Source organism: Corynebacterium sp. KPL1818, from assembly GCF_000478135.1.
Lineage (GTDB): Bacteria > Actinomycetota > Actinomycetes > Mycobacteriales > Mycobacteriaceae > Corynebacterium > Corynebacterium accolens.
In genome coordinates this window covers 509056-565654 of record NZ_KI515758.1, presented here as the reverse complement: position 1 = coordinate 565654, position 56599 = coordinate 509056, and the positions used below count along the sequence as shown (strand labels likewise).

The window sequence follows — 56599 nt, the reverse complement described above, 5'->3', positions numbered from 1 at the left end:
GACCAAGAAGATCATCGCTGCCAACCTCGTCGACGACACTCCCACCGACGACAAGGAGATCGCCGCCTAATGCTTACCCAACCCCGCCCCCGAAACTAACCACATACTCGAAAGCCAGATACACCACTTCCCAGGACTTGACCTAAGGTCTATGCAGGACATCGTTTCTGCGACGCGTCTTCAACTAATGATGTTTGATAGAAACATGACTAAACCACACATCGAAGCCGCCAAAAGAGCCTCTCAAGTGTTGTACAACAGCGTCCTCAACGACCTCGACGAGGACAAGGCAGGTATCGGATGGATGACCGATCAAATCAATTGGAAGCACTCCGCGCTAATCGGCGAGTATCTCCTATCATCAATCAGCGGTGTCGAAACAGCACTGTCCACCAGCGCATTGTGCAATGAAAAATTCAGAGAACTCGAACTCTCTCAGAATATGAAAATTGCCCATGTCCAGAACTCTGACCGTAGCGCGAGGGATCCAATTCCGCCAGAGTTGAGCACGGTCTTTCATTCACCAAACAACGAGCTGCTCCACGTATTTAAAGACCATTCACTCATCTCACTCGCACAAGCACTAGACCGGCTCGCAGCAGTCACAGTCGCAGTCGGCGGGTTCAAAGAAAAACTCCTCCATACCGACTGCGGCAGAATCTTAGATATCGCAGCCAAAGCTCACAAAAACGGGAAATCCGGCAACACACTTCGCCCAGGAATTTTTGCCGACGTCGGAACTGCCGGGAGACAAGAACAAAACAACCTCTTAGGACTATTCCTAGACTGGCAAAGGCATGGTCCAGAAGATTGGCTCCCCTGGCTTAGGCAATATCGCAGCACAATTGTTCACCGCGCCCCATTCGTCAACTGGACCGCTCATACGAAAGGTCCCCATCAAAATCCGGGTGAATCAGTCATTCGACCCTTTTATCTACAACCAGGGTGGGCAGAAAGCGAATCGATGTACCGAACTGCCCGAAAAGGAATCCAAGACCTCCTCCTTATGCAACCAGCTCACACGATCCTGAGCGGATTGACTGAATCTACCGCACAGTATTGTCATTCAGTTCTCCGCTATGCCAATGAGCTTTGGAGTAAACGACGCGCGAACCCCGAACTTATCGTTCAATCCGCCGGAATGTGGCCAGAGCTGGAGTCCTCGAGCAAACTTTCATTCAAGGGATACAGCCCAAATCTCAAGATGGCCGGAAATTTTCTCGCTATCAACCCAGACCGAGTGAAACGACTAAAAGCCACGCAACTCCTAGATCGTCCAGCTGATAAGTGGCGTTCTTAAAGCACTTTGGCAGTCAGGGCATACCAAAACTTCACACGTCCATGTCTTCGGGCGCCGCGCGCAGGTCCTTTTGAATCCGCCACCGGAACTTGCTTAGACGCTTTTTCGTATCCCCCACTGCTTGCAGCGTCGAGCATTAACCGCCGCGTGGTCCGCAAACGCGTTGAGAACATGGTCGCTGTGGCTGCGAACCCAATGGACCCGCACCTCCATGCCCGCTGACCGCGCTTTTTTAATCTCCCGCCAGCAGTAGGCGATGTGCTCGTTACCCAACGAGGATGTGGACTTCCGCCAGGGGTGGAATAAAGCCTCGGTGGAGGATAAGTGACGGCTTGCGCAGCTGATGATGGAGATCCACATCCTTCCCGGAACGGCCGGAAACAAACGATTCGACCCCACGCGAGTCAAAATCGTCTGGAAAAACTAACCCCCGCTGTCCACAATCGTCAATTCGCTAATTGTGAAACAGTCACAATAATGGCACACTATTTCGGACATCCCGTGGCTGTAATTTCAGAGCCAAAAAACCTGCCGAAGCACTCAGTGTACACAATCGAGCCATGTAGTTAATGCCTTAGTGAAGAAAGTTACCCCGTGAACAAACAAGAACTTGCCTCCCTCATCTGGGAGTCGGCCAACAATATGCGCTCCAAGATTGAGGCCAATGAGTACAAGGACTACATCCTCGGCTTCATCTTCTATAAGTTCTTGTCCGACCAAGTAGAGCAGTTCATGCTCAATAACGACGCTGAACCGGAAGACCTGCCAGATACGCTTGTTGAGACCGACACTGACACCGTGGCCCTGGTGCGTAACAACTTGGGCTACTTCCTCACCTACGAGAACCTGTACTCGACGTGGCGAGACTTGGATAACGACTTCTCCATCGCTCACGTGCGTGAGGGTCTGGCTACCTTCAAGCGCAACATCGCCCCGGAGCGCAAGCACGTCTTCGACGGCATCCTTAACACCCTGGACACCAGCCTGTCGAAGTTGGGTACAACCGACGCTGCCCGTACCTCTGCCATCAAGAAGCTACTGGACCTTATCGATGACATCCCCACTGATGGCAAGCAGGGCTATGACGTGCTGGGCTACATCTACGAGTACCTCATCGAGAAGTTCGCGGCCAACGCGGGCAAAAAGGCAGGCGAGTTCTACACCCCGCATGAGGTCTCTCTCATCATGAGCAACATCGTCGCTGACCACCTCAAGGGCCGCGACGAGATTCAGATTTACGACCCGACCTCCGGCTCTGGCTCCCTGCTGCTTAACATCGGCCATGCCGTCGCCAAGCGCATGGGTGACCCAGACCGTATTAAGTACTTCGCCCAGGAGCTGCGCGAGAACACCTACAACCTCACTCGTATGAACCTGGTCATGCGCGGCGTGAAGGCGGACAACATCGTCGCCCGCAACGGTGACAGCTTGGCCCATGACTGGCCGATGTTCGACGAGGCCGACCCGGTGCAGACCTACAAGCCGCTCTATGTGGACGCAGTAGTCTCCAACCCGCCCTACTCCCAAAAGTGGGAACCCGAAGGCAACGAGGCTGACCCGCGCTTCGCACGGTTTGGTCTAGCGCCCAAGACCAAGGCCGACTACGCCTTCATGTTGCATGAGCTGTTCCACGTTAAGCCTGATGGCATCCTCACCGTCGTCCTGCCGCACGGCGTACTGTTCCGTGGTGGCTCGGAGGCCGACATCCGTCGCAATCTCATCGAAGCCAACCACATCGATGCCATTATCGGCCTGCCTTCCAACATCTTCTACGGCACCGGTATCGCGACCGTCATCATGGTGCTCAAGCAAGAACGTGACCGCGATGACGTGCTGTTCATCGATGCCTCCCAGGGCTTCATCAAGCAGGGCAAGTACAACCACCTGCGCGCCCGTGACATCCAACGCATCGTCGATGCCGTTCACAACCGCGTGGACGTGCCGCACTTCGCTAGGGTAGTGACCCGCGACGAGATTCGCGCCAACGACCACAACCTGAACATCCCACGCTACGTCTCTGCCACCCTGCCGCCTGAGTCTGTAGACCTGTACGCCACTATGCACGGCGGCATTCCCACCAGCGAAATTGACACCCTGGAGCACTACTGGACCGCCCTGCCGGGGCTGCGGGAGGCACTGTTCACCGAGAAGACAGAAGGCTACGCGGAGCTGAAAACGACCAACCTACGCGAGACGATCGACCAGCACCCTGCAGCCCAGGCACTTCGTGACCAGGTTGGCGCTGTACTATCCGACCTGCCGGAGAAACTGCACGCGCTGCTGGTGGATGGCGCAGCTACCGTGCCTATTACTACCACCGAGGACCAGCTCAAGGCCAACCTGTTCGACCGCCTCGATCGCGTGCCATTGGTCGATGCCTACGAGGGCTACCAGGTACTACATGACAGCTGGGTCAAAACCGCCGGTGACCTGGAGATCATCCAGACCGAAGGCCTCGATGCCGTGCGGGTCAATGACCCCGTGATGGAGTGGAAGACCAAAGAAAAGAAGAAGGTCTATGTCCAGGTCGGATGGGACGGGCGCGTTGCTCCCAACGAGTTGGTGCAGACCTTCTACCTGCCGCAGCAGAAGGACCAGGTAACGCAGCTAAGTCGCGACGTGGACACAGCTGTATCTGAGCTGACGCAGCTCGTCGAGGACTTAAGCGAAGACGACAAGACCGATCTGGCCGAGGTACTTAACGACAAACAGGATGCCTTCAAGAAGACCGAGCTAAACAAGGCCATCAAGGACCTGCCGAAGCTGGCCAAGGGCGAGACCTGGCCGGAGGGCAGCACCGAGGCTGCCATGCTCAGCGCCAAGGCGCTCATCGCCCAGCGGGACCAACTCAAGAAGAACCTCAAGACTGCGCAAGAGCAGCTGGAGAAAGACACCTACGCGACCATCGAAGCGCTTACCGACGTGCAGGTGGATGAGGTGCTCACCGCCAAGTGGATTACTGCACTTATGGGTGACCTGCGCGAAATCCCTGGTCATGTGCTCGCTGGTCTTTCAGCCCGCGTACAGGCGCTGCACGACAAGTACGCCGTCGCGCTGACCGACCTCGACGTGCAGGTTCGCGAGACGGAGCAAGAGCTGGCAGGCCTACTGAGCGGGCTTACCGGCAACGCCGCCGACATGCAGGCCCTGGCTGCACTCCAGGAGCTGCTGGGCGGTGGTCGCGATGCGTAGCCGCAACGTGCCCGCACTGCGCCTGGAGGGGTTCGACGGTGCGTGGAAGACGACCAGTATTGGTGCAGTCTCAGCTCTCCACAACGGTCGTGACTACAAGCATCTGGGGGAAGGTTGTATTCCCGTCTACGGGACCGGTGGCTACATGGTGTCAGTGGACCAAGCTCTTTCTCACGATGAGGACGGACCTGACCCCTGTTTGGTGGACACCTGATATCCAGCCCAGTCGGGCTGGAAGAAAGGTAATCTACCACCATGTCCAGGTACTCCGAACAGTTCAAACGCGATGCCGTGGCCCTCTACGAAAACAATGAGGACCTCTCACTGAACTCAGCATCAGCAGAGCTCGGTATCAACCGTGCCTCGCTGCATTCTTGGATCAAGAAGTACGGCACCGGCAAACGTGCCCGCACAAAAAGCATGCGCGACAAGGTCCAAGCAGCGAATGATTCCGAACGGATCCGCCAGTTAGAAAAAGAGAACGCAAAGCTGCGCGAAGAACGTGACATCCTGCGCAAGGCCGCGAAATATTTTGCCGAAGAGACTCACTGGTGATCCGCTTCCAGTTTGTCTATGACCACCGAACCGAATTCTCGGTTAAGCGGATGTGCCAGGTGTTAAAGCTCAATCGCTCCTCGTTCTACAAATGGGTGCAAACCCGCGAAGAACGCAGGTTAAAGACGTGTTCGGATGCTCTTATTGGTGCAAGAATCAAGACCATCTTCGATGATGAATACGGGCTTTATGGTGCTAAACGCATCGCTGCAAGCCTTAAAGCCGATACGAGCTTTGGCCCGATAAATCACAAGAAAGTCGCACGAATCATGAAATCCATGGGACTTAAAGGCTTTACCAAACGCCGCCGATGCGTCACTACCAGGCGTAAGCCTGGTCACCGCGTCATGCCAGATCTAGTAGGCCGCAGATTCACAGCTGACAGGCCAAACCACGTCTATGTAGGCGACATTACGTACCTGCCGTGTAAGGGCGGCAAGAACATGTACCTGGCCACGGTCATCGACGTCTACTCGCGCAAACTTGTCGGACATGCACTCGCCGATCACATGCGGGTATCACTGGTTATCGAAGCTTTGTCCCATGCCAGGAAAGTCCGCGGAAGCCTTAAAGGGGCAATTTTCCATTCTGATCACGGCAGCGTGTACACCTCACAAGCCTTTAGGAACTATTGCTCGTCGTTGGGTGTGCGCCAGTCTATGGGAGCGGTAGGAACGAGTGCTGATAACGCCCTAGCAGAATCGTTTAACGCCACGCTCAAGCGGGAAATCTTGCGTGACAGGAAAGTCTTTGACAATCCGATCTCCTGCCGCCAAGAAGTCTTCCGGTGGTGCATGCGCTACAACACACGCCGACGGCACTCCTGGTGCAATCTTTCAGCTCCTGACGTCTTTGAAGCCGAGAATTCAGCTACACTGACTAGAGCAGCATAGCTAACCCCCGACGTGTCCACTTTCCGGGGGTCAGGCCCGACGCCGTAGGCATCGGTCGAAAGGGCACCATCAGCAAGCCATACATCCTGAAAGCTCCCTTCTGGACTGTTGACACGTTGTTCTACGTTGTTCCGAACCAAGAGACTGACCTAGCGTTCTTCTACGCATCAGTATTGCAAGTCGATTGGATGGCGAAGAATACTGCAACCGGGTTACCTAGTCTGACTAGCCAGACCATCAACAGCGCAGATATCTCCATTCCGCACACTCTCGAAGAACAGCAGGCCATCGGCGCTATCTTCACCAACCTCGACGATGCCATCAACCAGCACACCAAGAAGCACCAAGCTCTGCAGCAGGCCAAGACTGCGCTCATGCAGCGGATGTTCCCGCAGGAGGGCCAGACGGTGCCGGAGCTGCGGCTGGATGGCTTCGACGGTGAGTGGAAAGAAAGCTCGTTGAATGATCACGTTGAATATTTCAGTGGGCTGACCTATTCACCAGGCGATGTTGTGAAGAATGGGGGCACTCTGGTACTTCGGTCAAGCAATGTGAAAGACGCTACGCTTGCCTTTGATGATTGTGTGTATGTCCGCTCCGGCGTCGTGAACGTACAAAATGTCAAGCCAAACGACATTATTATGGTCGTCCGAAACGGCTCCCGCGCTCTTATCGGAAAGCATGCGTTGGTGAGGAGGGAACTTCCGCCGACGGTCATCGGTGCATTCATGACTGGTATTCGAAGCAAACAGCCTCATTTCATGAGCGCCCTATTCGATACTGAACTCTTCGAGTCTCAAGTTGCGAAATCAATGGGTGCCACCATCAACCAAATTACGGGCGGGATGTTTGCGAAGATGCATTTTTTGTTCCCACCAACCCTCGAAGAACAGCAGGCCATCGGTGCGGTGTTTACACGGCTGGACACGCTCATTGCTACCGAGGCCAAGTACATCGAGTCCCTTAAGCAGGCCAAGGCGGCGCTGCTGCAACGGATGTTCATCTAAGGAGCAGTTATGACCACACCATTTCGTTCTGAGGCTGAATTCGAGGCTGCGCTCATCGACCTGCTCACCCGCCACGGCTGGAGCAAGGAACTGCTGCGTTTCCCGACAGAGCAGCAGCTCATCGACAACTGGGCGGACATTCTTTACGCCAACAACCGGGGCCGTGACCTGCTAGGCGACGTGCCGCTCACCGAAGGCGAGATGGCGCAAATCATCGAGCAGGTCAACAACCTGCGCACCCCGCTGGCGCTCAACGAGTTCATCAACGATCGCACCGTGACCATTACCCGAGATGCACCGCAGGCGGCAAACTTCGGCTCTGAGATCAGCCTGAAAATCTACGACCGCCTAGAGATTGCCGGTGGCCAGTCGCGCTACCAGATTGCCGTCCAGCCGCGCTTCCAGACCGCCAATGAGCTGCTGCCCACCCGACGTGGCGACTTGATGCTGCTCATCAACGGTATGCCGGTCTTCCACATCGAGCTGAAGCGCTCCGGTGCGCCGGTCTCCCAAGGTGCGAACCAGATAACCAAATACGCCCATGAGGGCGTCTACCAGGGAATCTTCTCCCTGGTGCAAATCTTCGTCGCCATGACCCCAGAAGAGACGATTTACTTCGCCAACCCGGGGGCAGGCAAATTCAACCCGGACTACTTCTTCCACTGGGCAGACTTCAACAACGAGCCGATCAACCAATGGGACGACGTGGCACGTGCGCTGCTGTCCATTCCGATGGCGCACCAGCTCATCGGCTTCTACACCGTCGCAGACCGTGCCTCTGGCAACTTGCTGGCGATGCGTTCCTACCAGTACTATGCGGCCTCGCGTATCGCTGACCGTGTGGACCGTCACGACTGGGACAGTGGCGACCAGTTGGGCGGCTACATCTGGCACACCACCGGCTCCGGCAAGACGATTACCAGCTTCAAGACCGCTCAGCTCATCGCTGACTCCCACAACGCCGACAAGGTGGTGTTCCTGCTTGACCGTGTTGAGCTGGGCACGCAGTCGCTGGAGAACTACGTCAGCTACGGTGGCGACAGCATCGCGGTGGAGGACACCTCCAGTGCTGCCAACCTGGCAACGCTGCTCAAGGACAAGCGCTCCACTCTCATCGTGACCTCACTGCACAAGATGAGCCGCGTCAATCCTGAGACGATGAAGACAGCTGACCTGGACCTCATCCGTTCCAAGCGCGTGGTCTTCATCGTCGATGAGGCGCACCGCACCACCTTCGGTGACATGCTCGCCTCCGTCAAGCACACCCTGCCGAACGCGCTGTTCTTCGGCTTTACCGGCACGCCCATCCATGACGAAAACCAGAAGAAGCATTCCACCACGGCCACACTGTTCGGCAATGAGCTACACCGCTACTCAATTGCCGACGGCATCCGCGATAAAAACGTGTTGAGCTTCGACCCTGAAATGGTGGAGACTTTCAGGACGCATGACGTGCGCACCGTGGTCGCCCTCCAGGCGGCCAAGGCCAAGACCGTAGAGGAAGCGCTGACAGACCCGCAGAAGGCGGCAGTCTACAGCAAGTTCATGGACAAGAAGCAGATCCCTATGGCCTCTATCTATGAGCTGGAAAAAGACGATAAGGGCAACAGCACCTATAAGCGTGTGACCAAGGGCATCGAGGACTACCTGCCAACGACCCAGTATGAGAAGGCAAACCACCGCGAGGCTGTCGCCAGCGACATCAACGAGCATTGGATGCAGCTCAGCCGCAACAGCATGTTCCATGCCATCCTAGCGACTTCCAGCATTCCCGAGGCCGTGGAGTACTACCGCATCTTCAAGAAGCAGTACCCTCACATCAAGGTCACAGCACTGTTTGACCCCAACATCGACAACACCGGGGACAATCAACTGCTCAAGGAAGACGGCCTGCTGGAGATTCTCCGCGACTACAACAACACCTACGGCCAGCACTTCACCATGCCGACCCATGATGAGTTCAAAAAGGACGTCTCCAAGCGCCTAGCCCACAAGAAGCCTTACAACACCAAGGCCTTCCTCGACGACCGCAGCCAACACATCGACCTGCTCATCGTGGTGGACCAGATGCTCACCGGCTTCGACTCCAAGTGGCTCAACACCCTCTATCTGGATAAGGTGATCGAGTACGAGTCCATCATCCAGGCTTTTTCGCGCACCAACCGCATCTTCGGCCCGGAAAAGCCCTTCGGGTCCATCCGTTACTACCGCAGGCCGCACACTATGCGGGACAACATCGACCGGGCGGTAAAGCTCTACTCCGGCGACCGACCCCTCGGCCTGTTCGTGGACCACCTCGATGACCACCTCACATCCATCAACGAGTGCTTCGCTACCATCGAGGCGCTGTTTACCGACCCGAAGACCGGCCAGCCGGACTTCTCGCAGCTACCCGACCTTGAGGCAGACCAAGGCGAGTTCGCCAAGACCTTCAACCGCATGTACCGGGAACTTCAGGCCGCGCAGGTGCAGGGCTTCACCTCGGACAAGGACACCTACTACTTCGATGCCCTGACGGAGCCTATCGTGGTGGAACTTACCGAGGACACCTACACCACGCTGGTGACCCGTTACAAGGAGCTCGGCAAGGCAGGCGACGACTCAGAGCAGTCGCCTGAGGATGCACCCTTCGACATTGACGTGCACATCAAGCACATCGACACCGACCGCATTGATGCCGAGTACCTCAACAGCAAGTTCAAGAAGTACCTCAAGGCCCTCCAGGACGGCGTGCCGCAGGATGTGCTCGATGACCTGCTGGAACAGCTGCATGCCAGCTTCGCCCGCCTGAGTCAGGATGACCAGCGCTACGCTAACCGTTGGCTGCACGACCTCCAAGCAGGTGACGTGACCCTGCAACCAGGCAAGACAGTGCACGACTACATCAACGAGTACCGCATCACCGAGCGCGACCGACAGCTGGTACGACTGCATGAATGTCTAGGGCTGGACATGGCGCAGCTGCGACGGATACTCGACGCCCGGGTCACGGCGGCAACCATCAACGAGTATGGGCGTTTCGATGACTTAAAGGCATCAATTGACCTTGGCCTGGCGGCGGCGTACTTCACGGAAGACACCGGAGCAAGGGTGTCGAAGTTCAAGGTCCGTGCTCTGCTGGACAAGCTGCTACGCACCTACGTCATCGACGGCGCGTTGCCTGCTGACCTCAGCGTGACCGAGGAAGAACTGACAGGTGAGTAGGTATGTTGATTGGATATGCGCGCGTCTCGACCTCGCGACAGGGGCAGTCGCTGGACACGCAAAGCAAGGCCCTCATCGACGCTGGTTGCGACCCTAAGCATATCTACAGCGACACCATTAGTGGTGCCAAGTGGTCTCGCCCCGGCCTCGATGATGCCCTCGCCTACATGAGGCCGGCCGATACCTTGGTCGTGACCCGGCTAGACCGGCTGGGCCGCAACATGGTCGAAACCGTCACTACCATCTCCGACCTAGCTGACCGGGACATCAATGTCCGGGTCCTTGATCCTGCTCTGGACACATCCCGTCCTGCAGATAAGGTCGTGGTCAACATCATGGCTTCTCTAGCTGAGTGGGAGCGTGACCTCCTTATTCAGCGCACTCGCGAGGGTGTCGCCCATGCCCGAGCACAGGGACGAGTTGCGGGCCCGAAGCCGAAGCTCAGTAAAGAGCAGAAGCAACAGGCTGCGCTATTGGTCGAGAACGGCCAGTCAGTGAAGTCAGTCGCCAGGTCCTTCAACGTCTCCCGGCAAACCATCTACAGGGCTATCCGTGAGGTGGACGATACTAAGTAAACGAGTCTGCGCGAAACGAAACCCCCAGGTGGAAACACGGTCAGAAAGTGCACACCCGGCCCGTAAGGTGTTGGGCAGAAACGACCCGAACACCACCTCTAGGAGTGAAAACATGGCCACCAAGCCGCTGTCAGCCGTTCGCCTTGGCATGGAAGTCAACAACATCACGCTGGCGCACTTCACCACCGAATCCGTCACCCAATTCCTCCACCACGTCGCAGACCTCGTCGAAAACCGCGTCGTGCGCTCCGCAGGCGACTCCCCCTGGTTCCCTCAGACAACCGTTCACTAACGCGTCCTTCACGTCGAGCGGCCTGCGTCCATTGCCTCGCTGTGTGCCACGAAAGCCCAGCTTTGGTGCCACGATCTTGCAGGCTTTCTGCATCGAAATATTCTCCGCCAGAATGCGAGCTTCCACGAGGCGGACCACACGGTCCTTCGCCTCCTGATCAAACTTCTTCGGCATGTTCGAAGATTTTCACATCTACTCAAACGGAACAAAACCTGGGCCCTTCATATCACCCGCGAATTTAAATGGATATAATTAGACCCATGTTGATTTCAGGTACCGCTTTCTTGCGGTTGCGCACCAACCGCTAAGGCGGTTTCCTACCCCGTAGGTTAAAAACCGCTCCGGTCCTTTAGCCGGGCGGCTATTTGTCATGCCCGGCTCCCTTTCAAATCCAAGGAGCACACCTGATGTCTGCATACGGACACGGCCGTCACGAGCATGGCCAAAATTTTCTCACCAACCACAAGATCATCAACTCCATCATCGACCTTGTGAAACAAACCTCCGGCCCCATCATTGAGATCGGACCAGGAAGCGGTGCCCTCACTCACCCGATGGCCCACTTGGGGAGGGCGATAACGGCAGTTGAAGTGGACGCAAAACTAGCTGCCAAAATCACACAAGAAACCTCCTCGGCGGCGGTCGAAGTGGTCCATGATGATTTCCTTAACTTCCGGTTACCCGCCACTCCCTGCGTCATTGTGGGAAACATTCCCTTTCACCTCACCACTGCCATTCTTCGAAAGTTGCTGCATGCGCCAGCATGGACTGACGCTGTACTCCTCATGCAGTGGGAAGTCGCTCGCCGCCGGGCCGGGGTAGGCGCAAGCACGATGATGACGGCTCAGTGGTCCCCATGGTTCACATTTCACCTGGGTTCTCGGGTACCAAGGCCTGCTTTCCGGCCACAGCCAAACGTTGACGGGGGGATCTTAGTGATCCGCCGGGTGGGTGACCCGAAGATTCCGATAGAGCAGCGCAAAGCCTTTCAGGCGATGGTGCACACCGTTTTCACTGCCCGGGGACGCGGGATAGGGGAAATTCTCCGAAGGGCAGGGTTGTTTTCATCACGTTCAGAAACACAATCATGGTTGCGCTCGCGAGGAATCGACCCCGCGACCCTACCTCCCAGATTGCACACCAACGACTGGATCGATCTCTTCCAGGTGACTGGTTCCTCTCTACCTCACCATCGACCCATTTCACCATCGGGAAGTAGTCAACGACCTCCTCAACGGAAAAACCGAAGCCGGCGGCGTTAATCCCCACCAAAACCGAAATCCACCAGTAGTACTAAAAGGGCTCTTCCGGTTTTAGAGTGCATTGATTAGTTCGCCGGGGGTTCGGGCGTGGCACAAGATATTGGGGTCCTTGGCTTTGTAGGAAAAAGGTATCTAATCCATCCGTACAAAACTAAGGACCTACTGTGCAGCCTAACGGAAATGTCATCGTCGATACCATCTGCCGCACCGCAAAACTAGGAACTACTATCACCGGTGCCACAGAAAACGGTGACGTCACTGTTATTGAAGCCGAACCCGTCGAGCCGATCAATGAATGCCCTACCTGCGGGCAGCCTGGAGTATTCCGCGACCACGTCATCCGCAGCCTGGTCGATCTGCCCATCGTCGGCCACCCAACAACTTCATGTGCGCCTTCCACGCTACCGGTGCACCAACAAGCGTTGCTTGCAGAAGATCTTCCGTGCTGGCCTTGCCTGCGCGCCCGACAATTCAAAGACCACGGACCAGGTGACCCACTGGATCCTGCAACGACTCTGCCTAAATCGGATGAGCGTTGCCGCTGCACCCAAGTCATTAGGCCTGGGGTGGGATATGAAGTGTCCCAGGTTTTGTTCCGTTTGATGAAACCCGTTTTTGAAACAACGTACGGAGCACAACGCACGCCGATGCCAAAGCTTCCGCAACATCGACTACCTCATCAAACCCACGACAGTGGGATTCACACCCTCAATCCCCACGCGTGCAATCTTCGCACCTCAAAGATTGAAAAATGAAAGAAACCGGAGGTAACATACCCTTTCGAGTTTGTTACTTCCGGTGGTGCAGTTTGTTCAACTGCTCATTGTGCCCGGGGCGGGACTTGAACCCGCACGTCCTTATCGAACACTGGCACCTGAAGCCAGCGCGTCTGCCAATTCCGCCACCCGGGCAGGGTGTGATTGTCAGTGCGACTAGATAAAGATAGCACAGGAAGCACATGCAATTACAAATCAGCAGGAAAAGCGGATTATTTTGCGCATTTAAAGGCGAAAATCTAGGAACTTTCGCGCCGCCGTCTACGTTTGAAAGGGGTGTACAAACTATAATGGCTACTACTGATCACTACTGATCGCTGTATAGCGGAAAGGAGCAAAATTCGTGGCGTTTTTAGAAAGGCTGGCGAAGCTCGATTCCGCTATGCAACGCGGCCTTGATAACGGCATGGCTTTTGTCTTCGGCGGCAAGGTCGTTCCTGCAGAGATTGATGAGCTTTTGAAGCAAGAAGCCCAGGACAATCTCGGCCACGGGGACGATGACAAGCTCTATAGTCCCAATGTCATGACTGTAGGTGTCTCCTCCAAGGATTTGGAGAACTTGTCGCAAGACCCCGATTTGCCTGCCGATTGCGCAGACCAATTATCTCGCTTTATCCGCAATAACGGATGGTCCCTCGCTGGTCCCGTCATTGTGCGGATTGCGGAGGAATCGGGCCTGCGCACGGGCCAGCTTCGTGTGTCCTCGTTTATAGATCACGAGCCCACAGAAGAGACCGGTTTCGAGGCGATTTTCCACGACTTTGATGGTCAGGAGGACCAGATGACCAACCCGCACGAAAATAATGCGGATGACGCAGCTACTACCGCTTTCATTGCGCAAGATGACCAACCCGCGCCGCAAACGCAGGGCCCCGCAGTCAATTTGATGTTGCAGGATGGCTCTTCCCGCGTCTACCACGTGCAGGAAGGGTCAAATATTATTGGCCGCAGCAATGATGCGGATTTGCGCCTGCCGGATACGGGCGTGTCCCGCCAGCACGCGGAAATCACGTGGAACGGCGAAGATGCCGTGTTGGTGGATTTGCAGTCCACCAATGGCACCACGGTCAATGACACTCCCATTGATAACTGGCTGCTTGCCGATGGCGATGTGATCACCATGGGCCATTCCCACGTCGAGGTCCGCATTACGGGCCTTGATTCGCATAGTTACTAATTCACACTGAGGAAGGGAGGCCGCCATGGATGCAGTCATCATGCTGGCGCTTCGCATCGGCTTATTGGCTCTTTTGTGGGTATTTGTCCTGGTGGCCTTGAATGCCATGCGGCGGGATACCAATAAATCCGCAGGTGCTATGCCACAGCCGTCAAAAATGGGTGCGTCCCCGCGCAGTCACGCTGCGGTGAAGCAGCTTTCTATTGTGGAGGGCCCCTTGCAGGGATCCCACATGAATTTGGGCACGCTCGAGGAATGCACCTTGGGCCGCGCCGCTGACTGTGATTTTGTCACTGGGGATGATTATTCTTCCGGCCATCATGCACGCCTATTTCGCCGCGGCAGCGAGTGGGTAGTGGAAGATTTGGAATCTCGCAACGGAACCCTCGTCAATGGTGTGCGCATCGACCAACCTGAGGTAGTCGGCGCGAACTCCGAAATTAAGCTAGGCCGCACTACCGTGAGGTTGAACGCATGACACTGAAGCTAAACTTTTTTGCCAAGTCGGACCGCGGGCTTATCCGCGGAAATAATGAGGACTCCGGATACGCCGGGTCTCACCTGCTGATTTTGGCCGATGGCATGGGCGGGCATGCCGCGGGTGAGGTCGCCTCCCAACTCATGGTCAACCACCTCGAAATCCTGGATCAGGATCCGGGTAAGGAGGACACGGAGGCGCTCCTTGCGGCTGCTGCCGATGACGCCAATGAGGCCATCAGCGAGCACGTCACCGCCCACCCGGAGACCGAGGGCATGGGCACGACGCTGTCCACGATGCTGTTCAATGGCACCACCTTTGGTGTCTGCCATGTGGGCGATTCGCGCGCTTATTTGCTGCGCGATGGCAAGCTCGAGCAAATCACCAAGGATGATACCTATGTGCAGTCCTTGGTGGATAAGGGCGAGCTGGCTGCAGAAGATGTTTCTTCCCACCCACAAAAGTCCCTCATCTTGAAGGCCTATACCGGGCGTGCGGTGGAGCCGACACTCTTTACATTCGAAGCCAAGGCGGGAGACCGCATTCTGCTGTGCTCGGATGGACTGTCTGACCCGGTTACGGCTTCCACGATTGAGACTGCCCTTGGCCAAGGAAGCATCGAACAGGCGGGCTCCACCCTCGTGGATCTCGCCATACGTTCGGGCGGACCAGACAATGTCACGGTCGTCATCGGCGAGGTTACGGAAGAAAAGCCCGCCACCCACGAGCCTTTCCGCGTCGGTGCGCTGGCGGGTTCGGTAGAAGAGCCCACTCACCCGGATTCATCTGCGTCACGCGCCGCCAAACTCACCCGTAAACCCCAGGTAATTCCGCCGGCCGTCATGGCCGATGAAGACAATGCGGCCAAGGACTCCGATGAAGAAGAGGCAGAGGACGAGCCTTCTCGACGAAAAGTCGGGTGGAAGGTCCTCATCGCGCTCATCATCATCTTGGCGCTCGTTATCGGCGCAGGGCTGTGGGTAAAGAACTTTTTGTCCAATAACTACTACGCCGAGACCAACGATGCCCAGGAAATCACCATCCTGAAGGGCGCGGATTATTCCGTATTTGGCAAGGATTTAAGCTCCACGCACCAATACGTGTGCATCAATGACAAGAACTCCTTGCTGTTTTCTGCACAGAAGTGCAAGGGAGACTTCACCCCGTTGAAGGTCTCTGACCTGCCCGAGTCTGAGCGCGGCGCGGTCAACCACATTTCCGCCGGTGATCTGAGCAAGGTTCAGGATCAGATTAATGACCTGGGTGAAAAGGCACTCAAGCCATGTATCACTGCACCGAGCCAAAAAGATAATAAAGACACCAAGGAAAACAAACCTGGGGTCACTTGTAGGGAGGTGTAGCTGATGCAGAAGTTTTTTAGCCGAAGAATCGAACTCGGCCTCCTTATTCTCGCCGCGGCTGTCTTTGCCATTACCTTGGTAAGTTTGGAGCTGTCGCAAGATAATGCGCTTACGACGGACTTGATCTACCTCATCGGTGGATTCATTGGTGTCTTTACCATTGCCCACTTGGCAATGTGCTTCTTGGCGCCCTACGCGGACCAGATCATGTTGCCTATCGTGGCCATCCTTAATGGCATTGGGCTTATCGTTTTGGCCCGCTTGGATTTGGTCAATGATCGGGGTCTCGCGGTCCGTCAGGTCATGTGGACCGTCGTTGGATTGGTGCTCTTTGTGCTGGTCCTGGCGGTTGTCAAGGACCATCGCTCACTCACCCGCTACTCCTATATCTTAGGCGCAGCCGGCCTCGTACTGTTGGCGCTGCCATTGGTGTGGCCACAACCTGATGGCGTTGAGGCGCGCATTTGGCTGAACTTCGGGCCATTTTCCATCCAGCCGGGTGAGTTCTCCAAGATCATGCTGATCTTATTCTTTGCCATGCTGCTAACGCAGAAGCGATCCCTTTTTACCGTGGCTGGCTATCGTTTCTTGGGAATTTCCCTGCCCCGCTTGCGCGACCTCGCCCCCATTCTCATCGTGTGGGCCATCGCCATTATCATCATGGGCATTTCCAATGACTTCGGTCCGGCATTGCTGCTCTTTAGCACGGTGCTGGGCATGCTATTTATGGCTACCGGCCGGGTTAGTTGGCTATTTATTGGCCTCGTCCTCGTCGGTATCGGTGGCTTTGGCATTTACCAGGTATCCGAAAAAATCCAGCAGCGTTTTTCCAACTTCATGGACCCGCTGGCTAACTACGACAACACCGGCTACCAATTGGCCCAGTCCCTTTTTGGTATGTCCTCTGGCGGTATTTCCGGCAGCGGCTTGGGCCAAGGACACCCTGAATTGGTGCCGGTGGCACACTCTGACTTCATCCTCGCCGCCATCGGCGAGGAATTGGGCCTGATTGGCCTAGCTGCCGTTTTGGTCCTCTTTGGCATGTTGGTGACCCGCGGATTCAATACCGCGTTGCGTACCCGCGATACGTACGGCAAACTGGTCGCTTCAGGCCTTTCTCTTACTTTGGCGGTACAGGTCTTCGTCGTCACCGGTGGCATTTCCGCCCTGCTGCCGATGACCGGCTTGACCACTCCTTTCATGTCCGCCGGTGGTTCCTCTCTCATGGCTAACTATGTACTGTTGGCGATTTTGCTGCGGATCTCTAACGCGGCACGCCGACCCATGCAGGAGAACTCGAGCAACGCTCCGAGTGACACCTCCATGTTCCCGTCGGTTCAGGAGGCTTACCGATGAACAAATCCATCCGCCTAGTGTCCCTATTTGCCATCGTCTTGACCGCAATCCTGTTGGTGAACCTGACGGTGATTCAGGCATTTTCGGACGATAAATACGCGCATAATGCTAAGAACTCGCGCGGGTTCATTGAGCTGCAGACCACCCCGCGCGGCCAGATCTATTCCGGCAATACGGTGCTGGCGCAATCCACGGAAAACCCGGATGAGACCTACTCCCGGTCTTATCCCATCGATTCGCCTGCTTTTGGCAATATCACCGGATACTTGTCCAGCCAATTCGGCGCTTCGGAATTGGAATCTTCGCAAAATGACATTCTCAATGGCACGGATGATTCCCTGTTCAAGCAGCACTGGCTGGATACCATCGCGAATAAGCCCACCCAGGGCGCCAATGTAGAGGTCACCATAGACCCAGCATTGCAACAGGCCGCGTATGACCAGTTGGCGGGTCCGGGATACGAAGGTTCGGCGGTTGCCATCCAGCCATCGACGGGCAAGATTCTGGCCATGGCCTCCAACCCGGGCTTTAACCCGAATTCACTGGTCGGCGAGTCCGCCGATGAGGCGTGGACGGGTTTGCAGGAGCAAGCGGGCCAGCCGCTGGTCAACCACGCAGCGGCGGATACCTTGCCACCGGGATCTATTTTCAAGATCATTACGACTGCGGCCGGGTTGAATAATGGATTCAATCCCTCGTCGAGCCTGACCGGTGCCAACGTGATTACCCTGCCGGATGCCGTCACGGAGCTGACGAACTACGGCAATGAAAAGTGCAACGGCCAAGATTCCGTCACCCTGCAGACCGCGTTCGCGCTGTCGTGCAATACCGCATTTGTGCAGATGTCTGAGCAGATTGGCGCGGATGAGCTGCGCAAATACGCGGATGCTTTCGGCATTGGTGAGAAATACGATCTGGGAGTCTCTTCTTCCGGGGGTACCTTGGGTGACCTGCCGGATGGTGCGGCGACGGCGCAATCGGCCATCGGCCAGCGCGATGTCACTATGTCCGCGTTGCAAGCGGCAGTCATGGCCGGCACCGTGGCTAATAAAGGCACGCGCATGGAGCCTTATCTAGTCAATCGCATTACCGATGCCCAGATGAAGGACATCCGCACCACCAAGCCCAAGAAGGGCGGCGAGGCCGTCACGGAAGAGACCGCATCGACCATTCAGGATTTGATGTTTGCCTCCGAGCGTTCTTCGTGGGGCTACGACGGCAATGGCTTCGCGTCTAAAACCGGTACCGCCGAGCACGGCGAAGGCTTAGCTCCGCACGTGTGGTACGTGGCCTTTGATCCGGACCGCGATATTGCCGTCGGGGTCGTCGTCAAGAACGGCGGTAACCTGGGCGAATCCGCAACGGGCGGCAGAGTCTCTGGCCCAATTGGTCGTGCCATCTTGAGCGCATACCAGGGGGAGCAGTAATGAAGAATACCGAAAATAAGGACCATCTCCAGGACCTCATCGGCAGCGACTACGAGCTGCAGTGGATCATTGGCCACGGTGGCATGTCCACGGTGTGGCTTGCCGATGACACTCGCAATGACCGCGAAGTAGCCATCAAGGTTTTGCGGCCGGAATTTTCCGATAACCAGGAATTCCTCTCCCGCTTCCGCAATGAAGCGGAATCGGCCGAATCTATCCAGTCCGATAACGTGGTGGCCACGTATGACTACCGCGAGCTGGAAGATAATGGCCGCAAATTCTGCTTCATGGCCTTGGAATACGTGCGGGGAGAATCCCTCGCGGACCTGCTCGCGCGCGAGAATACCTTGCAGGAAGAACTCGCGCTGGACGTGCTCGAGCAGGCGGGTCACGGCCTATCCATTATCCACCGGATGGGATTGGTGCACCGCGATATTAAGCCCGGCAACCTGATGATTACCCAAAATGGGCAGGTAAAGATTACGGACTTTGGCATCGCCAAGGCGGCTGCCTCGGTACCGCTCACGCGCACCGGCATGGTGGTGGGCACCGCCCAGTACGTTTCGCCTGAGCAAGCGCAGGGCAAGGAGGTCACCCCTGCCTCGGATATCTATTCGCTCGGCGTCGTAGGTTACGAGATGCTCGGCGGTAAGCGACCCTTTTCGGGCGATTCCTCCGTGTCCATCGCCCTTGCCCACATCAACCAAGAGCCTGAACCGCTGTCGACCACGATTAGCGCCCCGGCGCGCGAGCTCATTCGTATTGCGCTGCGCAAGGATCCCAATACCCGCTATGCCGATGGCAATGAGTTCACGGTCGCGGTATCCGATGTGCGCCTGGGCAAGCGCCCGCCGCAGCCCAAGTCCATTCCGCCCCACCAGCAGGCCCCAGAGCCTTCGCCCTCGGCATCGACGGAGATGCTTGCCGATGTCGCCCAGCCCACCACCATTCATCCGGCGGCGGGGACGGCCACGGGGACGCCAGCTCCACAGCGCAAGTCAGCACCAGCCCCGGACAATGATTCGAAGGGCGGGAAGTCTTTCCTTAAAGGCCTGGGTATCGTCGCGGCCATCGCCCTGCTTGCCGCGGCCGGCTACGCCATCATGAACCTCATGAGTAGCGAGGGCGGCGACAGCGAGCCTTCGTCTACCCAGGAAACTTCCGTGGTTACCGAATACCGGGATCCCACGACCACGCAGGTAGAAACCCTAGAGGAAGAAGATACTAATGAGACGCCGCAGGAAGTGACGGTAACGGAGACGGAGCCCACGGATCGGGAGGGCAACCAGGCGCCGCGCGATAATCACCGGCAGCCGCAGACCCCGAACCAGCAGGCCCCGACGCGAAACCAGCAGGCCCCGAATACCCCGACGCAGCAGCGTCAGCCCCAGCAGCGCCAGCCGCAGGAGACGCACGTCGAAAATACACCTGAGCAGAAAAACACAGTAAACTCACAGCCCGATGAACTCCCTGGGGATTTATCTGACCTATTAAGACAGGATGGTGACTAAGCCATGGTCAATGACCGGTACCGGCTCGGTGAGATCATCGGCTCCGGCGGCATGTCCGAGGTATTTGCCGCAGAGGACACCACTTTAGGCCGGCAAGTTGCGGTAAAAATGCTGCGCACGGAGATGGCTCGCGATATCAACTTCCGCGAGCGCTTCTACCGCGAGGCGCAGAACTCGGGCAGGCTCAACCATCCCAATATCGTCGCGGTCTATGACACCGGCGAGACCGAGATGGACGGCATGACCATCCCGTATATTGTCATGGAGAAGGTCAACGGGGCCACGCTGCGCGATATTATTCGCGAAGATGGCCCGCTGCCTGCCCAAGAGGCGGCGGAGATCCTCAAGCCGGTCGCGGAGGCCTTGCAGGCATCCCATGAGGCGGGAATCATTCACCGCGATATCAAGCCGGCGAATATCATGCTCACCAATACCGGCCAGGTGAAGGTGATGGACTTTGGCATCGCCCGTGCATTGGATGATTCGACCTCGGCGATGACCCAAACTTCTGCCGTTATCGGTACCGCCCAGTACCTTTCCCCGGAGCAGGCGCGCGGCAAGAACGCCGATGCGCGTTCTGATGTCTATGCGCTGGGCTGTGTCATGTACGAGGTGCTCACCGGCCGCACCCCATTCGAAGGCGAAACCCCCTTTGCCGTGGCTTACCAGCATGTGCAGGAGGAACCGACCCCGCCTTCGGAGCTTATCGATGACCCCTCGTTGACCCCCACCCAGCGGGTCAATATCGATGCAGTGGTACTGACCGCGATGGCCAAGCACCCCGCGGACCGCTACCAGTCTGCGTGGGAGATGGCCGGCGATTTGGATCGTCTGCGCACGGGCCAGGTCACCGAGGCCGCCCGCATGCACGTCAACGAGGACGATGCCACAACGGCGATGCCCGCGCCGGCCACCGCTACTGCTACATCCCACCGGGCACCGATCGAATCGACGCGTCCTACCGGAGCACCCGAAGAAGATGAAGGCGGCGGCTGGATGAAGTGGCTCGCGCTGCTCCTCGTCGCGCTGTTGGTCGCCATTTTGGGCTATTTTGCCTGGGATTTCTGGAGCAGCGACGATGAAAAGAATAGGGATGGCCGTAACCAAACCGAGGTAGCGGAGCACAATAGTGTCATCGTGCCGGAGGTAGAAAACCGCCCGCGCAATGAAGTGGTCAAAGAGCTCGAGGACTTGGGACTTCTCGTCACCGTGAACGAGGAAGCTAACCCCGATATCGATCGCAATAATGCGATTCGCATCAATCCGGCCCCGGGTTCGGAATTGCAGAAGAACGCCTCGGTGACCTTGACCGTTTCTTCCGGCAAGGAGATCATCGATGTCCCGGATATCACCGGCATGAACTTGGATCAGGCCGCGCAGGTCTTGGAAGAGGCAGGCTTGGAGCTGAACTCGGATATTTCCGAGCGCAACGATGACGCCCCCGCCGGCGAGGTAATCCAGCAAAACCCCGCGGGTGGTACGCAATTGTCCAAGGGCTCGAAGGTCCGGGTGACGGTGTCTAAGGGCATCGAAAAGAAGCGCGTTCCTGATGTCTCCGGCTTGAACGAGGAGGATGCGCGCAGCCGCCTCGAAGCCAGTGACTTCGACGTCAATGTCCGCGAAGTCGATTCCTTAGAGCCGGAAGGCACCGTGCTGAACGTGTCCAACCAGGGCGCACAGCTGGAAAAGGGCCAGACCGTCACCATTGAGGTATCCAATGGGATGCTCATGAAGGCACCCGAGGTCATGCACAAGAATCAAGGACAAGCCGAGAATGCCCTGCGCCAGGCGGGCTGGAATGGCCAGCTGCGCGTGGGCGAGCCAATTCCTACCGGCGCCTTGGTCGATAGCAATAAGATCGGTTGGGCATCCATCAATCCTGGCGATACCATCCGCAAGGATCAGGACGTGGAGGTTCGCATCTGGAAATTCGAAGCCTCGGCGCTACTGCCGTAACCACCGCTGCTGGTATCGTAATTCATCAGTAAGCACTGAGATAAGAACTGAAGTCTAGAGAAGGTCTCTTATGCCAAAGTCAAAGATCACCCAGAGCTCTGCCACCCAGGTATCGAGCTCTGCCGGGGCGAATCGCACCCCGGTCAAAATCAACTCTGAAGGCACCCCGAAGTGGTACGTGGCCATCATGCTTGGCCTGATGGTCATTGGCCTGCTGTGGCTCGTGGTCAATTATCTCGCCGGTGAATCCATCCCCTTCATGGCGGAGCTCGGCGGTTGGAACTACGGGATTGGTTTCGGCCTCGCCCTCATTGGTTTGCTCATGACCATGGGCTGGCGCTAGACCGCCGCCAAAAAGAAACCCTCGCCGCCACCGCAAGGTGACCGCGAGGGTTTCCGTGCTTAGGCCTTAGTGTTCAGCCGGGCGCACACGGGCAACAGAGACACTCTGGTCAGCGCGGCCCTCGTGTTCGATATCTACTCCAGCGATCTGCTTTACCGTGGGGCAGACCACCGGGGTAATCAGGTTGATGCCGCGCTCGCGCAGCTTCTCGGACTCCACCGCGATGATGGGGGTCCCGGCGCGGACAACATCGCCCTTGGCCGCGAGCTTGGTAAAGCCCTCCCCGTTCAATTCAACGGTATCGATACCGATGTGAATGAGCAGGTCGAGGCCTTCTTCGGTCCGCATGCCGAAGGCATGGCCGGTCTTGAAGACCATGGTGATGGTGCCATCTACTGGGGCACAGACATCGAAGGCATCGATCACGGTAGGAATAACGGCAAAGCCTTCGCCCACCATGCCCTGAGCAAAGGACTCATCGGGGACCTCAGAAAGCGGCACGACGGTTCCCTCGAACGGGGCGTGGAGCTGAATATCGGTGCCGATCTTCTCCGCCGGGCGAGCCTCTTCGCTGGGCTTCGCCGACTTCGTAGCTACCGAGGCGGAGCCGGTGCGCAGTTGGTGGTTGACCTCATCAAACATGAACTGCACGGAGGGGCCCACGATGACCTGCACGTTCTTTTCGGAAGGGTGGATGACGCCGGAAATCCCGGCGCGCTTGATAGTGGGGTCATCGACAAGCGCGCGATCCTTTACACCCACGCGCAGGCGGGTGGTGCAGTAATCCAAGGAATCGATATTGTCCTTGCCGCCGAGACCCTCGATGATGCGGGAGGCGGACGCGGCAGTCTTGTCATCGCCCGTGGCGGCATCGTCGTCTTCAGGGGCGTCCTCTTCATCGCCGCGGCCTGGGGTCTTCAGGTTAAACCAGCCGATGAGGTAGTAGAAGATAACGAAATACAGGGCGAAGAAGATAACGCCCATAATTAGGAGCATGTACCACTTATTGGCCAGCGGGTTTTGCGAGGACAACAACATATCCACAAAACCTGCGGAGAAGCCGAATCCCGCGGTCCATTCCATCGCGGAGGCGATAAAGACCGACAGGCCCGTCAGCAGCGCGTGCACCACATAAAGCAGCGGGGCGACGAACATAAAGGAGAATTCCAGCGGCTCGGTCACGCCGGTGAAGAAGGAGGCTAGGGCGCCGGCGGCCATGAGGGAGCCGATGACCTTGCGGCGGCCCTTATCCGCGCGCAGGTACATGGCCAGGGCGGCACCTGGCAGGCCGAACATCATGATTGGGAAGAATCCGGCCTGGTAGCGTCCAACCACTCCGTCCACGGTGCATTGTCCGTTTTCCCAAATACCAGGGCACTCTGCGGCGGAGGTAGCCGCGGCGGCCGCGTCGATAGTGGATTGGCCGGATTGGAAGTTACCGATGTCGTTAATACCAATAACGTCGAACCAGAACACGGAGTTCAGTGCGTGGTGCAGACCCGTCGGAATGAGCAGGCGGTTGGCCACGCCGTAGATGCCCGCACCCGCAGCACCGAGGCCCTGGATGGAGGTACCGAAGTTGAAGAGCGCGTGGTAAATGAAGGGCCATACGAAGTAGAGGATGGCGGAAACCACGATGGCGAAAAGCGCAGTGAGGATGGGGACGAGGCGGCGGCCAGAGAAGAAGGCCAGGAAGTCCGGCAGCTTAGTGCCATGGAAGCGGTTATAGACCATCGCCGCCATGATGCCTGCAAGGATGCCGAAAAGAACGTTGCCGTCACCGACTGCATTCCAACCTTCAGCCGCCCATTCGACGGCTTCGTCGCCCGTAAGAGCCTCGGGATCTTCGATGCCGCGATAGCCGGCCACCGCGTCGGGGCCCAAGAGCTTCATGAAGGTGGCATACGCCAGGAAACCGGACAGTGCGGAGGCACCATTGGAGTCTTTGGCCAGGCCAAAGGCGATGGCAACGGCGAAGATCCAGCCCAGATTATCCAGCACGGCACCGCCGGAGCTGACCAGCAGCTGCGCGACAACGTTATCCTGGCCGGCAACGCTGGCTATCCAGTAGCCAACGCCGCCGAGGATCGCCGCGACAGGCAGTACTGCCACGGCGCCCATCAGCGCCTTTCCGAGCCGCTGCAGCGGCCCCATAATATTGAGTTTCACGAGAGGAGTCCTTTCAAAGGTGTAAAGAGGTAAAAGAGGGCTTCAGTGCGGACGGTGCTCATCCACAAAGCGGTAGTACTCGTAATCTTCCAACTGGGAAGCCGCGTCTTCATCGAGAATCACCGTGGCCCGTGGGTGTAGCTGGAGGACCGAGGCCGGGCAGTGCGCGGACAGCGGGCCCTCCACCATGTCGCGGACCGCGCTGGATTTTTCGGTCCCAGTGGCCAGCAGCAATAGGTGACGGGCCTCGCTGATGGTGCCGAGCCCCTGGGTCAGCGCATAGCGAGGAACACTGTCCGTGTTCTCGAAGAAGCGGGCATTATCCTGCACCGTCCGCGGGTGCAGCGTTTCCAGGCGCGTGCGCGATTGCAAGGAGCTGGAGGGCTCATTAAAGCCGATGTGCCCATTGCCACCGATGCCCAGCAGCTGGATATCGATGCCGCCAGCATGGCGAATGGCCTGGTCATAGGCGGCTGCGGCGCGGTCCGAGTCCGCGGCATCGCCCTCGGGGCTCTGCACTAACTCATCGATGAAGTCGACGTGACTGGTAAATACGCGGCGGATGGTGGAGTAATACGACTGCTCATGGGAGCGAGCCAGCCCCACGTATTCATCGAGGAGGAAGGCTCGGCTGCGAGCGAAACTCACCTCTTGGCGCTCGTAGCGGGCGGTGAGTTCTTGATACATCGCTACCGGAGTAGAACCCGTGGCCAGGCCCAAGGTGGCCCCGGCGTTGGCATAGCGGACGAAGATATCGGCGGCGGCAATAGCCACCTCTGCTGGTGTGGAACGAATGAGGATGTCCATGCAGTATTTCCTAACGTGAATCAGTATCTGTCGCGGCGGTGATGTCAATGCCATCAGCGATGACGCGCATGGGCTCGAAGTGCGCATTCAGGCCCACGAGGTTGGCGCGCTTGCCGGGAGCCAAACGCCCTATGTCCTTATCCCCCAGTACGTCCGCGGCCGTGGTGGAGGTAAACCGAACCGCCTCCTCTGCGCCGTGGCGCGCGGCAAAACGCGCAAATTGCTGCGCCAAGGTGGAGGTTCCACCGGCGATGGCGCCACTGTCCACCCGCGCCACGCCATCGGTCACGGTAACGGGCAGGGAGCCCAGCTCATAGGAGCCATCGGCCATGCCGGCAGCGGCCATTGCATCGGTGACGGCAAAGGCGCGGCGGTTATAGGCCATGTCTACGGTGCCATCGGCAAGATGCACGCCATCGGCAATAAGCTCTACCCCCGCATCGCCGGCCTTCGAGCCGGTGAGTAGGGCGGCCACCGTGCCAGGGTTGCGGTGGTGGATGGGCGGCATGGCGTTGAAAAGGTGGGTGCCGGTCACGGTAACGCCCAAGTCTTGTGCCTGCTCCATCACCCGCAGCGTGGTCTCATAATCGGCTTCGGTATGGCCCAGGCTGGCGATAATATCGTGCTCGGCGCAGACCTCAAGGAGCTCTGCAGCGGCCGGGGTTTCTGGGGCGAAGGTAATGGACCGCAGGTGGCCGCGGGCGGCATCGATCACCGCGCGGAAAAAGTCTGGGTCTCCCGGCACGATGCGCGATGGATCCTGCGCGCCACACTTGGCCGCGGCGATGAATGGACCTTCCATGTGGATGCCGGCGATGTCCCCTTCTTCTGCCAGCGTGGCAAGCAGCTCCGCCCGCACGCACAGCTCCGCTTGCGTTCCAGAAACCATGCTGGCTATCAGCGTGGTGGTGCCGTGGGCGCGATGAAATCGCGCGGCGGCGCGGCACTGGTCATAATCACCATTGGGAAAGCTTCCCCCATTGCCGCCGTGATTGTGCAAGTCCACAAAACCTGGGACCCACAGCAAAACGTTTGGGTCACCGGATTGCCAGGCCGCGTGCGCTGCGGGGACATCACCAAACGAGATGTCTTCAATGCGCCCGCCAAAGTTCAGCGCACCAGCGCGCAGCTCGACGTTCTCGTCGATGTACAGGCCTTCTACGCGGCCCTTCGTCTGTGTCTGCATATTTCGTTCACTTTTCTGTTGTGTAGGCAGGCACCGTCCCATAAACGCGCCGATATCCCAGCGCAGCACTATGTTATAACCTATTGGTACCATAAGCCGTTGTCAATGGGGTCACTTTCAGTTTTTAATGTGAGATTGTCACCTTCACTAGGTTAGGGTTATTGCAGCCCCTCACCAGTCCGTGCCCCGGACATGGCGGGATCCTCATCTCAAGGAGCACACCATGACCAGTCGTTCGCCCGCACCGCCGCGGCACCGGTCCCAGTACGTTCTCTTGGCCGGCTTAGCCGTCTCGGTGGCCTATGCCGCCGTTCATATCGCGTTTTCTGATCCCGCCCTGATCGAAGGCACCGCACCCGCGCGCCTGTCCTTACGCAATTACCTTGGCCCAGTGCTGGGCTCTGGCATGGTGTGGGCGCTATTTGCCTACCTTATGGGCAAGGCGTGCGCCCACCGGTGGACCACGGCCTTTTTCGCAGGAGCCGGCATACTCCTGCTCATGTTGGCGGTGCACTACGGGCTGCTTTCCGCCTTTGGTATCTACGACTGGCAGACGGCGTTTTTAGCTAATGGCGCGTGGTTCCTCTTTGCCCTTATCGCCGGGCCACTTTTCGGCGTGGCGGGGGCATTTTCCCACAGGTTGGGCTGGCTAGATTACGTCGCCGTGCTCGGTTTCGTGCTGGAGCCATTAGTCACCGGCCTCATTCCCGGCAATAGTATCGAGCCGCAGACCACGACCACCCCCGGATATCTTGCCGCGGTGACGCTGTGGATGATCGGTGCGGTATTCCTCTACTGCGAACGCCACGCGCCCATTAAGGCGTAGCCGCACTTTCAGCGGCCCACCACCCGGGCATGCCATGGACGCCGGCCCCAGGTGCGGTGGACCCCGATGCCATGAATACTCCCGGCGCGAGCCGGTGCGGGTGCGCGGAAAGGCGCGGGCGCAGCACGGTCTGCAGCCCGGTCATGGCGCCACCGGCGATATCGCCACCCACGAGGTTGGGGTTCCAGCGCTCCAGGTCAGCCGGGCTCGTCGCGCGGGTGGCCAGGATGGTATCGCGAAAACCTGGTGCGAAGCGCTCGATCTGTCGCGCAATGAGGCCGGTCACCTCCCGTGGATAACGCTCCTCATAGCCGTGCGGCAAGTGCGCATAGGTCCACAGCACCAGCCCGCGCGACGGGTCGGCCACGTACTGTTGACACACCATGACCAGGGGATTTACGGGCATGCGGCGCTTGCCGATGTCCCTTTCCGCCCCACTGATCTCCTCCACGCTGCCGCCTACGTGGACGGTGCCGGCTTGGCCCACGCGGGGATCGGCCCACGGCACGGGTTCGCTTAGGTGAAAGTCCACCTTGTACACCGCGCTGCCATAGCGCCACCGCCGCAGGTTTCGTCGAGTCCGTGCAGGAAGGTCGAGCCCGCCCAGCCTAAGGATCTGGCGCGGGGTGAGATTGAGGATAAGGGCATCCGCGCGGGGCAGGCTGCGCACATCCGTGATGTCGGCGCCGGTGTAGATGCGGGCGTTGTGGGAGCGGAGGAGGGAGACGAGGGCATCGGCAAGCGCCTGCGTACCGCCTTCCACCACTGGCCAGCCGCGGGTCATGCCGAGCGCGCCAAAGAGCAGGCCGAAAGCGGAGGTAAAAGCCCTGGTAGGCGAGGTAATGGCGTGCACCGCGCTACCGGCGAATAAGGCGCGGGCCTGCGGGGAAGTAAATGCCGCCCGCGCGAGCGCGCTCGCCGGGAGCAGGCCCGGCGCGCCGAATTGCGCCAAGCGCACCGGGTGCTCGGGCCAGCGCACCAGCGGGGTGAGCGCGTTGTTCACGTGTGCGTCGATATTGCGCACCACGTGGCCGTGCAGGCGGGTCCACGCCCTGGCATCGGTGCCGAGCCCCGCGGCGGTCTCCTCTAGGGAATTGTGGAGAATGCCCGCCGGCGCGCCCTCCAGTGGATGGGCCATGGGATAGCGCGCATGGCGCCAGCGCAGGCCGTGGGATTCCAGATCGAGTGCGCGGAAGGCCGGGCTCGCGATGCCGAAGGGGTGACCGGCCGCGCCAAGATCAACGATGGTGCCCGGAAAGATCTCCGTCGACGATGCCGCTGCCCCACCCGGGTGGCTGGCGCGCTCATACACATCCACGCGCCAACCGGCTGTAGCAAGGCGGGCCGCGGCGGTGAGCCCATTGGGCCCTGCGCCGACGATCACGGCGTGCGGTTGTTTATCCACAGTCCTCCTTGTGCAGGTCAGTGGCCCCAATCTACCTATTCGCCCACACGATGGGTACAAAGTTATCCACAGGCTGTGGAAGAAACCTGTGGAATATTTATTTCACAGACTTATCCCCACCCTGTGGATAAGTGTTTTCACGGGCTTCCACAGGTGATTTTTCGGCCGCCGATACCGCTATAACCTGTGTGATCAGGGAAAACTCCGGAAAAGCGTTCGGTAAATTACAAGAATGTGGTTATCCACAATGTGGATAACTATTGTGGATTTCTTTCGCACACCCATTCCGGTGATCAAATTCCACAGTTATCCCCAAACCCCAGCTCGCAGGGCCAATAACACAATGATGACCGCACCGGTAAGAGCGACACCCGCCCAGCGCACGGATTTATTTCGATGAAAGAGGAAGAAGCTCAAGATGATGCCGGTGCACAAGCCACCAAGGTGGCCCCACAGGGAGACTCCCTCTGCGACGAAGGTATAGCCCACATTGACCAATACGAGGACGATGGGCGCGCGCAAGTCCATCCCGCGTTGCCGGAAGACGCCCACCAGCATGCCCATCAGGGCAAAGATCGCCCCGGAGGCGCCTACCGTGGGCGTGCCAAAATCGAACCACAGCACCATGGCGGAAGCGCCCAAACAAGAAACTAGGTACGCGGCAATGTATAGCCCGGTATTTAAGGCGCGCTCTACTTCCCTACCGATGAGCAGGAGCATCACCATATTGACCGCGAGGTGCCCGCCGTCCAAGTGCATGAATTCCGAGGACAGCGCCGTTAGCGGCGCATCGGCGTACTGCGGCCCCCACAAGGCCCAGTCTTGGCTCAGCGTGGAGAGAAAGAAGGTCTCGCCCAATGTGCGAGCTTGTACCGCGGTAATTGACCACGCGATGATGCAGATCGCGGCGATGGTCGAGGTAACGGGGGCGGTTCGCAAATAATTTTTCACCATGGCGTAGAAGCTGACCCTTTGTTGGCATTCGGATAAAACTAAACGAACCCGGCACCACAGGAAGGAGTGTGGTGCCGGGCGCGGTGCGAGAAAACGCTTAGGCGATATCGATGGACTCGATGACAACGTCCTCATGCGGACGGTCCATCCGGTCGGTGTCGACCTTGCCAATCTTGGAGACGACTTCCTGCGAAGCCGGGTCCGTAACCTCACCGAAGATGGTGTGGTGGTTGTTCAGGTGCGGGGTCGGCGCCACGGTGATGAAGAACTGGGAACCGTTGGTGCCTGGGCCAGCATTGGCCATGGCCAGCAGGAATGGGCGGTCGAACTGCAGCTCTGGGTGGAACTCGTCCTGGAACTGGTAGCCCGGGCCACCGCGGCCGGTGCCGGTGGGGTCGCCGCCCTGGATCATGAAGTTATCGATGATGCGGTGGAAGATGGCGCCATCGTAGAACGGGCCGGACTGCTCGCCCTTTGCGTTCTGGGTGGAGTAGTCCTTTTCGCCCTTGGCCAAACCGATGAAGTTTTCAACGGTTACCGGTGCGTGGTTACCGAAGAGATCGATAACAATATCGCCGTAGTTGGTATGCATCGTTGCAGTTGCGGTCTTCTGAGTCATGCCAGCCATTGTAAAGAATTTACTTCCTCTCCGCTGTGCAAGACATAACGCTCTCAGCGATCGCGCTATCGTTATCCTTATGATTCGCGCGTTGCTCTTCGATCTCGATGACACCCTGATGGATCACACCGCCGCAGCGCGGGCCGGCGTAGATGAATGGTGCCGGCAGCGCGGGCTAGATACTGGGCAGCACCAGCGTTTTGCCGCCATTGAACGCAAGTGGTTTACCGCCTATGAGCGCGGCGAGGTCTCCCACCAAGGCCAGCGCATCGCCCGTTGCCGCGAATTTTTGGGCGAGGACATGGACGATGCCGCAGCCCTTGCCGCCTACGACGGCTACTTAGCCGCCTATCAGAGCCAGTGGCGCGCCTTTGCCGATGCCCGCCCCACCCTCGAGTGGGCGCTCGCATCCGGCTTCCGGGTGGGCATCCTTACCAATGGCCAGCGCGAGATGCAGCAGGCAAAACTGGAGGCGGGAGGCCTCGCGCTTGTCGATGTCCCCCTTATCCCCACCGTCGAACTCGGCTACCCCAAACCGCAGCGCCAGGCCTACCTGGCCGCCTGCGATCGGCTCGATGTCACGCCCACGGAAACACTGATGGTGGGCGACTCACTGGAAAATGACGTACTCGGTGCGCGCAGGGCGGGCCTGCGCGCTGTGTACCTCGACAGGTCCGGAAAGGGAGAGGGCGATGTGTCTTCCCTTAGTCAGCTGACAAAGCTTGTCCCCCAAATAGCCAGCTAACCACGAGGGCACCGGGATCGATGACTCCCTTGCTGCGATCGCCCAGATAGGACGCGCGCCCCTTCTTGGCGGCGATCTTTCCGGTTTCTTCCACGCCCTCGCGAGCGGCCTCGTACAGGGCCTGGAGCGTTTGCTCGTCTGGGCGCTCTGCACCGATTTCTTTCGCCTTTTCAGCAGCCGGAATGAGCGCATCGAGCATGGTGCAATCCCCGCGCTGCGCGCCGCCAAGTTCCTGAATAAACTCCGCCGCGCTGCTTAAACCTTCCGCTAAGGTCTGCGCGCGGGCCATGTCGTTGAAGAAGCTGCCGAAAACCGCGCCCGAGGTTCCGCCCGCCAGGACGAGGAAGCGCTTGGCCAAGCCGGTAAAAATCTCATCATCCGCACCGCGCAGCGGCAGTTTAATGCTTTCCAGCGCCGCCTCCATATTGGTGCCGAAGTCCCCATCGCCGGCCTTGCGGTCAAGCTCGGTCAGCTCCTCGATGGAGGATTGCACGCGATCGACGAAGTCACTCAACCACTGGTTCTCTTCGCCTTCGGTAGGCAGTTCATCTTCGAAGGTAATCCGCGCCGCTTCCACCTGCTTTGTACCGCCCAAGGTATGGGGCCAGGCGGGGGCTGAAGTTGGGGCATCGATAAGCTCAAGCAGCTCGTCGTCCGCCTTGAGCAGCGTGATGGATACGCCGTGCATATTGACCGCGGTGACGAAGTTGCCCACCATGGAGCGCACTACCGTAATTCCTTTCTCCGCCAGCTGCGCGGACGCCTCGCCGAATACCAGGCTCAGTTCCAAAGGCGTGGTGCCGCCCAAACCGTTGACTAGGCACACCACCTCGTCGCCGCTGCTGATGTCGAGGGCAGCACCCAGCTTTTCCAGCACGGTGGCCACGATGGCATGGGCATTATCAACCTTTTCCGTGTGCGTGCCGGGCTCGCCGTGGATGCCCACGCCGACTTCCATGTGCCCATCGTCCAGATCAAAGGTTTCGCGCCCCGTGGTGGGCAAGAAGCCAGATCCCAGTGCCACGGACATGCTGCGGGATTGATCGGCGGTGCGTTCAGCGAGCTCGGTGACCTTATCCAAGTCATCACCACGGTACGCCGCGGCACCGGCCACCTTTTCCACCAGGATCGTGGCACCCGTACCGCGCCGGCCGGGACCCTCGCCGGTGCCTTCGGTAGCAATATCATCGGCAACCAATACGGAACGCGTATCTACGGCCTCTGCAGCATTGCGCGCCACGGTGAAGTTCATGACATCGCCGGTGTAATTCTTCACAATGTGCAGCACTCCCCTGCCCTGGTCAGCCCATTGCGTGGCTTCGCTGACCTGGACCGCATTCGGGGAGGTAAACAGCAGGCCCGGGCAGGCAGCGGCGAGCATGCCTTGCCCAATGAAGCCGGCGTGCATGGGCTCGTGACCGGATCCGCCACCGGAGATGACCGCGACCGCCGGTTTATCATCGGCCGTGCGCAGCGGGGTGCTGCGCCCGATGAAGCCCGCGTCGTGCCAGGTGGCATCGGGATGCTGGGCGATGAACCCGGCCAGGGAATCAGACAGGAAGGATTCTTGGCTATTGCGAAATGCTGAGTGCTTCATAGCGCCCACGGTAATCCGGATCCGGCCATAGCGTCGCGGGTGGGTACAAGATCACGAAAACGCTATGCAGACCGGCTGCATAGCGTTTCCTTCAAGAACCTAGAATTTCTCAGCTCCTATTTAGAGGGCGTTGCGCACCACATCGCGGGCTTCCACCATGTTGCGCAGGGAGGTTTCGGTTTCCTCGTAACCGCGGGTCTTCAGACCGCAGTCCGGGTTAACCCACAGGCGATCCAGCGGCACGTTCTTGAGAGCGGCGCGGATAAGCTCTGCCATTTCCTCCACGGAAGGCACGCGCGGGGAGTGGATATCGTAGATGCCAGGTCCAATCTCAGAGTGGAAGGTCTCATCGATATCCTCCAGCAGCTCCATGCGGGAGCGTGCCGCCTCGATGGAGGTGACGTCTGCATCGAGGCCGGCGACGGCGTCGATGATCTGGCCAAACTCCGAGTAGCACAGGTGGGTGTGTACCTGTGTGGTGGGCTTGGCCTCGAGGGCTACCAAGCGGAAGGAGCGCACTGCCCAGTCCAGGTAGGCCTTGCGATCCTGCTCGCGCAGCGGCAGCAGCTCGCGCAGGGCTGGCTCATCGATCTGGATGATGTCGATGCCGGCTTCCTCCAGGTCACGAACCTCATCTGCCAAGGCCACGCCCAGCTGGTCCGCGGATACGGACTGGTGCACGTCATCGCGGACGAAGGACCACGCCAGGATGGTGACCGGGCCGGTCAGCATGCCCTTGACGTGCTTTTCCGATAGCGACTGTGCAAACTTCGACCACTCGGTGGTCATAGCAGCCGGGCGGGAGATGTCACCCACCACGATCGGCGGACGGGTGCAGCGGGAACCGTAGGACTGTACCCAACCGTTTTCGGTAGTGACGAAGCCATCGAGCAGCTCCGCGAAGTACTGCACCATGTCATTGCGCTCCGGCTCGCCGTGGACCAAGACGTCCAGGCCAAGGCGCTCCTGCAGCTCGATGACGGACTTAACCTCGTCCTTGAGGGCGGAGTTGTAGTCAGCATCAGAAAGCTCGCCCTTGCGGTGCGCGGCACGCGCCTGCCGGATTTCCTTGGTCTGCGGGAAGGAACCGATGGTGGTGGTCGGCAGCTCAGACAGGCCGAGCTCCTTCTGTGCTTCCTTGCGCTCGTTGAAGGCCGGCTCGCGCTTGACCTCGCCGTCCGGCAGCTGAGAGATGCGCTCTTGCACGGCGGCGTTGTTGATGCGCTCGGATTCAGCGCGGGTGCGCACGGCGCGGTCGCTGACGCTGTAGGCCTCTTCGGCTGCCTCTGGGCCCTGTACCAGGGCGACGACTTCCTTGACCTTTTCATTGGCAAACGAGAACCATGGGGCGACATCGGCAGGCAGCTTGGATTCTGCCTCGACGGAGTGCGGCACGTGCTGCAAGGACACGGAGGTGGATACGGACAGTTCATCGATGCTGCCGGCCAGGTCCTCGTACTTGGAGCGCAGGTCGCGCAGGTTGGCGGCCCAAACATTGCGGCCATCGACAAGCCCCGCGACGACGTGGGTGTTCAGGTTCTTGACGCGCTCGAGGTAGCCGTCATCCAGGGCCAGGGTGCCGACGGAAAGGTCAACCTGAACGGCCTCTGGCTTGAGCTCTGCGATGACATCAAGTCCCTTACGAGCAGAGCCGTACGGGGTGGTCAGGTAGACCTGTGGGCGCTCTTCTGCACCCAGGATGGCGGAGTAAGCCTGCTTGGTATATGCGGCCAATTCCTCATCGCTGGCGTTGGTCAGATCTGCAACGAGGGCAGGCTCTGCCAACTGGATCCACTCCACGCCAGCCTTGTGCAGCTCCGCCAGTACCTCCTGGTAGGCGGCAACGGCATCGTCTAGGCGTTCGAGCGGGGCCTTGGCGGCACCCTCGGCCTGCTTGGACAGGGCCAGCAGGGTGACCGGGCCAACGAGGTACGGGCGTACGGTGTGGCCTGCTTCGCGGGCTTCTTCTACCAGCTTGATAATGCGCTGTGGGTGCGCCTTAAAAGCGTGGTCATCGGCAATTTCCGGGACGATGTAGTGGTAGTTGGTGTCGAACCACTTGGTCATCTCCAGCGGCGCGGTGTCCTTATTACCGCGTGCCAGGGTGAACTCATCATCGAGGGTTTCACCGGCAACGGCACCGACGGTCAACGCGGTTTCGAGGACCTGGTCGTAGTAAGCGACGTCTGCCGGGATGGCGTAATCCTCGGTCAAGCCGAGGTCGCGCAGGCGGTTGTAGGTATCCAGGCGCAGCGAGTGTGCGGCGGACTCGAAGGTCTCCGCATCGATGCGGCCGGCCCAGTAGGACTCAAGCGCGCGCTTGAGCTCGCGGTTGGCGCCAATGCGGGGATAGCCCTCAATTGTCGCCTTGGGGAAATTAGCGTTGGTCATTGTCTACTCCGATTCGGGTTAGTAGGTCGTGAGTATTGTCGGGATTGTTGTGGGTATATAAATGGAGCCCGCTCGCCCCACCAGCCACGATGTCGCGGGCTAGTTCGGCGGTCAGTTCCATGCCGGTTTCGTATTCTTCTTCTGGGGTTGTCGCTGCCGCGAGCGCCGACCGCACCCTTTCAGGCACGGCGAGCCCGGACAGCTCACCCATTCGCTCCACCCGGCGCAGGCTGGTCATGGGCATGATTCCCGGAATAAGGGGAATATGCACCCCGGCCAGTTGGGCCTTTTTGGTAAAGCGCAGGTAATCCTGGGCGTCGAAGAATAGTTGGGTAATGGCGAAGTCCGCGCCGAGGCGTTGCTTTTTGAGCAAGACGTCAAAATCTTCATCTTCGTTTTTAGATTCAACGTGCCCGCTGGGATAGCACGCGACTCCGACGGCCAGGCGACCAGCGGCGAACCGCGCGGCTTGCTGCCTTTCTAGTTGCCGGATGAGGCTTATCAATTCATCGGCATGCTGCGGATAGTGCTCCGGCAAACCTTCCTCTGGCAGGTCCCCGCGCAGGGCCAGCAGGCCGCGGACACCGGCATCGACCAAGCGGTTGGTCCAGCCGATAAGTTCCGTGCGCGAACCAGCCGTGCAGGCCAGGTGCGCAAGCGGACGCATCGAGGTGGTGCGCGAAATCCGCTCGATAAAGGCCGTCGTCCCTTCGAGCCAACCGGACCGTTTGGAACTTGTCACCGCAATATAATCCGGGTGGTAGCTTTCCAAGGTTTCCAGCAAACGGTCAATTTTGGCTTCATCGGCATCATGGCGCGGCGGAATTACCTCGAAAGATAGCGCCAAACGCTCCGGCACCATTAACTCTTCTTCACTCATGGAATCCAACGGTGCTGACGCCGAAAATCGCGGGCTCATAGTCACCTCCTTTTCCCGATCTCAATTGCTGTCTGGAGGAAAACGTACCAAGCTGTTCAGTTTGCGGGGTAGCACGCCGCTAATGGTATTACCTTTGCAGGCCCATAAACAGCGCGGTTGGCCAAAATCGACGTGAATATTAATCCACCAATCTGAACCAAGCGGTCTATTTTATGGGTGATTCCACCCCCTGAATCACCCGCCAAAACAGTGGTGGGGTGCCAGGCTGGCCACTATGCTGGATGGGAAAGGACAGATAAATCTCATCTAAGGAGCACCTGCACTCATGAACCCCACCGCAGTGAATATGGCGTTGAAGACCGGTTCCAACCTGTGGAAGCAATTGCGCGATTACCGGCAAGAAAAGTCCCGCGAAACGTATACCGCGCTCGAAGAGGCTGCCCAGCAGATGCAAAAGGAAGACAATAGCGCCTTCGATGAGGCCCGCAAGCAGGCAGGCGCCGTAACCCAGGCCGCGCACTCCCGCCTAGAGCGCGCCCTAGAGGAATTCAATAACTACCGCGAGGACGCCGTCGAGCGTTTCGATGAGGCCAAGAAGGAAGCCACCAAGAAGGCAAAGAAGGCCCGCAAGCAAACCAAGAAGAAGGCCACCAAGGCTGCAAAGAAGCAGACCAAGAAGGACAAGAAGTCTTCCAAGTTCTGGACCGTTGCCGGAATCGTTGCCCTGCTCGCCGCGGCAACCGGTGCAATTTACGCTTGGCTGCGCTCCAATGACAAGCCTTCCCAGACCCCACCGCGCGTGGATGACTACCGCGGTGGCACCCAAAACACCGCCCCAGATTCCACCTTGGTCTACACCTCCACCAGCGAAGCTAAGCACGAAGCCGATTCGGACCTCGCCGAAGAGGGCGCTGTGCGCGATGAGGAGCTCTTGGGGTCCATCGATGAACAGCTGGCTAAGCACCGCGAGGAAGAAGAGGCCGCCGCGGAGGAAGCGGATACCACCCGCATCACCGATGATCACCAGAGTGAAGGCAAGCACCGCCTGCAATCTGACGAGCAGTAGTTCCTTTCGCACCCCCGCGGTGGGGTGCAGTAGGCGTTGCCTAGATCTCATTGCTTTGCCTATTTAAAAATCTCCTGCTTGAATTCACCCATTAAGGCTTTCTACAAGGAGATAAACAATGAGCTTTGAGTCTCTCACCGTCAAGCTCAAAGACGGTTCAACGTACTATTTCCCCGCAGGCCCAGTAACCGATGATCCCTCCCCGCGCGTGGATAACCTCCGCTTTGCCATCGATAACGGCGCTACCTTCCGCTCCGTTGACGAATCCGGTGAAATGCGCGAGTTCAACGGCGCGGACGTGCATAACTATCACTTGGCTTAACTAGCCCGGCGGATTCTTCATATATCCTGGGGATTATGGAAATTCGCGCGACACAAGAATCCGATCGCACTTATATAGCTCGCCTCAACTTCCTGACCGATACCTTCGGTGATGAACGAGGCGAGCTTTCTTCCGGTTTTGCCGATGATTTTTCCTTTTACGTGGAAAATTGGGAGCCCAACCAGGGAGGTTTCATCGCTTGGGAGGACCTCGTGCCCGCCGGCGGGGTGTGGCTCAGTTGGGGTACCGAGGACAATCACGGTTACGGGTTCGTGGAACCGTCCATCCCAGAATTTGCCATCGCGGTAGAAAGCCGCTTTGCGGGCCAGGGCATTGCCACCGCGCTTATCGATGCCGCCATTTCCCTCGCCCAGACCCTCAAAGCGCCCGGTATTTCCCTGGCCGTCCACCCCGATAATCCGCGTGCGCAGAAGCTTTATGAACGCTTGGGATTCGAGCATGTGGGTGTGTACGCCGAGCATTACATCATGGTCAAGCGCTTTTTATAACCCTATGCATGACTAAAGTCCGGATTCTTTAACCAGAATCCGGACTTTTCCTGTGGAGCATAGGAGAATCGAACTCCTGACCTTCTGCTTGCAAAGCAGATGCTCTACCAATTGAGCTAATGCCCCAGTGGCTTGTACTCTACTACTGCAGCCGCTCATTCCAAAAATGCCGATGAAACCGCGCCACAGTGATTTACTTCTATCACTTTTATCACACGCGGTTTATCCCGTAATTCCCTTCGCAGTGGAGTAGGCTGGCTAGTCGTGCCCATCTGTCCTCGTTCCTAGGAAAAGTATGCATCGTCTTCTTACCTCTGCGCTCACCGTGCTCGCCACCGCTGCCCTTCCCGCCTGCGCCAATGCGCAATTCCTCGAAGGCACCCCGAAAGTAGCCGGCTCCTCAGAACCCAATATCCAATCCGCGGTTTCTGAGATTCAGACCGATATTCAAAGCCGCATCGACAGCACCCGCGCGCAGGCACAGGATCTTGTTTCCTCGGTAGCGCCGCAAGACGAGCCGCAGAACGAGGCTGCACCCGCACCGGATCCCCAGCCTGGGGCCGCACCGCAACCAGCCCCGCAGCCACAGGGTAACGGCGTAGATTGCCCGAATTGCGTGGCCCTTACCTTTGACGATGGCCCAAGCCCTTATACGAACCAGCTCTTGGATACCTTCAAGGCTAAAAACGCTCACGCCAGCTTCATGGTGCTAGCGGATCACGCCTACCAGTACCCCCAAGCGCTCCAGCGCATGCAGGCAGAAGGTCACACCATTGGCAATCACACCAAGACCCATCGCCAGCTCAACCAGTTAGCTTACGGCGATATTGCCCAAGAAATCGACGCCGGCAATGCGGCGATCCGCAATGCCACCGGGCAGAATCCAAAGTGGCTGCGCCCGCCCTACGGTGCCACCAATGAGACGGTTGACCAGGTAGCCAGGGATAAGGGCTTGTCGCAGGCCCTATGGAACGTGGATACCTTGGACTGGAAGATCCGCGATTCGCAGCACGTCTGCAATGCCGCCGTCCAGGATGCTAACCCAGGCTCCATCGTCTTGATGCACGATATTCATCCGACCACCGTCAATGCGGCCGAGTGCATTATCGACGGCCTGCGCGCCAAGGGCTTGGAGCCGGTCAGCCTCGATGAGTTGCTGCGCACCCCGGTAGACGGAAAGCGCTACTACTCCCGTTAATGATTGATTTCTCCCGCACTGCTGATGTCGTAGCCCCGCAACTCCTTGGCTGCGTCATCACGCACGCTGGGGTGAGCATTCGCCTTACGGAGGTCGAGGCCTATTTGGGCACGGACGATGCCGCCGCCCATACCTTTCGTGGGAAAACCCCGCGCAATGCCGCCATGTTCGGCCCGCCCGGCCGGATGTACGTGTATGCCTCTTACGGCATCCACCGCAATGTCAATATCGTGTGCGCGCCCGAAGGCGTGGGCCAAGGGTGCCTACTGCGCGGTGGTGAGGTGCTATCCGGGATCGATACCGCCTTTGCACGACGCGGCACCAGCGATTTTCATAACCTAGCCCGCGGCCCCGGGAACCTCGGAAAAGCTCTGGGAGCAACGCTGGAGGATAACCACCTACCAGTGCAGCTTTCTGAGCGCGAGTCTGCACCGGAATGGGTGCGCGGTCCGCGCATTGGTATCTCCAAAAACCAGGAAGCAGCCCTCAGGTTTTGGATTCCCTTTGATAAGACCGTTTCCGGCCGCCGCGGCTATCCCAAAAAGTAATTAATAACGGCCGCCGTAGCGCTCATCGCTTTCGATGGCTTTGATGATGCGCTCATTGATTTGGGTCATCTGATGAATCTGGGCGCGGGTCAGGTTATCGATAACGGATCGGCGGGCCTGCTTGGCGTGGCCCGGGGCGGTTTCTACTACCTTGTCCCAGCCGCTATCGGTAAGGTGCGCCATCGTCGTCCGCCCATCATTGGGGCAAGGACGCCGCACGACCCAACCCTGGCGCTCCAAACGGGTAACAACCTGGCTCAGACGGGACAGGGAGCCGTTTGCGGTGATGGCGAGGTCTCGCATGCGCATCTCATGGTTCTCAGCCTCTGATAGCCGTGAAAGCACCGTATATTCGAAAAAGCTTAGCTTGGCATCATCGCGCAGCTGCGCGTCTAGAATATTGGTGAGCCGGACATTCACGCTCATCAGGGACATGAATGCTGCTAGTTCATCCTCTTCCAGCCAAAAGTCGTCCCGCTCGGTCATGAGGATTATTTTAGCAACTGGACTTCAATTCTAAAATAATCCCAAGTATCCGGAGCCCCGTACCAGTTATCCGAGCCTGGACTGATCCGCCTAGTGGCTGGTGGGTGCCAAGCGAGCTGGGTCCAATTCGATCCGGCGCAACAACTGCGCATTGAATGCCACCACGATGGTCGATAGCGACATCAATACCGCACCGGCCGCCGGGGAAAGCACGACACCGATGGGTGCGAGTACGCCTGCAGCCAAGGGCACGGCGATGATGTTGTAGCCAGATGCCCAAATAAGGTTTTGGATCATCTTGCGGTAGCTAGCGCGCGACAAGGTGATCATTGAAAGCACCGACCGCGGGTCATCGCTGGCGAGCACGACCTCGGCGGATTCCATGGCGACATCGGTACCGGCGCCAATGGCGATGCCGACTTCCGCGCGGGCCAAGGCTGGGGCGTCGTTGACGCCATCGCCAACCATGGCCACGGCCAGGCTGCGCTCCTGTAATTCGGTGACCTTGGAGTCCTTGTCCTGCGGCAGGACTTCGGCAAAGACCTCGTCAATACCCAGTTCTTCGCCAACGGCCTCGGCGACCTGCGTGGCATCGCCAGTGATCATCGCAACCTTGACGCCCTGCTCTTGGAGGGCCTGTACGGCCGCGCGGGATTCGGGACGAATCTTGTCTTCGACCGCGAGAGCGCCAATGATCTGACCATCGCGCACGACATGCAGGACACCTGCGCCGCGCTGGGACCACTCTTCAACCTGCACATCGAACACCCCAGGGGTGGCAAGCTCTAGCTCGCGCAGCATATTCGGTCCACCGACGAGGACCTCTGCCCCATCTACGGTGGCCTGGATTCCCCGGCCGGCGGCAGCACTGAAATCGGTGCTGTGCAGCTGCTCCTGGGATGCTTCCGCGTGGTCTTCGGCTGCCTTGACGATGGCGCGGGCCAACGGGTGTTCACTATCGGCCTCGGCCGCGGCGGCCACTGCTAGCAGCTGCCCCTCGCTGATGTCCTCAACGGTTGCGACACCGGTAACGGCATGAGCGCCTTCGGTTAGGGTGCCGGTCTTATCGAAGAGAACGGTGTCGATGGTGCGCATGCGCTCCAACGCCATACGTTCCTTGATGAGTACCCCAGACTGTGCGGCCTGCTCGGTAGAGATCGCAATGACCAGTGGGATAGCCAAACCGAGGGCGTGGGGGCAAGCGATGACGAGCACGGTAACGGTGCGTACCACGGCGTCGCTTGGGCTCCCGATAATGGCCCAGACCACCGCAGTAATGAGGGCTGCGATTAGCGCAAACCAGAAGAGCAACGCTGCGGCGCGATCGGCAAGAGCTTGGGCGCGGGAGGAGGATTCCTGCGCCTCGGCGACCATGCTTTGGATACCACCCAGGGCCGTATCCCCACCGATGGCCTCTACTTGGACGCGGACGGTGTTGTCTGTGGCTACCGTACCGGCGACCACGCGCTCACCTTTATCGCGGAAGATGGGCCGGGATTCACCGGTTATCATGGATTCATCAAATTCGGCTGAGCCTTCAACAATGGTGCCATCGGCAGGCGCCCGGGCGCCAGCGCGAACCAGTACTATGTCATCCACCGCCAGCTCAGAGACTGGCACGGTGTGGGTCTGCCCATCGATGATCTTCTCGGCCTCGTCAGGCAAAAGTTCTGCTAAGGCGTCCAAAGCGGAGGAGGCCGCGCCGAGTGCGCGCATCTCCAACCAGTGGCCCAGCAGCATAATGACGACCAAGAGGGCCAGCTCCCACCAGAAATCTAGGTCGAATCCTCCAATCCCTAAGGTAGTGACCCATGAGGCGACGAACGCCACGGTAATAGCCATGGCGATGAGCAGCATCATCCCGGGCTGGCGGGATTTCAGTTCCGACCAGCCGCCTTGCAGGAACGGCGTGCCGCCATAAATGAAGATGATGGTGCCCAGAACCGGGGGAATCCAGGATGAACCTGTGAATTCGGGTACGCCATAACCGAGCAAGTCTGCGACCATAGGGCTGAAGATGACGACCGGTACCGATAGCAGCAGCGACCACCAGAAGCGGCTGCGGAACATCGCCGCGTGATCGCCGTGTCCGTGCCCGTGGCCGTGTCCATGCCCGTGCTCGTGACCGTGGTGGTCACCGTGAGAGTGCCCTTCGTGGCCGCCATGATCTGTGTGTTGCGTATGATCCGCTTCCGCGGCCTGGTGAGCACCGGAATGCTCACCGTGTTGGTGGGAAGTACTCATAAAATTCCTTTCTTCTCCTCCCTGCACCGAGAGGAGTCCTAGCGTCGGTGGAACACAGTGATGATTACTCTCCCCACCATATACCCCGGGGAGGTATATTTACAGGAAAGAAAGGAACCCTTTTCGCATGAGAGGCGAAGTGGAGCTGCCGAGATGGCCACCCAGCTTAAACGGGCCTAGCCCCGGGAAAGTGGACACGGCGCGGTCAGGCCCGGCCCCATCAGCTCGGCTATTCTTCAACGTCATTGCAGATGAATTCGACAGAGAAACGGTCCCGTGTTTTATCGATGAAGCGGATCATAACGGAGGCTCTGGGCCTGGTTCTGGGAATTTTCCTGCACGATGGGCCTAATGTGCCCATTGCCAGGCTGTGTGCCATGAAACGCCGAGCTTCGGGGCTACCACCTGACACGCGAGGTACATCGACCATTCTTCCGCCAAGCTGCGATCTTCCACAAGTGGGACACTTCAGGTTTCACCTGCTGTTTTCGCCTACCCAAAGTGGAAAAAAGAGGTAAAGAAACGACATATGGGGCACTCCATTTTAGTTGGAGTGCCCCATATTGGCTTTAAAGAGGAAGTTTAGTCCTCATCACCCGAAAACTTCTTTCTCATAGTCCAATCTATCCAGAACCAAAGACAGAACAAGATTAATCCTATCACTGTTCTAGGACCGGTGCCTAAATCTAGGACCAACCCGAAAAATAGGCCCAAAAGTATCGCTAATACAAGAAATATGATCCAGGTAAGTCTTGGGTGATATTTCTTAGGTTTTAGTTTCTGCATTCATGTGCCCCAACTGGATGCGGACGATCTCCCATGTTAGATGCAATCCTAATCTGATAGCAGGTGTTGTGGTCGTATTCGGGGATTGCCTTTGCTGTTTCAACAATATCAAGCGCGTTGATGCCTGCTATCGGACAAACACCCCCAAAACCAGTTTGATAGGCGTGGAAAGCTTCGAGAGGGTACAAGAAGCAAAAAGTCCGGCTCCCTTAAGGAAGCCGGACTGATGCTGTGGAGCATAGGAGAATCGAACTCCTGACCTTCTGCTTGCAAAGCAGATGCTCTACCAATTGAGCTAATGCCCCATTGTTCCGTGGTGGGCCTAGCTGGAATCGAACCAGCGACCTCATCGTTATCAGCGATGCGCTCTAACCGACTGAGCTATAGGCCCTTTAGCGGAACGAGATTTAACTTTACATACTACCCCGGAAAAAACACAAATCGGCAGCTCAAAGAGGTTTTTAAAGGCGCTCTTCGTTGGCCTAATGAGTACCCTACTTCGCGCTTAAAACCAGAAAATGCCGGCAACCGTAGCTGCCGGCATAGTCTCTCACTCACAGTGGTCTAGATGTCATCCAAGCTGACCTTTAGCCCGCCGAAGACATCCACGATGGCGTTATAGATGACGGCCATCAGCGGTGCGAGCAAGGTGAACAGGACGGCGAAAATAACGCCAATCAGCGCGCTGGCTGCGATCACCACGCCAAAGGTGACCTCAAAGCCGCCGCCGACGCCACCAACGAGGCTATTGACTGACTCCCATATGCCCACCTGGTGCAAACCGATGTACAACAGGCACACGGCCAGCAACCACGCGATGAGTCCGACGAGTGACAGGGCCAGACCAACGCGAAACGCCGAGGTGGGCGAAATGTGGTGGATGGTTACGTCTCGTCGTTCCATGTCCTACTCCTCGTCCTTGGAGGCATCGCTTACCTTGTGGTGCTCTTGCTGGACCTCATCGACGGTCTTTTCGCCCTTGGCCACAGCCTGCGCGTCTTCCTCACCATCTTCTTCAACATTGCGGTCGATGGCAAGCAATTCGACATCATCGGCAAGGTCAACCAAGCGCACACCCATCGTGGCGCGCGAGGACGGACGAATCTGGTTTACTTCGGTGCGAATAACCCCACCGGCGGAGGTAATGGCGAAGATTTCATCGTCTTTATCAATCGAAATGGCGCCAATGAGCTTGCCGCGCTTCGGGGTGTACTTGAAGGTCATCACACCCAAGCCACCGCGGCCCTGCGGGGTGTATTCCTCAATGGCGGTGCGCTTGCCGTAGCCACCCGAGGTAGCAACGAGTAGGAACTCGCCGTCGTGGACGACGGACATCGCCAGCAGCTGGTCATCGCCGCGGAAGCGCATCCCCTTCACGCCGGCGGTAGCGCGGCCCATGGGGCGCAGCTGGTCGTCATCGGCAGTAAAGCGGATGGCTTGGCCCTGCTCAGAGGTCAGCAGGATGTCATCGCCCTCAGAAACGAGCTGGGCACCGATGAGCGCATCGCCCTCGTTGAGGTTGATGGCGATAAGCCCTGCGGAACGAGCGGACTCGTAATCGGTCAGGCGCGACTTCTTCACGCGGCCCTGCTGGGTGGCCAGGACCAAGTATGGCGCATCCTCGTAGGACTGGATCTGAATGACCTGGGCGATCTTTTCCTCCGGCTGGAATTCCAGCAGGTTGGCCACGTGCTGGCCGCGGGCAGCGCGGCCGCTCTCTGGTAGCTCGTAGGCCTTCAGGCGGTAGACGCGGCCAAAGTTGGTAAAGAACAGGATCCAGTCGTGCGTGGAGCAGACGAAGAAGTTTTTCACAATGTCATCTTGCTTGAGCTCCGCACCGCGCACGCCTTTGCCGCCACGCTTTTGTGACTTATAGGTATCGACCTTGGTGCGCTTGGCATAACCGGTGGCGGTAATGGTGACCACGACGTTTTCGCGGGCAATGAGGTCTTCATCGGTGACCTCGCCGGAGGCAGGCAGGATCTCGGTGCGGCGCTCGTCGCCGTACTTTTCGACGATCGCCTCCAGCTCATCGTGGACGATCTGGCGCTGGCGCTCCTCGTGGGCGAGGATGTGCTTGAGGTCTGCGATCTCTTCTTCGATTTCTGCCAATTCATCGACGATCTTTTGGCGCTCCAGGGCGGCCAGGCGGCGCAGCTGCATCGCCAGGATGGCATCGGCCTGGATATCGTCGACATCGAGAAGCTCCTTCAAGCCCTCGCGCGCCTCATCAACGGTGGGCGAACGGCGGATCAGGGCGATGACCTCATCCAACATATCCAGCGCCTTGACCAAGCCGCGCAAGATGTGCGCGCGCTTTTCGGCCTCATCCAGGCGGTACTGGGTGCGGCGAACGATGACCTCAATCTGGTGCGCAACATAATTGCTCAGCATCTGATCCAGGCGCAGGGTACGCGGCACGCCATCGACGATGGAAAGCATATTAGCGCCGAAAGAGGTCTGCAGCTGGGAGTGCTTGTACAGGTTATTGAGCACCACGCGGGCAACAGCATCGCGCTTCAGGGTCACAACAATGCGCATGCCCACTCGGTCAGAGGACTCATCTTCGATCTTGGAAATGCCGGCGATCTTGCCGTTGGCTACGGACTCCGCGATATTGGAGATGAGGTTATCGGGGTTGACCTGGAACGGCAGCTCCGTGATCACGATGGTCTGCCGGGAACCGGATTCCTCGATGGAGGTGACACCGCGCATGCGGATGGAGCCGCGGCCGGTGGTATATGCATCCTTGATGCCCTGATCGCCCACGATGAGGCCGGCGGTGGGGAAATCCGGGCCCTTCACGCGTTCCATGCAGGCCGCGAGCGCGGCATCCTCGTCCGCGTCTGGGTTCTCCAGCAACCAATAGATGGCCGAAGCCAACTCATTGAGGTTATGCGGCGGGATATTGGTGGCCATGCCCACGGCAATTCCGCCGGAACCATTCATCAAAAGGTTAGGCACGCGGGACGGCAGGACGTCCGGCTCGCTGGTCTTGCCATCGTAGTTGGGCGAGAAGTCCACGGTATTTTCGCGGATATCGCGGACCATTTCCATGGCCAACGGGGTGAGCTTGCACTCGGTATAACGCATTGCGGCGGGGCCGTCGTTACCGCGGGAACCGAAGTTACCCTGGCCATCGACAAGCGGGTAGCGCATATTCCAGGACTGCGCCAAGCGCACCAAGGTGTCATAGATGGCCGAGTCACCGTGTGGGTGGAATTGACCCATGGTGTCAGAGACCGGGCGCGCGGATTTCACGTAGCCGCGCTCGGGGCGGTAGCCCGAATCGAACATGGCGTAAAGAATGCGGCGGTGTACCGGCTTTAGGCCATCGCGCACCTCAGGCAGCGCGCGGCCCACAATGACGGACATGGCGTAGTCGATATAGCTCGACTCCATCTCCTCATTAATGTCAATAGGAAAAATCCGATCAAAAAGATCGTCGTTATTGTCACTCATAAGGCCAAATTCTACCTTCTCCGGGCTTTATCGGCCTTATTTGCCGCACCGGTGGTATCACTGTGGTATCACTGGGGCATGGCAATGACATTGCGGCTTACCGCAGAACAAGATCACGCCCTTACCCTCTTGGCCTCCGCGCAAGGCACCTCCAAGCACGAGGCGGTGGTGCGTGCCATCGTGGCGGCGGCCTCGCGCACGCTTGCCGATGCCCACGTGCAAGCCACCGCCCGAGAGCTCCTCCCCGGCCGCGCGGACCTAGAAGCAGAAATCCGCAGGGCACGGAAGACCCAGTCATGAGCGCCGAACAGCTGTACCTAGTGGCCCAAGAGTTTTGCGCCCGCTTTAAGCTCCGCATCATCAATTACTCCGCTTTAGTTGCCGCCGCCGCTGCCAGCACCGCGCGCCTAGAGGGCATAGCCATCCACGGCGATGAGCAGCAGGCAGCCCAAGCCATGGCGGAGGTTTTAGAAAGGGTGCCAGCGTTAAATGCTGGAAATCAGACCTTCGCGCAGTACTGCGCCCGCGTCTATATGGCCACTAAATTCGCGTAGCTGCAGATGCTTTCCTGATTCCCACAGTCGTCACCACGCCAAAAATAGCCCACCACCTGCATAGATAGCATTGCAGGGGTGGGCTGTACTCATCTGGTACTGGGGTAGATGTAGCTGTGGCTGTAGCTATTTCACTTGGGTATGGACCACGAAGGTTCCATCTTCCCGAGGCGTGACTTGGCAGTACCAGTCGGAGCGGAGCGAGGCGCCAAATTTATTATCCGAATCGACATACCCACGGATTTGCCAGTATTCCTCATTGCTTCCCGTCTTCTGGATTTCGAGTTCTGTCTTGTCTGGGAATACGGCGGAGGAGGGGGAGGTGAGCTTGTCGGTGATGCGGGTTTGGCATTTTTCGATGGCTTCATCGTCCGTCATGCCGTTGATTTCTTCGGCGGTGGGAGAGCAGGCGGCGGTGGTGATGGTGAGTGCTGCGAGGGCGAGAGTGAGGGCTGTCTTGTTCATGGTTTCGAGTATAGGTCGCGGGGTTGGGTTTTTACTACTTGTAAATATGTGATGTACATTACATAGTAATCCGCTTTACAATGTAACCCGGTTGCCTTAAACTTAGAGATGTAAGCAAGAAAGCAACCCGAAAGGAACAAAACAATGACCGCCTACACCACCCGCAACGAAGCTATCGACCGCGAGATCATCGCCCCGCTCGGAGAGTACGCCGCACAGCACGATATCGATGCCATTGCGGACGCAGTACTCACCACCACCGGCGAGGGCACCGATTACCGCTACATTCTCCGCGAGGATGTGGACTTCTGGGATGTAGTCGCACAGCACGCACTGTAAAAATTAGCCTAGATGGTCACCCGCGGGGGTTCGACTCCCCCGCTAGGCACCGCGCCACCCCTGGCGCTACCACCCCACCTCCGGAAAGGACATTTTCATGTACGCCCTCACCACCCCGAATAAATCTTTCACCCTCACCGGCGATACGCTCGAAGACCTGCGCAAAAAGCTCATCGATTTTCATGAGGAGAATCGCCGCGACCCCCAATACGGCGACTACCTAGACCAATTCGAAGCGGTCTATCCACGCGATGAATCGGAACTTGATGACGATGAGGTGCCGATTGTGCCCCGCGCCCTCACCGGCGATATTCTCACGGGCATGGCCCGCATGATCTGGGATGTGCCCACTGTCTCCCTACGCGAGGAGGATGGCACCGACATTCATCGCCTCGGAGATACTCTGCACTACATGCTCGATATGGACACCGACGCAGCTGTGGATATTTTGCGCACCTACATCGGGCAGGTAGAGGACATTGACGGGCGGAGCATTGATGAGGATGCGATATGCGAGCAGGATACCGATTTCCTCATCGGGGCGGTAAAAAGCGCCCGCGCCGCTGGTGACCTAGGGCAAAAAGAGCTCTTCGCGCTGGAAGACGCCGCGAGCGAGTACCAGTACGCGGTCGATATAGCCGAGGGCCTACGGCAGGAGCGAGACCGCGCTATCCGCGCCGCGCTAGCTGCTGGCGCTACGCAATCCCAGGTGGCACGGGCTGCTGGAATTAGTCGCCAGGCTATCTCGAAAATGGGCCGATGATGCAGGTAGGTGACACGGACGGGCACGGCCGCTACGGCCTCATAGATGAGGACGATAGTGGCTTGCTCTGCCATGAGTGCGGCAAGCGATACAAGCACCTCTCGACCCATATCGCGATGGGGCACAAAATGCGAGTAGCGGACTATAGGCGGGCGCATGGGCTGCACGCTAAGCGGCCTTTGGCGGCCCGCTCTGTGCGGGAGAATATGCGCCGCTCTTGGGATGAGCACCGCGACCAGCATTTAGCCGATTTAGATAGATACCGCGACCCGACTAAAGCGATCGAGGCATCACGCGAAGCGACGCGGAATAAATCAGCAGGTGCCACGGCGGGACAAAAGGCATCGCTACAGCGCCGCCGGGGCCGCCCCCTCACCGAGGATGAGGTTACTGCCCTACAGTCCACCGCCACCATCGGCGAGTGGTGCCAGGTGGCATACCGCATACTGGATGACCCGGCGGTATCAATCAGTTCCCTCGCCCATTCTGTCGGGATGAAGCCCGTTACGGCGCATCATCGATTGGCGAAGCGGCGCCCGCCGGGGTGGGAGTCACCGGGTGCTGGTAATCGGGTGCGGCCGAAAGACCCCTAAAACGACGAAAAGACCCCACCCGGGGCGGGGTGGGGTTTATCCGTTAATAACATCATCGTGCACATCGGGCGGGAGCTGCGCGGAATCTAGCTCCACATCATGCTTTTGAGTGATACGGCGCAGCCCATTAACAGCAGCCCAATACTTCCGGCGGGTAGTCTCCACAATCTCCTGTAGGGACTCCACCCGGTCACGAAGAGCGTCAATCTGGTCAGACTGGGACTTCAACTCCTCCTGCTGCGCGTCAATGCGCCGCATGATGGAGTCGGTGAACGCTTTCCATTCTGGCTTGTCCGACTCGATGCGTTTGGCGTCGCGGGTGGCTTGGGCTGTGACTTTCGTTCCTAGGTAGGTGAGGATGGCGGCGCCGATAACGCCTATGAGTGTTGCGGCCTCACCGCTGATTGTCATGGTGCCCCCTTTATCTCGGGTACCTCCAGCTTATCGGGGGCGCGGCCCCTACCAAACGCCCACAATGCCAAAAGGGTGATGGTGGCGTAGCCAATAGCGGTGACCCACCCGCGCCCACCGGAGATAATGAAAGACACTGCCCACATGAAATGAATACCGATGCCCAGGCCAACGGCCAGGGGGCGGGCGTGCCGCAATGGGATGGCGGCCAGGCAGAAAAGGCCGATGGTGAGCCACGCCCACGACCACGTGGATGGCTCCGCCAGCGTCTCCAAAAAATGCGCTGGCTTACGGCGCTGGTCCACAATCATCGGCAGGTAGGAGGAACCTCGCACGATGACGGATATGCCGATAATGGCGAGGCCAGCGGCATCACTGGTGAGCCACGTGCGCATCTTGCAGGAATCCATACGTATCACTCCCCTGCTGTGGTGGGGCCACTGTAGACCGGCAGACCGGAGGCCGACGGCTCGGTGGCTTCATGCTTGGGCTGGTACTCTACAGCGCTGCGGTAGGCGGAGGCTGCACCGGCGATTTCGAGAATCGCAGGCATAAGCTTTTCAAGCTCTAGCCCACCCGTGCGAGACTGGTCCGGGGCCTTAGGCAGATTAGCTGCTGCGGTACCACCTGTGATGGCTGCACCTGCACCAGCGACAGTACCAAGCAGTAGGGAAAGGTCTCCCATGCCGAGAGCGTTGACTACAACTGCGGCCAGGCCAACGAGTCCGGAGATGACGTAGATGATGAGGCGGGCCCAACCCGCCGGGTTCAGCTTAGACTGCATTGCTTTTACTTCTCCTCAATCTTTTTCTCGATACGCGCCACATCGGCTCGCAGTGCCGCGACCGCATCGACCAACGTCAAATTCTGGCCTTTTTCGTTTTGTCCTAGCTGGGGCCAGCCCTTACCGCCGGGGCCGCGTAGCTGCCGCCAAATTTCCTGGATAGCGTCAAACTGCGGGCCTAAATAGCCTGTGATGAAGTCGGTGAAGTATTTTTGTGTGAGTGCCACTGGCGTGTCCTTTTTCTTCGGTGTCGGTGCCGCGTTGGTCATTTGGTCGTACCATTCTTGGGCGCGGCGGATGTATTGGTCGTGGTACTTGTGGCCGGGACGCAGGTGGTAGGGGCATTCAGTAAATCCACCGGACTCAATGCTGTGAAATCGCACATTCCCACCGCTGACAGGGCGTCCGAGCTTGTAGTAGACGCAGATAGCGGCGACGAGGTGAGCGCCCTCTTCCAGCGTCTTTTCTCCGATGGGCCAGTCTTGCTCGGGCCCAGCGCTGTTGGAGTGCTCAATGGCGATCGTCTTTTGATTCGAGTCAAGGTTGCGGTTCGCCCATGCGGTGTCTCGGTCCCATACGGCTTGCCCGATTTCTCCGGTGGGTGACACGGTGTAGTGTGCGCTGGCTTCGCGGGTCTGCCAGATGTCCCAGCAAAAGTCGAGGCCGCCGACACCGCCCATGTGGTGGATCGTGACGTGCTTGATTTTCTGTCCGCCGCGCCCGGGCGTGAAATGTCGTGACAGTAGGCGTACCCGGTCTGGCTCTAGTGTTTTCCAGTCTTTCAATTTGCCCTCCTTTGGGCATGAAAAATAGCCCCATGACCTGCGCGGTCAGGGGGTGATTGTTGAGTGAAAAATACTTTAAAAACTATCGTCAACCAAGTTGACAAATAACGCTATGTAGCGTTATTATAATAGTGTGCCGGTGAGAGAGGCACAAAGAAACAACTAAACAGTGGAGGGAGGTGACAGTTGCGTGTATGCAAACGTCATCATGACGCTAACGCTCCTGGCCATGATTACAATCTGGCTCGATGAGCGTAAGCGCTAAATAGCACCCCGGTTCTCAATAGAGCAAGTATCGAGAACCGGGGGGCTACCCCCACAATACCGAAAGGACACAACCATGCGATACACACTCATAGGAACAGGCGCCGCTCTCATTAGCATCCTAGGCGGCGCAACCTTATGGCTAACCCCAGCCTTCATCATCATCGGATACGGAATCGACCGAGCCAAAAAGGAACGCCGATGAACCCTATCATCATTGATAAAGGCACCGGGCGCGAACTTTGGCCAGGTGAGCAATGCGCCCGCTACATCGGAGTTACCCCTCCAACGTGGAGAAATTACTCCGCAAATGACCGCACCCCTGCCTTTGTTGCCACCCTCCTCGGCAATATTCGCCTCTGGGACGCCGAAGAAGTCAAAGCATGGCATGCGTCCCGGCCGGGCTCACCGGCACAGCTCCGCCGTTAGGCCTCCTGGCTGGTTTCTTCCCAGCTGCCATCTACACCGGGTTCGGCTCGGTTGCTGTCGGTGGTGGAGCGCCATTGCTTGCCCTGGTGGGTGACTTTCGCCCCTGCGGGGTAGAGCTCGTCCTTGTTGGCGGGTTCTTTCCACGCTGGCACGCCCGGGGCCTCCTCCGGCACCGCGTCTTCCTTAGGTGGGTTGTACACCTCCCAACCCGAATCCGGGGAAGACGGCCGAGCGTAATTCAGTCCGTCGGCGCGGTTGATGTAGATACGGCCCTCGTCCAGTACCGCATCACCGCGCATGTAGGCCTGGGATTTCTTCGAGCTCGGGTCACGCCACGCGGGCACGATACCATCACCATTTATCGCGGCTTCCTCAGTCGCCACCTCCGGGCGCGTAATCTCACCCTGCGCGGCTAGGTCTTTCACCAATTCCACTTCCGCTTCTTGTACGGCGGGTAGGGCTTGTCGGCGCTGCACCTCATCATCAAAAATCCAGCGGCGTAGTTCCGCAAAGCGGGCCTCGTCTAGGGCCTGGATTTGCTGCTTAATAGTCTCCATTTTTCTCCTTAATTGATGCGTTCCCATGTGCGTGGGTCATTCCACGGGTAGTGATAAAACGACGATTCATGCGTCACCAGAGCACGGTAGGTGCCTTCAGCTGCGGCTGCGGGGTACTCCCCACGCCCAATGGTCACCACGTCGCCTGCCTGGTAGGTGACACCTAGTTCGAAGTGCCGTTCATCACTGCTTCCAGTAGCTTCTTCCCCGTCGTCAACCCTGTCGTCAACGGCGATTCCGGGGGGCAGCGGTCGTTCCGCCCTGCGTATGCGCCTGGTAGGCCAGCGGGTCCACCCCGTAGAATTGGATTTGGAACCATCCGTCGCCGCCGCGGCCGCCGGGAGTGTAATTGTTGAAAAATCCACCATTACCACCAGCGCCGCCACCACCATTCGTGCCGGTACCCGCGTTGCCTTGCCCGCCACTACCAATAGTCATCGTGGAAGTCCCGCCCCTATGCGACGAGTAATACCTCCCGCCCTGACCAGCGGTAATATACGGCGACCCAGCAGTCGGGTTACCCGTGATACCACTACCACCAGCAGCACTGGTACTACTCCGGGATGAGGCCCCGTATTTTAGATACGACAGCGTCGTGCTAGTGCCACTGCGCCCGTACTCCAAAGATGCGCTACGCCCGCCACTACCGCCCTTGCCTAGCGTTAGGGATAGGCTTGAGCCGGGCTGGATACTATCCGACGCAAAATGCACGTCACCACTACGCCCGCCGGAGCCTTGCGAGCCGACACCACCATTACCGGCTTGGCCGCCAGCGCCACCACCTACGAGAATTGCGGTGAAAAACGTCGCCCAATCAGGCACAGCCGGGGCACTATTATTCGTGCGGGTATATAGGGCAGTGCGATTCCAAATGATTTTATCGCCCATGAGCATCGCCCCCGCCTCACGCGTACCCACATACGCGCCCCTAATGTCCCCCGTTCTTACAGTAGGCATACCATCACCCCGTAATCACATAAAGCGTATTCGAATCTTTGGATTCGCGGTTATACGCGGCCTGAGTACCAGCCCAAAAGCCACCGCCCCCGCCGCCGGATTCCAGCGCGCCTACACGGTCACGTACCGCACTGACCTGCGAATCAACGTATTGCTTATTGGCCACGTGCCAGTCATCTTCAGGCTCACCAGCGGCCTTTACCCACCCATCATTGTCAGTGACAACGACGCACTTGGGAAAAACGAAAGCACCCGAGGCACCTACTGTAGGGGTGATAGTGCCACCGTCTTCCGTGTACTGGGCGAGGCGGTCAAGCACCTTGGCCTTATCCTGCTTACCCTCTGCCTTGCCGTCCACGTAGGACTTAGTAGCCGCGTGATTATCACCCGACGGGGCTGGCAGGCCACGCAGCTGGTTACCCCGCATGTCCACATGCGTGTTGAAATCCCACTGGTCAGGCGTGGATATCACACGGTCAGCGTCCTCAGTGAAATTAGTGAGCACTAAGCGATTATCTTCGCCCAACACTACATTCGCTTGAGCACTTTTATTTTGAAACGCGATACTCGGCTTAATTTCCTCAGTAGCTTCAAGGAAGACTTCGGAAAAATTAGCTGATGCCCCCTCGCGCACCACGTCACTCAACGTTTCCGTGAACTCCGAGCGCGGAATCAAATCCGCGTTCTGGAAATCATCCACGGTGACGTACTGGGAAAAGTCGATGCCGTCGACGGTGCCGGGTGGGCCTTGTCGGCCACGCTCACCCTGCGGGCCTCTGAGGTGTGGGGACTGCTTTCCGTTGACGGTGACCTGGTCACCATCCCAATGGGTGGACTCCGCTATCTCTCGCACCTGCTGCGCGGATTCATCAGCTCGCCCGGCGGCACCCTCCGCGTCACCAGCAGACGACGCGGCAGCGTTGGCGTGCCCCTCAGCCGTGGACGCGTGACCCTGGGCGGCATCGCGGGCTTCCTTAGCACCATCCCACGCCGCACGGGCCTCACCCCGCGCCCCCTCAGCACGGTCAGCAGCACGCCCCGACTCCTCCGCAGACTGCTGCGCCCGAGAGGCATGCCCCTCCGCCGTAGTGGCCTGCTCGCGGGCCGTATCAGCCGACGCGGACGCAGCCTCAGCCTGCCCCCGAGCCAACGAAACCTGCTCCTGCGCCGCATTGGCATGCCCCTCGGCAGTCTTAGCGTGGCCCTGGGCGGCAGACTCCGATTCCGCTGCCGCCGACTCACTCCCCGACGCACGACCAGCCGAAGCCTCCGCCGCAGAAGCCGACCCCCGAGCCTCCTCGGCAGAATCAGCAGCCTCACCTGCCGATGAAGCCGCCGCCTCCGCATCCTTACGCGACTTCACCAAACGCGAATCCATCGCTGACTCAAACGACTTCAACTTCCCCGATAGGCCAACCGGGATAGGGACATGCAAAAAGTCCCACCCATTGATCTCAATAATCGCCCGACCAGTGCGGACAATATCATCATCATCAACGAATCGGCCTTTAAGGCTGCCGCTAATTTCCTCCATCATCGCCTCCCTTATAGACGCTGCGATATGGAAGAAATTATGAGCCAAACGCGCTTGCGGTTAGTTATTGGAGGAGCCGCCGCCGTATCCTCCGCCGGTGTGAATCTGGTACATCACCATCGCATTATTCACCGAGCCTAGCGGCAATTTGACCTCCAGAACTCGGCCGTTAAACATCGTCAGCTCCTCACGGTAAAGCGCGCCATTATCGTATTGCACGGACGCGATAACCGACCCGGACCAAGTCCCCTTGCCCTCAATCTTGAGCGTGCGACTGAACCGGGGCATATCGATACGGATATGAGAATCCCACACCGCCTGCTCTTTCGCCGCATACAGCATACGAGTCATATCCCGAGACATGGACTCCTGCGCATACTGCAGGGCCTCATCGGCCCGCCTATTGGCCTGCGAGGTGCGCTGGTTCGCCTCCGCAAGCTTCCGGTTTAAGGCGATGTTTTCCGCGAGGACTTCCTGAATCTTGACGTTCGCCTCATTAATCTGCTCCTGCTTCAACCGGAACTCGTTCGTGATGGAGTTGAACTCACCCTGATGGCCCCATAGGCGGGCTTGGAGCTGCGCATCATACTGAGAGAAGTCCGCCTGCTTTACGGTCTTAGCAATCTCCGCAGATAGGTCACCCATCGACTCCTGTAGGGGCTTAGCGGAATCATCCACGATCGCTTTCACCGCACCCTTAGGCACCTTGCGGGAGGGGGCGAGGAGTGCCTTACGACCCGCTTTCTCCTGCGCCTGCATCTTCCGCTCCAGTGAAGCCATGACGCCGTTCTCTTCACGACCGAGAATGGGTTCCACCTCAAGCACCGATGTGGAGGAAGATTTAAGCGTGTAGCCCATTATGACCTCCGATACGCGAGTGTCCTTATCCACGAAACTCACACGATCGCCCGGCTTCCAACCCGGCACTACACGCCCATCCGGCAGGGTCACATCATCACCAAAGACAACGGTTTGATGATGGCCGGGGGCGAGACTCATCGCGGTGGTCCCTTGGGAGCGCGCCCACTCGCGGGCTATCTCCGCCGTCGGATTCGTACCACCGGTCGAGGAAAGGTTCATGTACTTTTCGCGGAGGAAGAACGGGCCTGCCTGAGCGATGTTTACACGCCCGCCCGCCTTACTGAATGACACCTCGGTGCCATCAATCGTGGCGTGAGGCTGCACATCAATATCCAGCTTCTCCACCTCACTAGGGAAACCGGAGGAGGTAGGCAGATAGGCGGAGGCGGATTCCGCATCCATCCTCCCCACGGTGCCCTTAGGCTGCAGCACGCCGGA

At 58.4% G+C, this 56599-nt stretch carries 52 protein-coding genes, 4 tRNA genes and 2 pseudogenes (2 of these 58 running past the window's edge); 31 read left to right on the top strand and 27 right to left on the bottom strand.

Annotation, left to right across the window (positions count from 1 at the left end):
* The 7 genes and pseudogenes from HMPREF1261_RS02595 to HMPREF1261_RS02555 form a co-directional block, all read left to right on the top strand.
* Positions 1-70, top strand: a pseudogene (locus HMPREF1261_RS02595) (transposase) (its annotated part extends 263 nt beyond the left edge of the window); the annotation flags it as partial.
* A gap of 81 nt (positions 71-151) precedes the next feature.
* Complete coding sequence (locus HMPREF1261_RS02590) at positions 152-1300, top strand: hypothetical protein (protein ID WP_018121658.1); 1149 nt, start codon at positions 152-154, stop codon at positions 1298-1300.
* 594 nt (positions 1301-1894) lie between these two features.
* Entirely contained in the window at positions 1895-4492 is a 2598-nt protein-coding gene (locus HMPREF1261_RS02585; protein WP_023029868.1) for a type I restriction-modification system subunit M, read from the top strand.
* A 255-nt stretch (positions 4493-4747) separates the two neighbouring features.
* Positions 4748-5940, top strand: a protein-coding gene (locus tag HMPREF1261_RS02570) for an IS3 family transposase (RefSeq protein ID WP_100067808.1) whose coding sequence is annotated in 2 segments (ribosomal slippage) — positions 4748-5027 and positions 5027-5940 — 1194 coding nt in all. Because the reading frame shifts where the segments join, the coding sequence is not laid out codon by codon here.
* Positions 5937-6947: a restriction endonuclease subunit S gene (locus tag HMPREF1261_RS02565; protein ID WP_369707753.1), complete on the top strand. Its 1011-nt coding sequence runs from the start codon at positions 5937-5939 to the stop codon at positions 6945-6947. Before HMPREF1261_RS02570 ends, HMPREF1261_RS02565 begins: the two co-directional genes overlap by 4 nt.
* Before the next feature lie 9 nt (positions 6948-6956).
* The gene (locus tag HMPREF1261_RS02560; protein WP_023029865.1) at positions 6957-10151 is read left to right on the top strand and encodes a type I restriction endonuclease subunit R; all 3195 of its coding nucleotides are present in this window, start codon (positions 6957-6959) and stop codon (positions 10149-10151) included.
* A gap of 2 nt (positions 10152-10153) precedes the next feature.
* Positions 10154-10726, top strand: coding sequence for a recombinase family protein (locus HMPREF1261_RS02555; protein WP_023016435.1), 573 nt, complete (start codon positions 10154-10156; stop codon positions 10724-10726).
* 130 nt (positions 10727-10856) lie between these two features.
* On the opposite strand, the gene HMPREF1261_RS12835 is transcribed toward HMPREF1261_RS02555, so the two are convergent.
* Positions 10857-11192 (bottom strand): hypothetical protein, encoded by a 336-nt coding sequence (locus HMPREF1261_RS12835; protein ID WP_173783247.1) that lies wholly within the window; start codon positions 11190-11192, stop codon positions 10857-10859.
* Positions 11193-11260: 68 nt separating this feature from the next.
* Between HMPREF1261_RS12835 and HMPREF1261_RS13215 the strand changes: the two genes are divergently transcribed.
* The 3 genes and pseudogenes from HMPREF1261_RS13215 to HMPREF1261_RS12830 form a co-directional block, all read left to right on the top strand.
* A complete protein-coding gene (locus HMPREF1261_RS13215; RefSeq protein ID WP_071569110.1) occupies positions 11261-11326 on the top strand; it encodes an erythromycin resistance leader peptide in 66 nt (21 codons plus the stop codon).
* 99 nt (positions 11327-11425) lie between these two features.
* Positions 11426-12280: a 23S ribosomal RNA methyltransferase Erm gene (erm, locus tag HMPREF1261_RS02545; RefSeq protein ID WP_016459102.1), complete on the top strand. Its 855-nt coding sequence runs from the start codon at positions 11426-11428 to the stop codon at positions 12278-12280.
* Positions 12281-12444: 164 nt separating this feature from the next.
* Positions 12445-12862 (top strand): annotated as a pseudogene (locus tag HMPREF1261_RS12830) (transposase family protein); the annotation flags it as partial.
* A gap of 244 nt (positions 12863-13106) precedes the next feature.
* On the opposite strand, the gene HMPREF1261_RS02540 reads toward HMPREF1261_RS12830, so the two are convergent.
* Positions 13107-13191 (bottom strand) — tRNA-Leu (locus HMPREF1261_RS02540).
* 208 nt (positions 13192-13399) lie between these two features.
* Between HMPREF1261_RS02540 and HMPREF1261_RS02535 the strand changes: the two genes are divergently transcribed.
* From HMPREF1261_RS02535 to crgA, 8 genes are all read left to right on the top strand, one after another.
* The gene (locus tag HMPREF1261_RS02535) at positions 13400-14233 is read left to right on the top strand and encodes a DUF3662 and FHA domain-containing protein (protein WP_005276103.1); all 834 of its coding nucleotides are present in this window, start codon (positions 13400-13402) and stop codon (positions 14231-14233) included.
* Between the two features lie 25 nt (positions 14234-14258).
* Entirely contained in the window at positions 14259-14711 is a 453-nt protein-coding gene (locus HMPREF1261_RS02530) for an FHA domain-containing protein (protein ID WP_005276102.1), read from the top strand.
* Complete coding sequence (locus tag HMPREF1261_RS02525; RefSeq protein WP_023016432.1) at positions 14708-16072, top strand: PP2C family serine/threonine-protein phosphatase; 1365 nt, start codon at positions 14708-14710, stop codon at positions 16070-16072. Before HMPREF1261_RS02530 ends, HMPREF1261_RS02525 begins: the two co-directional genes overlap by 4 nt.
* Positions 16073-16075: 3 nt before the next feature.
* Positions 16076-17428, top strand: a complete 1353-nt coding sequence (locus tag HMPREF1261_RS02520; RefSeq protein ID WP_005276093.1) for an FtsW/RodA/SpoVE family cell cycle protein — start codon at positions 16076-16078, stop codon at positions 17426-17428.
* A complete protein-coding gene (locus tag HMPREF1261_RS02515; RefSeq protein ID WP_023029864.1) occupies positions 17425-18855 on the top strand; it encodes a penicillin-binding transpeptidase domain-containing protein in 1431 nt (476 codons plus the stop codon). Before HMPREF1261_RS02520 ends, HMPREF1261_RS02515 begins: the two co-directional genes overlap by 4 nt.
* Entirely contained in the window at positions 18855-20366 is a 1512-nt protein-coding gene (locus HMPREF1261_RS02510) for a serine/threonine-protein kinase (RefSeq protein ID WP_023029863.1), read from the top strand. Before HMPREF1261_RS02515 ends, HMPREF1261_RS02510 begins: the two co-directional genes overlap by 1 nt.
* Before the next feature lie 3 nt (positions 20367-20369).
* Complete coding sequence (gene pknB, locus HMPREF1261_RS02505) at positions 20370-22322, top strand: Stk1 family PASTA domain-containing Ser/Thr kinase (protein WP_023029862.1); 1953 nt, start codon at positions 20370-20372, stop codon at positions 22320-22322.
* 70 nt (positions 22323-22392) lie between these two features.
* On the top strand, positions 22393-22665 hold the full coding sequence (gene crgA, locus HMPREF1261_RS02500) for a cell division protein CrgA (protein WP_005276080.1): 273 nt from the start codon (positions 22393-22395) through the stop codon (positions 22663-22665).
* Between the two features lie 66 nt (positions 22666-22731).
* Here the strand turns inward: crgA and nagE are convergent, their stop codons facing one another.
* Genes nagE through HMPREF1261_RS02485 form a run of 3 tightly spaced genes read right to left on the bottom strand, consistent with a single transcriptional unit; the run spans position 22732 to position 26827 of the window.
* Positions 22732-24819, bottom strand: a complete 2088-nt coding sequence (gene nagE, locus HMPREF1261_RS02495; RefSeq protein WP_005276076.1) for an N-acetylglucosamine-specific PTS transporter subunit IIBC — start codon at positions 24817-24819, stop codon at positions 22732-22734.
* A 57-nt stretch (positions 24820-24876) separates the two neighbouring features.
* The gene (gene nagB / locus HMPREF1261_RS02490; RefSeq protein ID WP_005276073.1) at positions 24877-25641 is read right to left on the bottom strand and encodes a glucosamine-6-phosphate deaminase; all 765 of its coding nucleotides are present in this window, start codon (positions 25639-25641) and stop codon (positions 24877-24879) included.
* A 10-nt stretch (positions 25642-25651) separates the two neighbouring features.
* Complete coding sequence (locus tag HMPREF1261_RS02485) at positions 25652-26827, bottom strand: N-acetylglucosamine-6-phosphate deacetylase (RefSeq protein ID WP_034657840.1); 1176 nt, start codon at positions 26825-26827, stop codon at positions 25652-25654.
* Positions 26828-27050: 223 nt separating this feature from the next.
* On the opposite strand from HMPREF1261_RS02485, the gene HMPREF1261_RS02480 reads away from it, so the two are divergent.
* Entirely contained in the window at positions 27051-27653 is a 603-nt protein-coding gene (locus HMPREF1261_RS02480; protein WP_023029859.1) for a hypothetical protein, read from the top strand.
* Here the strand turns inward: HMPREF1261_RS02480 and HMPREF1261_RS02475 are convergent.
* The 3 genes from HMPREF1261_RS02475 to HMPREF1261_RS02465 all read right to left on the bottom strand — a co-directional run bounded on the left by HMPREF1261_RS02475 (position 27643) and on the right by HMPREF1261_RS02465 (position 30640).
* A complete protein-coding gene (locus HMPREF1261_RS02475; protein ID WP_023029858.1) occupies positions 27643-29058 on the bottom strand; it encodes an NAD(P)/FAD-dependent oxidoreductase in 1416 nt (471 codons plus the stop codon). The genes HMPREF1261_RS02480 and HMPREF1261_RS02475 overlap by 11 nt on opposite strands.
* 306 nt (positions 29059-29364) lie before the next feature.
* Positions 29365-30012: a rhomboid family intramembrane serine protease gene (locus tag HMPREF1261_RS02470; RefSeq protein WP_005276056.1), complete on the bottom strand. Its 648-nt coding sequence runs from the start codon at positions 30010-30012 to the stop codon at positions 29365-29367.
* 97 nt (positions 30013-30109) lie between these two features.
* A complete protein-coding gene (locus HMPREF1261_RS02465) occupies positions 30110-30640 on the bottom strand; it encodes a peptidylprolyl isomerase (protein WP_005280498.1) in 531 nt (176 codons plus the stop codon).
* A 70-nt stretch (positions 30641-30710) separates the two neighbouring features.
* Between HMPREF1261_RS02465 and HMPREF1261_RS02460 the strand changes: the two genes are divergently transcribed.
* On the top strand, positions 30711-31376 hold the full coding sequence (locus HMPREF1261_RS02460) for an HAD family hydrolase (RefSeq protein ID WP_023029857.1): 666 nt from the start codon (positions 30711-30713) through the stop codon (positions 31374-31376).
* Here the strand turns inward: HMPREF1261_RS02460 and HMPREF1261_RS02455 are convergent.
* From HMPREF1261_RS02455 to HMPREF1261_RS02445, 3 genes are all read right to left on the bottom strand, one after another.
* Positions 31336-32973 (bottom strand): dihydroxyacetone kinase family protein, encoded by a 1638-nt coding sequence (locus HMPREF1261_RS02455; RefSeq protein WP_023029856.1) that lies wholly within the window; start codon positions 32971-32973, stop codon positions 31336-31338. The genes HMPREF1261_RS02460 and HMPREF1261_RS02455 overlap by 41 nt on opposite strands.
* 120 nt (positions 32974-33093) lie before the next feature.
* Positions 33094-35364, bottom strand: a complete 2271-nt coding sequence (gene metE / locus HMPREF1261_RS02450; protein WP_023029855.1) for a 5-methyltetrahydropteroyltriglutamate--homocysteine S-methyltransferase — start codon at positions 35362-35364, stop codon at positions 33094-33096.
* A complete protein-coding gene (locus tag HMPREF1261_RS02445; protein WP_023016420.1) occupies positions 35351-36283 on the bottom strand; it encodes a methylenetetrahydrofolate reductase in 933 nt (310 codons plus the stop codon). Before HMPREF1261_RS02445 ends, metE begins: the two co-directional genes overlap by 14 nt.
* 286 nt (positions 36284-36569) lie before the next feature.
* On the opposite strand from HMPREF1261_RS02445, the gene HMPREF1261_RS02440 reads away from it, so the two are divergent.
* From HMPREF1261_RS02440 to HMPREF1261_RS02430, 3 genes are all read left to right on the top strand, one after another.
* On the top strand, positions 36570-37310 hold the full coding sequence (locus tag HMPREF1261_RS02440; protein WP_023016419.1) for a hypothetical protein: 741 nt from the start codon (positions 36570-36572) through the stop codon (positions 37308-37310).
* A 118-nt stretch (positions 37311-37428) separates the two neighbouring features.
* A complete protein-coding gene (locus HMPREF1261_RS02435; RefSeq protein ID WP_005276046.1) occupies positions 37429-37632 on the top strand; it encodes a hypothetical protein in 204 nt (67 codons plus the stop codon).
* Positions 37633-37667: 35 nt separating this feature from the next.
* Entirely contained in the window at positions 37668-38141 is a 474-nt protein-coding gene (locus HMPREF1261_RS02430; RefSeq protein WP_023016417.1) for an N-acetyltransferase, read from the top strand.
* A gap of 53 nt (positions 38142-38194) precedes the next feature.
* Here the strand turns inward: HMPREF1261_RS02430 and HMPREF1261_RS02425 are convergent.
* Positions 38195-38267, bottom strand: a tRNA-Ala gene (locus tag HMPREF1261_RS02425).
* A gap of 169 nt (positions 38268-38436) precedes the next feature.
* On the opposite strand from HMPREF1261_RS02425, the gene HMPREF1261_RS02420 reads away from it, so the two are divergent.
* Together HMPREF1261_RS02420 and HMPREF1261_RS02415 are read left to right on the top strand one after the other, a co-directional pair.
* Positions 38437-39339 carry a polysaccharide deacetylase family protein gene (locus tag HMPREF1261_RS02420; protein ID WP_023029854.1) on the top strand — a complete coding sequence of 301 codons (903 nt, stop codon included), beginning with the start codon at positions 38437-38439 and terminating at the stop codon, positions 39337-39339.
* Positions 39339-39887: a DNA-3-methyladenine glycosylase gene (locus HMPREF1261_RS02415; RefSeq protein ID WP_023029853.1), complete on the top strand. Its 549-nt coding sequence runs from the start codon at positions 39339-39341 to the stop codon at positions 39885-39887. The genes HMPREF1261_RS02420 and HMPREF1261_RS02415 overlap by 1 nt, the downstream gene beginning before the upstream one ends.
* Here HMPREF1261_RS02415 and HMPREF1261_RS02410 read toward each other — a convergent pair whose 3' ends face one another.
* The 6 genes from HMPREF1261_RS02410 to gyrA form a co-directional block, all read right to left on the bottom strand.
* Positions 39888-40373: a MarR family winged helix-turn-helix transcriptional regulator gene (locus HMPREF1261_RS02410; protein WP_023029852.1), complete on the bottom strand. Its 486-nt coding sequence runs from the start codon at positions 40371-40373 to the stop codon at positions 39888-39890. It abuts the gene before it with no gap.
* Positions 40374-40463: 90 nt separating this feature from the next.
* Positions 40464-42617, bottom strand: coding sequence for a copper-translocating P-type ATPase (locus tag HMPREF1261_RS02405; protein ID WP_084538498.1), 2154 nt, complete (start codon positions 42615-42617; stop codon positions 40464-40466).
* A 1018-nt stretch (positions 42618-43635) separates the two neighbouring features.
* Positions 43636-43708, bottom strand: a tRNA-Ala gene (locus HMPREF1261_RS02395).
* Between the two features lie 9 nt (positions 43709-43717).
* A tRNA-Ile gene (locus tag HMPREF1261_RS02390) sits at positions 43718-43794 on the bottom strand.
* A gap of 173 nt (positions 43795-43967) precedes the next feature.
* On the bottom strand, positions 43968-44306 hold the full coding sequence (locus HMPREF1261_RS02385) for a DUF3566 domain-containing protein (RefSeq protein WP_005280482.1): 339 nt from the start codon (positions 44304-44306) through the stop codon (positions 43968-43970).
* Positions 44307-44309: 3 nt separating this feature from the next.
* Entirely contained in the window at positions 44310-46865 is a 2556-nt protein-coding gene (gyrA, locus tag HMPREF1261_RS02380; protein WP_005280481.1) for a DNA gyrase subunit A, read from the bottom strand.
* 78 nt (positions 46866-46943) lie between these two features.
* On the opposite strand from gyrA, the gene HMPREF1261_RS02375 reads away from it, so the two are divergent.
* Positions 46944-47165 carry a hypothetical protein gene (locus HMPREF1261_RS02375; RefSeq protein WP_023029849.1) on the top strand — a complete coding sequence of 74 codons (222 nt, stop codon included), beginning with the start codon at positions 46944-46946 and terminating at the stop codon, positions 47163-47165.
* Complete coding sequence (locus HMPREF1261_RS02370; protein WP_023029848.1) at positions 47162-47419, top strand: hypothetical protein; 258 nt, start codon at positions 47162-47164, stop codon at positions 47417-47419. Before HMPREF1261_RS02375 ends, HMPREF1261_RS02370 begins: the two co-directional genes overlap by 4 nt.
* A 126-nt stretch (positions 47420-47545) precedes the next feature.
* On the opposite strand, the gene HMPREF1261_RS02365 is transcribed toward HMPREF1261_RS02370, so the two are convergent.
* Entirely contained in the window at positions 47546-47884 is a 339-nt protein-coding gene (locus tag HMPREF1261_RS02365; RefSeq protein WP_023029847.1) for a hypothetical protein, read from the bottom strand.
* A 144-nt stretch (positions 47885-48028) separates the two neighbouring features.
* Here HMPREF1261_RS02365 and HMPREF1261_RS02360 point away from each other — a divergent pair, with 144 nt between their 5' ends.
* From HMPREF1261_RS02360 to HMPREF1261_RS12120, 3 genes are all read left to right on the top strand, one after another.
* A complete protein-coding gene (locus HMPREF1261_RS02360; protein ID WP_023029846.1) occupies positions 48029-48223 on the top strand; it encodes a hypothetical protein in 195 nt (64 codons plus the stop codon).
* Between the two features lie 97 nt (positions 48224-48320).
* Entirely contained in the window at positions 48321-48986 is a 666-nt protein-coding gene (locus HMPREF1261_RS02355; RefSeq protein WP_023029845.1) for a hypothetical protein, read from the top strand.
* Complete coding sequence (locus HMPREF1261_RS12120) at positions 48983-49579, top strand: MucR family transcriptional regulator (protein ID WP_023029844.1); 597 nt, start codon at positions 48983-48985, stop codon at positions 49577-49579. Before HMPREF1261_RS02355 ends, HMPREF1261_RS12120 begins: the two co-directional genes overlap by 4 nt.
* Positions 49580-49615: 36 nt before the next feature.
* On the opposite strand, the gene HMPREF1261_RS02345 is transcribed toward HMPREF1261_RS12120, so the two are convergent.
* From HMPREF1261_RS02345 to HMPREF1261_RS02330, 4 genes are read right to left on the bottom strand one after another with little or no spacing between them, the layout of a single operon-like run.
* A complete protein-coding gene (locus HMPREF1261_RS02345; RefSeq protein WP_023029843.1) occupies positions 49616-49990 on the bottom strand; it encodes a hypothetical protein in 375 nt (124 codons plus the stop codon).
* Entirely contained in the window at positions 49987-50400 is a 414-nt protein-coding gene (locus HMPREF1261_RS12115) for a hypothetical protein (RefSeq protein WP_023029842.1), read from the bottom strand. The genes HMPREF1261_RS02345 and HMPREF1261_RS12115 overlap by 4 nt, the downstream gene beginning before the upstream one ends.
* 5 nt (positions 50401-50405) lie before the next feature.
* A complete protein-coding gene (locus HMPREF1261_RS02335; RefSeq protein ID WP_023029841.1) occupies positions 50406-50774 on the bottom strand; it encodes a hypothetical protein in 369 nt (122 codons plus the stop codon).
* 5 nt (positions 50775-50779) lie between these two features.
* Complete coding sequence (locus HMPREF1261_RS02330) at positions 50780-51559, bottom strand: peptidoglycan recognition family protein (protein ID WP_023029840.1); 780 nt, start codon at positions 51557-51559, stop codon at positions 50780-50782.
* Positions 51560-52024: 465 nt separating this feature from the next.
* Between HMPREF1261_RS02330 and HMPREF1261_RS02325 the strand changes: the two genes are divergently transcribed.
* A complete protein-coding gene (locus HMPREF1261_RS02325; protein WP_023029839.1) occupies positions 52025-52252 on the top strand; it encodes a hypothetical protein in 228 nt (75 codons plus the stop codon).
* Here HMPREF1261_RS02325 and HMPREF1261_RS02320 read toward each other — a convergent pair.
* From HMPREF1261_RS02320 to HMPREF1261_RS02300, 4 genes are all read right to left on the bottom strand, one after another.
* On the bottom strand, positions 52249-52809 hold the full coding sequence (locus tag HMPREF1261_RS02320; RefSeq protein ID WP_023029838.1) for a hypothetical protein: 561 nt from the start codon (positions 52807-52809) through the stop codon (positions 52249-52251). The two genes, HMPREF1261_RS02325 and HMPREF1261_RS02320, sit on opposite strands and share 4 nt — an antisense overlap.
* A 225-nt stretch (positions 52810-53034) precedes the next feature.
* Positions 53035-53697 carry a glycine-rich domain-containing protein gene (locus tag HMPREF1261_RS13210; RefSeq protein ID WP_369707752.1) on the bottom strand — a complete coding sequence of 221 codons (663 nt, stop codon included), beginning with the start codon at positions 53695-53697 and terminating at the stop codon, positions 53035-53037.
* Between the two features lie 73 nt (positions 53698-53770).
* Entirely contained in the window at positions 53771-55303 is a 1533-nt protein-coding gene (locus tag HMPREF1261_RS02310; RefSeq protein ID WP_051142508.1) for a hypothetical protein, read from the bottom strand.
* Between the two features lie 57 nt (positions 55304-55360).
* Positions 55361-56599: the final stretch of a hypothetical protein gene (locus HMPREF1261_RS02300; protein WP_023029835.1), read on the bottom strand. It continues 1365 nt past the right edge of the window; the window shows 1239 of its 2604 coding nt (coding positions 1366-2604); the start codon falls outside the window, past its right edge; its stop codon occupies positions 55361-55363.

Excerpts from the sequence above, each read along its gene's own strand:
- HMPREF1261_RS02590 (WP_018121658.1), top strand. The coding sequence starts at position 152 with ATGCAGGACATCGTTTCTGCGACGCGTCTTCAACTAATGATGTTTGAT.
- HMPREF1261_RS02560 (WP_023029865.1), top strand. The coding sequence starts at position 6,957 with ATGACCACACCATTTCGTTCTGAGGCTGAATTCGAGGCTGCGCTCATC.
- HMPREF1261_RS02555 (WP_023016435.1), top strand. The coding sequence starts at position 10,154 with ATGTTGATTGGATATGCGCGCGTCTCGACCTCGCGACAGGGGCAGTCG.
- HMPREF1261_RS12835 (WP_173783247.1), bottom strand. The coding sequence starts at position 11,192 with ATGCCGAAGAAGTTTGATCAGGAGGCGAAGGACCGTGTGGTCCGCCTC.
- erm (WP_016459102.1), top strand. The coding sequence starts at position 11,426 with ATGTCTGCATACGGACACGGCCGTCACGAGCATGGCCAAAATTTTCTC.
- HMPREF1261_RS02530 (WP_005276102.1), top strand. The coding sequence starts at position 14,259 with ATGGATGCAGTCATCATGCTGGCGCTTCGCATCGGCTTATTGGCTCTT.
- HMPREF1261_RS02525 (WP_023016432.1), top strand. The coding sequence starts at position 14,708 with ATGACACTGAAGCTAAACTTTTTTGCCAAGTCGGACCGCGGGCTTATC.
- HMPREF1261_RS02520 (WP_005276093.1), top strand. The coding sequence starts at position 16,076 with ATGCAGAAGTTTTTTAGCCGAAGAATCGAACTCGGCCTCCTTATTCTC.
- HMPREF1261_RS02515 (WP_023029864.1), top strand. The coding sequence starts at position 17,425 with ATGAACAAATCCATCCGCCTAGTGTCCCTATTTGCCATCGTCTTGACC.
- HMPREF1261_RS02510 (WP_023029863.1), top strand. The coding sequence starts at position 18,855 with ATGAAGAATACCGAAAATAAGGACCATCTCCAGGACCTCATCGGCAGC.
- pknB (WP_023029862.1), top strand. The coding sequence starts at position 20,370 with ATGGTCAATGACCGGTACCGGCTCGGTGAGATCATCGGCTCCGGCGGC.
- crgA (WP_005276080.1), top strand. The coding sequence starts at position 22,393 with ATGCCAAAGTCAAAGATCACCCAGAGCTCTGCCACCCAGGTATCGAGC.
- nagE (WP_005276076.1), bottom strand. The coding sequence starts at position 24,819 with ATGGGGCCGCTGCAGCGGCTCGGAAAGGCGCTGATGGGCGCCGTGGCA.
- nagB (WP_005276073.1), bottom strand. The coding sequence starts at position 25,641 with ATGGACATCCTCATTCGTTCCACACCAGCAGAGGTGGCTATTGCCGCC.
- HMPREF1261_RS02485 (WP_034657840.1), bottom strand. The coding sequence starts at position 26,827 with ATGCAGACACAGACGAAGGGCCGCGTAGAAGGCCTGTACATCGACGAG.
- HMPREF1261_RS02480 (WP_023029859.1), top strand. The coding sequence starts at position 27,051 with ATGACCAGTCGTTCGCCCGCACCGCCGCGGCACCGGTCCCAGTACGTT.
- HMPREF1261_RS02470 (WP_005276056.1), bottom strand. The coding sequence starts at position 30,012 with ATGGTGAAAAATTATTTGCGAACCGCCCCCGTTACCTCGACCATCGCC.
- HMPREF1261_RS02465 (WP_005280498.1), bottom strand. The coding sequence starts at position 30,640 with ATGGCTGGCATGACTCAGAAGACCGCAACTGCAACGATGCATACCAAC.
- HMPREF1261_RS02460 (WP_023029857.1), top strand. The coding sequence starts at position 30,711 with ATGATTCGCGCGTTGCTCTTCGATCTCGATGACACCCTGATGGATCAC.
- HMPREF1261_RS02455 (WP_023029856.1), bottom strand. The coding sequence starts at position 32,973 with ATGAAGCACTCAGCATTTCGCAATAGCCAAGAATCCTTCCTGTCTGAT.
- metE (WP_023029855.1), bottom strand. The coding sequence starts at position 35,364 with ATGACCAACGCTAATTTCCCCAAGGCGACAATTGAGGGCTATCCCCGC.
- HMPREF1261_RS02445 (WP_023016420.1), bottom strand. The coding sequence starts at position 36,283 with ATGAGCCCGCGATTTTCGGCGTCAGCACCGTTGGATTCCATGAGTGAA.
- HMPREF1261_RS02440 (WP_023016419.1), top strand. The coding sequence starts at position 36,570 with ATGAACCCCACCGCAGTGAATATGGCGTTGAAGACCGGTTCCAACCTG.
- HMPREF1261_RS02435 (WP_005276046.1), top strand. The coding sequence starts at position 37,429 with ATGAGCTTTGAGTCTCTCACCGTCAAGCTCAAAGACGGTTCAACGTAC.
- HMPREF1261_RS02430 (WP_023016417.1), top strand. The coding sequence starts at position 37,668 with ATGGAAATTCGCGCGACACAAGAATCCGATCGCACTTATATAGCTCGC.
- HMPREF1261_RS02420 (WP_023029854.1), top strand. The coding sequence starts at position 38,437 with ATGCATCGTCTTCTTACCTCTGCGCTCACCGTGCTCGCCACCGCTGCC.
- HMPREF1261_RS02415 (WP_023029853.1), top strand. The coding sequence starts at position 39,339 with ATGATTGATTTCTCCCGCACTGCTGATGTCGTAGCCCCGCAACTCCTT.
- HMPREF1261_RS02410 (WP_023029852.1), bottom strand. The coding sequence starts at position 40,373 with ATGACCGAGCGGGACGACTTTTGGCTGGAAGAGGATGAACTAGCAGCA.
- HMPREF1261_RS02405 (WP_084538498.1), bottom strand. The coding sequence starts at position 42,617 with ATGAGTACTTCCCACCAACACGGTGAGCATTCCGGTGCTCACCAGGCC.
- HMPREF1261_RS02385 (WP_005280482.1), bottom strand. The coding sequence starts at position 44,306 with ATGGAACGACGAGACGTAACCATCCACCACATTTCGCCCACCTCGGCG.
- gyrA (WP_005280481.1), bottom strand. The coding sequence starts at position 46,865 with ATGAGTGACAATAACGACGATCTTTTTGATCGGATTTTTCCTATTGAC.
- HMPREF1261_RS02375 (WP_023029849.1), top strand. The coding sequence starts at position 46,944 with ATGGCAATGACATTGCGGCTTACCGCAGAACAAGATCACGCCCTTACC.
- HMPREF1261_RS02370 (WP_023029848.1), top strand. The coding sequence starts at position 47,162 with ATGAGCGCCGAACAGCTGTACCTAGTGGCCCAAGAGTTTTGCGCCCGC.
- HMPREF1261_RS02365 (WP_023029847.1), bottom strand. The coding sequence starts at position 47,884 with ATGAACAAGACAGCCCTCACTCTCGCCCTCGCAGCACTCACCATCACC.
- HMPREF1261_RS02360 (WP_023029846.1), top strand. The coding sequence starts at position 48,029 with ATGACCGCCTACACCACCCGCAACGAAGCTATCGACCGCGAGATCATC.
- HMPREF1261_RS02355 (WP_023029845.1), top strand. The coding sequence starts at position 48,321 with ATGTACGCCCTCACCACCCCGAATAAATCTTTCACCCTCACCGGCGAT.
- HMPREF1261_RS12120 (WP_023029844.1), top strand. The coding sequence starts at position 48,983 with ATGATGCAGGTAGGTGACACGGACGGGCACGGCCGCTACGGCCTCATA.
- HMPREF1261_RS02345 (WP_023029843.1), bottom strand. The coding sequence starts at position 49,990 with ATGACAATCAGCGGTGAGGCCGCAACACTCATAGGCGTTATCGGCGCC.
- HMPREF1261_RS12115 (WP_023029842.1), bottom strand. The coding sequence starts at position 50,400 with ATGGATTCCTGCAAGATGCGCACGTGGCTCACCAGTGATGCCGCTGGC.
- HMPREF1261_RS02335 (WP_023029841.1), bottom strand. The coding sequence starts at position 50,774 with ATGCAGTCTAAGCTGAACCCGGCGGGTTGGGCCCGCCTCATCATCTAC.
- HMPREF1261_RS02325 (WP_023029839.1), top strand. The coding sequence starts at position 52,025 with ATGAACCCTATCATCATTGATAAAGGCACCGGGCGCGAACTTTGGCCA.
- HMPREF1261_RS02320 (WP_023029838.1), bottom strand. The coding sequence starts at position 52,809 with ATGGAGACTATTAAGCAGCAAATCCAGGCCCTAGACGAGGCCCGCTTT.
- HMPREF1261_RS13210 (WP_369707752.1), bottom strand. The coding sequence starts at position 53,697 with ATGGGCGATAAAATCATTTGGAATCGCACTGCCCTATATACCCGCACG.
- HMPREF1261_RS02310 (WP_051142508.1), bottom strand. The coding sequence starts at position 55,303 with ATGATGGAGGAAATTAGCGGCAGCCTTAAAGGCCGATTCGTTGATGAT.